Source organism: Janthinobacterium sp. SUN120 (assembly GCF_030397735.1).
GTDB classification, from domain to species: Bacteria; Pseudomonadota; Gammaproteobacteria; order Burkholderiales; family Burkholderiaceae_D; genus Janthinobacterium; species Janthinobacterium kumbetense.
On sequence record NZ_JAPUBW010000001.1, the window covers coordinates 971985 to 1029114 of the forward strand.

Here is a 57130-nt window from a genome sequence, read left to right on the forward strand (position 1 = left end):
GCGTCGTCCGGCAATGCCATCCACGCTTCCACAAAGGCCTGGTCCGGCACGGGGCCGTAGTCGGCCGGTGCGCGGCAGACGAACTGGCGCGCATCCGGCCCGTCCTGCGGGACTTCGTCGGCGATGTATCTGGCGATCTTGTCGCCGATGCCCAACAGGCGCTTGCCATACCCTTCCAGGGTCCAGCTCGCAGGCAAACGCCCCAGCCAGGCCAGCGCATCGTCGTTGGCACGGGCCTCCACCGCGTAGGCGGCGATCCTGGCCTGCATCCTGGCTTCCTTCTGCTGCTCCGCCAGCTTGAGCGCCTCCTGCTCTTCGTCATAGCGGCTCGTGGTCTTGGCCAGTTGCACGCAGTCCAGGAAAGCCTCCGGCGCGCCCTGCCAGCACTTGGCCGGCACCTTCAGCTGCCAGCGCATGCTGACGGTTTTCAGCACATAGTTTTCCTCGCCCTCCTCGCCCTTGAGATAGGCGCGGCCGTCCGCCTTCGTCACGCCTTTCGCCAGCTGCTTGCCGCCGGCCGTGCTCCAGGTGTAGGGGTCATCGTCTTGCGGCACGCCCGGCACGGCGTACAGGGTCAGGTAGTGTCCGGCTGCGGGCGGCGCATCGGCGGCATGGCTCAGCGGCGACAGCAGGGATAAGGTCAATAAAGTTTTTTTAGGTAACAGTTTCAGCATGCAGCAATCGTCAATGAAGTTCGGTGTGGCAGGCGCAGTCGTGGCCGCTGGCGGCCTCGGACAGGTTTTGCAGGATGGCGCAGTCTTGCGACGGCTGCGGCTGGTCGCACTGGTGGCGCAGGGTCACCAGTTGCTCCTGCAAGGTTTGCAGGTTCGCCATTTGTTCGGCAATGCGCAGAATATGGTGGTCCAGTAATTCATTAACGCTTTGACAACCTTCGGCCGGGTTGTTCTTAAATTCCAACAAGGCGCGGATATCCGTCAAGCCGATCTGCAGCGAACGGCAATGGCGGATGAATTGCAGCCGTTCCTGGTGTTCTTCCCGGTACTCGCGGTAGCCGGCGCTGTTGCGCCCCGGTTCCTGCAGCAAGCCCGCCTTTTCATAGTAACGCACGGTTTCCACGTCACAATCTGTCCGTTTGGCTAATTCTCCGATACGCATGGCATCCCCTTTTTCATTCCAACATGCAAATTCCGCTTGACCCTGTAGCCGCTACAGGGTTTCTAATGGAAGCATACACGAAACCGGAAGGACGATGCGATGCCGCACGATAGCCATAACCATACCCATGCGCACGACCACAAGCATGCGCACGAACCCAGCCCTGCGCCCAAGGCGGCCAGTTGCTGTTCTAGCCAGCATGCGTGCTCGTCCACGCCTGCCGCCGCGTCCGGTCCAGCGCTGCCCAGCGCCGCCATTGCCGGCGCCAATACGGCCAAATACCGCATCGCCAACATGGATTGCCCCACGGAAGAGCGCTTGATCCGCAACAAGCTGGCCACCATGGCCGGCGTCGTGGGCCTCGATTTCAACCTGATGAACCGCGTGCTCGACGTGCACCACACCCTGCCTACACTGGCCACGGTGGAAGCGGCCCTGCACGGCATCGGCATGCAAGCCATTCCCATGGAGGCGGACGCCGCCGTTTCGCGCAACCCGGACGAAGGCAGTCTCAGCGGCATGCAAAAGGGCTTGCTGGTCGTCTCCGGCCTGGCGGCGGCGGGCGCCGAAGCGCTGGCGTGGACCACGCATGCGGACAGTTCGCCCCTCGTCATCGCCCTGGCCCTGCTGTCGATCGCCACGGGCGGCTGGCCGACCCTGAAAAAGGGTTGGATCGCCCTGAAAACGTTCACCCTGAACATCAATTTCCTGATGAGCCTAGCGGTGTTCGGCGCCATCGCCATCGGCCAGTGGCCGGAAGCGGCCATGGTCATCTTCCTGTTCGCCATTGCCGAGCTGATCGAAGGCTTGTCCTTGAACCGCGCGCGCAACGCCGTGCAAAGCCTGATGCAACTGGCGCCCGACACGGCGACCGTTGCCGACGCCAGCGGGGCCTGGAGCCAGGTGAACGTTGCCACGGTGGCCATCGGTACGTTGATGCGCGTCAAGCCGGGCGAGCGCATCGCGCTGGACGGCATCGTGCAAAGCGGCGTATCGTCCGTCAACCAGGCGCCGATCACGGGTGAAAGCATGCCGGTGGACAAGGCTGTGGGCGACGTCGTGTATGCGGGCACCATCAATGAACGAGGCTTGCTCGACGTCACCGTCACCGCCAACAGCGGCAACAGCACCCTGGCGAAAATCGTCAAGGTAATCGAGGAAACCCAGGGAAAACAGGCGCCCACGCAGCGCTTCGTCGACAACTTCGCCCGCTACTACACGCCGGCCGTCGTCGTGTTCGCCATCCTCGTGGCCGTGCTGCCGCCGCTGCTCTTCGGCGCGCCCTTCATGGCCTGGATCTACAAGGCGCTGGTGATGCTGGTGATCGCCTGCCCGTGCGCGCTCGTCATTTCCACGCCCGTCACCGTCGTCAGCGGCCTGACGGCGGCCGCGCGGCGCGGCATACTGGTGAAAGGCGGCCAATTCCTGGAAACGGGTTACCGCATCAAGGCCATCGCCGTCGACAAGACGGGCACCTTGACCATGGGCAAACCGGCCGTCACGGACGTGGTGGCCCTGGAAGGCAGCGACCGCGATGCCATCCTGCTGCTGGCCGCCAGCCTGGACGCCAATTCCGCCCACCCGCTGGCCGCCGCCATCGTCAAGGCGGGTCCGCCCGCCAGCAGCCACTTGCCCGTCACCCAGTTTGCCGCCCTGCATGGACGCGGCGTGCGCGGCAGCATCGATGGACAAACGTATTACCTGGGCAATGCGCGCCTGATGACGGAATTGAACGCCCTGACGCCGGAGCTGCAAGCCATCCTGGCGCGGCTGGAACAGCAAGCCTACACGGCCATGGTGCTGGCCACCTCGGCCGGTGCGCTGGGCGTCATCGCCGTGGCCGACGTGCTGCGCCCGACGGCGGCGTCCGCCATCGCCCGCCTGAATGCGCTGGGCGTGACCACCGTGATGCTGACGGGCGACAACTTGCTGACGGCCCAGCGCATCGGCGATGAAGTCGGTGTCAGCCTGGTCAAGGCGGAATTGCTGCCAGAAAACAAGCTGGACGAGATCAAGGCCTTGCAGCAGCAGTTCGGCGTGGTCGCCATGCTGGGCGACGGCGTCAACGACGCCCCCGCCCTGGCGCAGGCCGACATCGGCTTTGCCATGGGCGCGGCCGGCAGCGACACGGCCATCGAGACGGCGGACGTGGCCCTGATGGACGATGAACTGGGTAAATTGCCCGAATTCATCAGCCTGAGCCAGCGCACGCGCAGCATCCTCGTGCAAAACATCAGCTTTGCCATCGGCATCAAGGCCGTGTTCTTCGGCCTGGCGCTGGCCGGCATGGCGACCCTGTGGATGGCCGTTTTCGCCGACGTGGGCGCCAGCCTGCTGGTGGTGGCCAATGGACTCAGGTTGCTGCGTGGCAGCAAGCCTAATTAAGTTCCTATAGAAATATTTCCATCTGGACAATTGCTGTAAAAAACGCTACTTTGGCACTTGATCTCCACCTTCGCCAAAGTAGCCGATGACCGTTCTGCCCCGCCTCCCCCTGCTGGCCACCTTGCTGGCTGCCGCCTCCCTGCATGCCGAACCGATGTACTTCACCCCCTGCTCCGATACGGCCGTGCCCGGCAGTCTGTGCTCGGGTTTGAACGTGCCCGGCAGCTACGACGCCCAGGGCCGCGGCATCGGTGATCCGGACGCCATGCACGTTTTCGTGCGCAAGATTGCCGCCGACGTGCCTGCCGGCAAGCCCGCCAAAGGCACCCTGTGGCTGGTGGCGGGCGGCCCCGGCGAATCGGGCGCTTCGTTCTACAGCTTGCTGCCCACCTTGCGCCGCAGCTTTCCCGGATTTGAATTCCTCATCCCCGACCACCGCGGCACGGGGCATTCCTCGCGCCTGTGCAAGGTGGAAGAGTCGGAACGGAGTCCCGGCGGCCGCGCCCTGGCGGGTGCCGAATGGGGCAGCTGCTTTGCCGGCATCAACTTGATGCCGGAATACGCGGGCCAGTTTTCCATCACCATGGCGGCGCGCGACTTGCAAGCCTTGATCGCAGGCGAACAGGGCAAGAACAAACCACCGATGTATGTATACAGTGTGTCGTACGGCACGCAATTGGTCTTGCGCACCTTGCAGCTGGGACCGCTGCCCGTCAAGGGCGTCATCTTCGACTCGCTGGTGCCGCCGCAGACGGATGCGCGCTGGGACTTGAGCCAGCGCTCGCACGTGGTCAACACGGTCGGCATGCAAGTGCTCGCCTGGTGCGATGCGGATGCCGCTTGCCATGCGGCACTGGGCGAGCCGGCTGTGACCCTGTACCGCCGCGTGCTGGACAAGGCGCAAGCCGATCCCGCGCTGCTGGCGAAGATCCCCGGCAAGAACCTGAAGCACTTCCTGGGCGGCATGCTCGACGTCCCGGCCGCCCGCGCCCGTATCCCGTATCTGCTGCAGGAATTGGACCAGGGTAAGGATGGCGAACTGGCGGCCGTGCGCGCCACCCTGACGCAGGCGGCGGCCGGCCTGGGCAGCTATCCCCAGTCGCCGCTGTCGATACCGCTGGTCAATATCATCAGCAATTCGGAAAACAATCTGCAAGCTTCGCTGCGCCCCGGCTGGGCCGCCGCCGACCTTGACCGCGACGAGGCGGACTTGCTGTTTACCAGTCCCCTGCCCCGCATCCTGCTGGGCGGCGGCTTGCCCACCTACCCGCGCGACGCCTACTTCGGCGCCTTGCCGGCGAAAGTGCCACCCACTTTGGTACTGCAGGGTACCCTGGATCCGAAGACGCCCTACGCGGGCGCGCAGGCGCAAGTGCAGGCCTTGACGCAGAACAAGGCCGGCAAGGTGGCCCTGTCCACCGTGTACAACGCCCCGCATTTCATCCTGTGGACGGCGCCCGCCTGTTTTGAACAGGCCAGCACCCGCTTTATCGCCGGCAAACCGGCGCAGGATTGCACGCTGCAATTCCCACCAACTAACTAAGAGGACGATATGCGCATCACAGGACTGGCATTGCTGCTGTTATCTTGTTTCGGCGTGGCACAAGCGGCGCCGCCCGCTTCGCCATCCATCTGCGCTTCGCCCGCACAGTCCGTCCGCGAACAGGGCTTTGTGCCCATCAATGGCATCGAGCAATGGATCACGGTCACGGGCGCCGCTTGCGGCAATCCCGTGATCCTGTTCATCCACGGCGGCCCCGGCAATGCGCTCAGTCCCTACGCAGATGCCATCTATGCGGGCTGGGAACGCCACTACACCCTGGTGCAGTGGGACCAGCGCGGCGCGGGCATGACATATGGCAAACAGCGCCCATCGGAAGAGGTCCCCTTGACGGTGGAACAGATGCGCGACGACGGCATCGCCGTGGCCCGCTATATCGAACAGCATCTGGGCCAGCGGAAAGTCATTTTGATGGGCAGTTCCTGGGGCTCGATCCTGGGCGTGCACATGGCCAAGGCGCAGCCAGAGCTGTTCCACGCGTATATCGGCACGGCGCAGGTGGTCAATGCGCGGGCCAACGAAACCGGCATGTACCGGGAAGTGCTTGCGCTGGCGCAAGCGGCCGGCGATACCGCCACGGTGGACAAGCTGACGGCGCTCGGCGCGCCGCCCTGGCGCGATCCGCGCAACTTCGGCATCCTGCGCCGCTTCGACCGCAAATATGAGGGATTGGCAACGGATGCGCCGCCCAAGCACTGGTGGCAGCCGGCGCCGTTCTACGCCACGCCGCAAGCGCTGGCCGATGCCGAGGCGGCCGATGACTACTCGTACATCCAGTTCATCGGCCTGCACGGCGACGGCATGTTCGCCAAGGTCGACCTGCCCGCGCTGGGCACGCGCTTCGACTTGCCCGTGTTCTTCATCATGGGCGAAGCGGACTTGCTGACCTCGCCCGCCATCGCGCGCAGCTACTTCGACAGCATCACGGCGCCGGCCAAGGATTTTACCGTGGTGAAACGGGCCGGACACGACCCCAACCAGGCCATGCACGACGCCCAATGGACGGTCTTGCGCGACAAGGTGGCGCCGCTGCTGAAGTAAAGCGCGCGGCGCGTTGCATTCACGGCGCACTTTCCTTGTCGATCTGTGCCGTGAAGCGCCGCTCGAAGTCCATCAGCTCCGCCACATTCAGGTCCGAGATGAGCTGATAATGCATGCCGGAGCGGCTCCAGCGTAGCAAATGATAGCCTTGCCTGACAGTCAGGCGCGGCGGCGCATCGCGCTGTGCCCCATCGGGCCAGACATACAGGTTCAGCACATGCTGATGCCGGCGATACGCGAGAGCGGCGACGGGACGCGCGTTGATATAGTCGAGGCGCCCGCCGATCAAGGGGAAACCTTCTTGCGCCAGATCAACCACGGGTGGCGAAAAGTCGAGCTTGCCGCTGAACCATGGCTTGACCGTGTGCTGGTCGGAGGACGCCACGTCGGCCAGATGATCGGGCATCAGCGAACGGAAATGGCTGGCGACGATCTCCTGGTCGAGCCGTTCCGCGTCCGAGGGCGCGGACAGATACAGCGCCAGGGTGACGGCCAGGGCCGCCGTGCTGGCGCTGGCCACGCCAAAATTGATCCAGGCCCACGGCAATTGCGCCCATTTGCGGCCGCGCGGGGCTTTCCTTGCCTGCTTGCTCTCTTCCTGCAGCGCCTGGCGCAGGCGCTGCTGCAGGAAAGCGGGCGCGGCATGGCCGGCGGCATGCTGTTTCACCGCCGCGCGCAGGGCAAACAGCTGTTCGCAAGCCCTGGCGCAGTCCGGGCACTGGGCCAGATGCTGCGCCAGTTGCGCCATGGCCGAGGCATCGAGCTCGCCATCGGCATAGGCGGACAGCCTGTCTTGTGATTCCTTGCACTCCATGTCAGCTCTCACCATCAGATTGTTTCAGGCGCGCCAGCAGCAGCTTGCGTCCGCGCGCCAGGCGCGACATCACCGTGCCGATCGGGATGCCGACGATGTCCGCAATCTCCTTGTAGGACAAATCGTCGATCTCCTTCAGCACCAGCACTTCCCTGAATGGCTGCGACAGCGTATCCAGGGCATGGTTGACCGCCTCCTTCGCATCGGCGCGGGCCAGGATGTCTTCCGGGTTGCCGCATCCCTCCTCATCGTGGCCATGAAGCTCCTCGTCAAAGCCGATGTCAGCGTGTTCCGGCCGGCTGTCGCGCAGCGACGTGTAATACGTATTGCGCACGATCGTCAGCAGCCAGGCGCGCGCGCCGTCGCCATGGTAGCCGTCCATGTAGCGGTAGGCGCGCAGGAACGCCGTCTGCACCAAGTCCTGGGCATTCTGGTCATTGCGCGTGAGCCAGCGTGCCAGCTTGTAGGCGGCGTCCAGGTGAGGCAAGGCCATTTTTTCAAAGAACCGGGTTTTATCGATGTCGTTCAAATCAACACCCATCCGCCTGTCTGGCGTCTCAACTCCCAAGACTCGCTTTGCCTGCCGTTTATTCCCGATATGGCGGTTTTTTTACAGCAGAAAATAAACCAGCACAGGCGGGAATATTTGCCGCGCCTTCGCAGTTATAGCATGTGCAGGCCCCGATTGCATCGGGGCCTGGCAACCGCAAAGCGAAAGGAGTTCGACATGCAACATCCCCGCTTCCTCCCTGGCCTGGCCGCGGCCACGCTGATGGCGTTCAGCGGCGCCGCCACCGCCGGCGACGCCATGCACGGCCAGGTACTGTACAAGAGCATGTGCATATCCTGCCACTCGATCGACTACAACGGCGTGGGACCCGCGCACAAGGGCGTGTTCGGCAGGAAAGCCGGCAGTGTCGCCGACTACAACTATTCGCCCGCCGTGAAGGCGTCCGCCATCGTGTGGGGCGAGAAAACGCTGGACCAATGGCTGTCGGGTCCGGAAAAACTGATTCCCGGCCAAAAAATGGGCTACCTGGTGCCGTCCGCGCAGGACCGCGCCGACCTGATCGCTTATCTGAAGCAGGAATCCGCACGGGCCAGCCCGGCCCAGGCCACCAAATAGAGACAGTTGTGCCACCGCCTGCCAGCCATTGCCAGGCATTTCAAGGAGAAACATCATGATGGACCGCAGAAGCTTCATGAAACTGGCCGCCGTCGGCGGCGGCGCCGTGTTCATGTCCGGACTCTACGGGCATGCGCCGGCGGCGGCCGGAAAGACGGCAGCCGCTCCCTACGAGGATTTCTATTTCGTCCAGTTGTCCGACGTGCACTGGGGTTTCACGGGCGCCGCCAACCCCGATGCCCTCCACACCTTCAGGAAGGCCGTCGCCACCGTCAACGCGCTGGAAGTGCAGCCCGATTTCATCATCTTTACGGGCGACCTCACGCATACCACGGACGACCCGAAGGAGCGCCGCCAGCGCATGGCCGAATTCAAGGACATCGCGGCGGGCTTGACAGTGAAAAACGTGCGTTTCATCCCCGGCGAGCACGACGCGGCGCTCGACAACGGAGCCGCCTACAAGGAAAACTTCGGTCCGTCCAACTACGCGTTCGAGCACAAGGGCGTGCATTTCATTGCCCTCGATAACGTCTCCGACCCCGGCGCGCGCATCGGCGACACGCAGCTGGCATGGCTGAAGGACGACCTGGACAAGCAGGCCAAGGATGCGCGCATCGTCGTCTTCACCCACCGTCCCCTGTTCGACCTCGTGCCCAAATGGGACTGGGCCACGCGCGACGGCGACAAGGCGATGGCGCTATTGATGCCGTACAGCAATGTGACCGTGTTCTATGGCCATATCCACCAGGAACATCACCACATGACGGAGCACATCGCGCACCACGCCGCCAAGTCGCTGATTTTCCCCTTGCCGGCGCCAGGATCGCAGGAAAAGCGCACACCCCTGCCCTGGGACCCCGCCGCGCCGAACAAGGGCCTGGGCTTGCGCGAGGTGGAGGCGGAAGCAAACAAGGACTACAAGCTCACGGAATTTCCCGTGACAAGGAGCTGAACCATGGACCGTGCAAGAAGACAGCTATGTGCAAGGTTGGTCTGCGGTATCGGCGCGCTGCTGACGGTAGCCGCCATCGACGCCCAGGGCGTGAAGAAAATTGCCGGAAAAGAAAGAATCATCGCCATCCAGGCGAAGAAATTCGTCTACACACCGAACGAAATCACCTTGAAGAAGGATGAACCGGTCGTGCTGGCGTTCACGGCCATCGATTTCATCCATGGTTTTTTCATCCCGGACATGCGCATCCGCGCCGACCTGCTGCCGGGCCAGGTCACCGAAGTGAGGCTGACGCCTGGCAAGGCCGGTGAATACGCCTTTTTATGCGACAACTTTTGCGGCAGCGGCCACGAGGAGATGAATGGGAAGATCATTGTCACGGAGTAAGGTGGACGAACCATAAAGTTCGACGCAAGCCCCCATGAGGCAAGCGACTTCGACGCGTCGCGTGTGCAAGAATGTTAGACACTATTGCGCGTCGAAGCTTGCCGAGGCCATGGTTGCAGCATTTGACGCAGGCTGCTGTTTCCTGAGCTTATATGAGCGGCTGCTTTCGGCCCATAGCGGACGTTGGCCACTATTGCGGATCACCGGGTATATGCCACGATTTAGCATGGGACACATACGTTAGAAACGGTTTTTTCTCGCAATTTTCAGGGGTGATGTCCACAGGAAGTTCTAGAGTCTCAGCCAGGTTTTCAACGAATAACAGGACCTGCTCATGCTGCAAAGACCCAGCAACTTCCTTCGGTGAGATATCGAGTTCTAACTGCTCGGGGACGAAGAAATGACAGCAGATTACAACCGGGCCATCCAATAGAATCGACAACAAATGTGATCCTTCACGATTCGCCAAAACGTTGCGCGATCCCGGAAATGGGAGTGCAGCCCCATCAAAGCTGTACGTGCATTCGTATTGGTAAAGTAGGCGGTCAAAGCGATCCCAGTGGATAGCTTCAGTATTCTGCACGTAGACGTCTCGAAGCGATCCATCTCGTTCCCATAGTCCTGCTATATCGTTGAAGTTTGGTCTCATGCGGGTAGCTTGTGGACTGCCGGTTTTTTGAATGTTGGCTTCTGATCGATAGCTGCTGTGAGATCACACGTCACGGGGCAGTTTCGCCAGCCAATCCTCGACTCGCAAAAGAATGGGACCTAGCTCAGGAACGAATCCATCTTCATCGTGCCACTGAGCGATATCCAGGTCCATGGCCATGCCCTCTATTTCTTTTATCAAGGCGTATGGCATCGCCTCTAATGCTTTGCCGTTCCCTCTAATCGAGTCGGCTAAAGCCTGTGCGGTATCTTGCTGTGCCTGGACACGTTTCAAACAGGATTCAATTCGAGCGATTATCGATTGGTTGGACATGAACGTATTGAGTTAGAGAAAAATGATCGGTGCCGTGCGTGACTCTGTCCGCTTCTGGCCGATAGCGACCGTTCCCGAAGCATAGCCACCAGGCTCACTTGTATCAAATTTATTAATTTTTGTCTAAAACTATTGTTTTGCATCCGACCGTTCGTCCAAAACCGAATCCTGCTGGCGCCGCCACTCATGGCGGCGCCAGCACCCCAAGGGGCGGTCGATCAGGCGGCGCGGCGCGCCCGCAGATGCAGGTGGCGGATGGTGGCTGCGGCCGCCATCAGGATGGCGGAAGCCGTGGCCAGCACGACAATGAACGCCTTGTCGAAGGCCGAGCGGGCCAGTTCCGACACTTGCAAGCCCAGTTCGGCCGGCAATTGCTCGGCGGCCAGCAGCGCCGCGTCGAGCGTGTCATGGGCATTCGGCAGCAGGCCCGCGCTTTCCGGGATCACCAGCGTGGCGCTGTAGACAGCCGACAAAATCGTGCCCAGCACCGTCACGCCGATCACGGCGCCCAGTTCATACGACACTTCCTCGATCGAGGCGGCCATGCCGGCCTGTTGCGGGGCCACGTTCAGCATCACGGCGCTGGACGCGGCCGTCATGACGGCACCCAGGCCCAGGCCCAGGATCACCAGGCTGGCCACTTGGGCCGAGACGGCGGCGTCATGCAGCAGCAGATACGATGCCATGCCTATGCCGGACAGCAACAACGAACCCCACAAGACCTTGGCCTTGTCGGCGCGCGGCAGCATGAAACCCGTCAGCGGGCCGGCAAACACGGACGCCAACGGCAGCGGCAACAGCAGCAAGCCCGCCTCCAGCGGCGACAATTCGCGCACCAGCTGCATGTGCTGGCTCAGGGCCAGTTCCATGCCGATCAGGGCGGCGGAAGCCACCATGGCGGCGGCCACGGCGCTGGAAAACGGCAGTTCGCGGAACAGGGCGAAGTCGATCAGCGGCCTGGCTTGGCGCTTCTGGCGGCGCACGAACTTCAGCATGAAGAAGGCGCCCACGGCGAACGAGGCGGCGGCCAGCGCGTACGACGGCTGCGACTTGCCCAGTTCCTTGATCGCATACACGCCACCGAGCAGGCCCATCATGACTTGCAGCGAACCCTTCAAGTCCCACGGCTTGTCGCGGTTACCAGCCCGCTTCGGCAGGACGACGGCGGCCAGCACCAGGGTCAGCAGGACGATGGGCACGTTGATCAGGAAGACGGAACCCCACCAGTAATGTTCCATCAGGAAACCGCCCAGCACGGGGCCGAATGCGGCGCCGCCCGAGGCGATGGCCGCCCACACGCCGATGGCGAACGAGCGCTCGCGGTTGTCCGTAAAGGTCAGGCGGATGATGGACAAGGTGGCCGGCATCATCAAGGCGGCGCCGATAGCCAGCAGCACGCGGGCAAAGATCAGCCACTCCGGCGCGGGCGAAAACGCGGCGCACAGCGAGGCGATGCCGAACACGGCCAGGCCGGCGAGGAAAACGGGTTTGTGGCTCAAGCGGTCACCGAGGGTGCCGAGGCCGGGCAGCAGACCGGAAACGACCAGCGCGTACACGTTGATGATCCACAGTTTTTGCGAGGAAGTGGCCTGCAAGTCGCGCGTCAGCGCGGGCAAGGCGGTGTAGAGCACGGTCATGTCGACCACGATGAGGAACAAGGCGCTGGAGACGATGGCCAGCGTCAGCCATTTTTTCATTGGATGCATAAACAACTCATGGATTTTAGTGTAACTTTTAACAACTATCGGTATGGATGAATTTGGTGCTGCGCAAATATTTACGTTCCAGGCTGCCACGGGCCTGGGCTGGTCGGAGGCGGCGGGCGTCAGCCACGGTCGCCATCCTTGTCATCCTTGTCATCCACGGCGGCCGTCACTTCCGGCGCGTCGAGTTCGCGCAGCATGACGACGGACACTTGCTTGAAGCCGCGTCCCTGGAAGAAAGTCTGCGCCGTCAGGTTGTGCGCGCCGCATTCGAGGAACAGGCGGGCGATGCCGTGGCTGCGCAATTCGCCAGCTACCCACTCCACCAGCTGGCTGCCGATGCCGCTGCCGCGCACGGAAGGCAGCAAGACCAGGTCGTCCAGCGCGGCGAACGATTTCGAGGCGCGCTGGCGCGTGTCGATGGAAACCAAGGCCATGCCGACGACGGCGTCGCCGGCAGTGGCGACGGCCAGCAGGGTCGAATCGCCATGGGCCCAGTCATGCGACAGGGCGGCACGGATTTCGCCGCGTATGACCTCAGGCAAGTCCGCGCGCCAGTTGCCCGGCGCATCGGCACGTTCGCCCTGCAGCTCCGAATGGGAGATGTAGTCGGCGCTGACGTTGTCGAGGTAGAGCTTGCACAGCGCATCTTCGGCGGTGGCGTCGTGACACCAGCTGAAGCTGATGACGGGGGTATGGGCTTGAGCGTTTTTCATGGCGGATCTCGTGTTGTTGAAAATGTAAATGCATTTTATGTCGCCCCTGAATGGCATTCAAGTTAAAATCCATCTGTAAAACAGATAGGTGGATGTCATGCAATGGACTTTGGAACAAATGCGCTACTTCGAGGCGGCCGTCGCGGCCGGCTCTTTTTCGGGCGCGGCGCGCCGGCTGGGCCGCGCGCAATCGGTGGTCAGTACCTCGATCGGTCTGCTGGAAGCGGAGTTCGGCGTGGAACTGTTCGACCGTTCGCGCCGCAGCGCCGTGCTGACGGAAGCGGGCAAGGTGATGCACCTGGAAGCATGCGAACTGCTGCGCCAGGCCGAGCGCCTGCAGCTGCGCGCCCAGTTGCTGAGCGAGGCGCCGGAAGCGCAGCTGACCCTGGCCCTGGACGAAGCCCTGCCCTACCTGGCCATCAGCACGCTGGTGAAGGAATTGGCGGCGCGCTACCCGGCGCTGGAACTGGTGATGCTCAACGCCACGGCGTCGGAAGTGGCGCAATACGTGGAGCAGCAGCAAGCGGACGTGGCCTTCCACTTCGACCGCGGCCCCATCTCGCCCGTGCTGGAACAGCAGCACATCGGCAGCGTGGCGCAAGGCGTGTTCGTGGCCAAAGGCCACGCGATGGCCCACGGCCAGGAAGTGAGCCGCAACGAGCTGACCCGCTACCGCCAGCTGATCATGGATTCAGAACTGAACCGCGAACACGCGTTCAGCCCCGCCGTCTGGTTTTCCGACAGTTTCTACAGCATCGCGGAAATGGTCGCGGACGAGCTGGGCTGGGCGATTCTGCCCCTGAACATCGCCAATTACGACAACTACAAGGGATATCTGCAGGAAGTGCCCTGCCCCGCGCTGGCCCTGTCGCGCCTGCCCGTGCGGCGCTTATCGATCCACGGCAAGAAGCTCAGCGAGACGAGTTTGTGGCTGACGACGAGGCTGGCGGAGTTGCTGGCGGATGGGCCGCGGGGGTGAGGTCATGTAGTTAATACAGAACATTGGAAGCGCAAGCACCCGATAGACTTGCGTCCACATCGCCACTCGCCCCAAAACATCAAAGATGCTTTGGCTGGAAAGTTGCTACGAAGTTTTTAAGCAGTCACTGAGTTTATTTGTGCAACAAAGTCACTATTGATCGACAAATTCACTGGCCTTGGTCATGACAATATAATTTGAATTTATCCCGTTTATTGAAAGAACAGTGCGCATTACAATCATTGTTAATCACGATTATAATCCGCCATGATCTTTTTATCTTTCAATTAAAAATTCCATGAATCTACTCGATTTTTTCCGAACGCGTCCCTCACCAGATTCTTTTGCCTCCCTAGTCATGCGCCAAGCGCGCGCCGACGGCCAGGTACAGAAATTGATTTACGATGCGGAGCAGTTTCGCATTCTAATGGGTGAAAACAGTCAGCATATCTTCAATCTGGATAATGCCTATCACGATTATTGCGCCGCGCCGCGCAAGATGCGTGCGCAAGTGCTGCAAAACTATCTGGCCAGCATGGTCGTGCCCGGCCTGCCTGCCAGCTTTGCCGAAGCCAAACCCTGCCTGATGCCGGTGGTACGCAGCCGGGCACAAGGCGACTACTTGCGCCTGGTGGCGCTGGCCCAGCCAGAGCGCCAGCAAGTGAACGATGCCTACCGCTCACTGGACGACGATACGATCATCATGCTGGCCTACAACACAGACTCGCACATGGCCATCGTCGGCCAGGCCGTCTTGGCGCAATGGGGCGTGACGTTCGATGCAGCGCTGACGGCGGCCATGGACAATCTGCGCGAATGCACGCCGTACAGCTTTACGGATCTGGGCGATGGACTGCTGATGGGCGAATGGCAGGACGACTATGATTCATCGCGCCTGCTGCTGCCTGACTTGCTGAGTCGCGTCTGCAAAGACGCCGAACCGCTGGCGATGATTCCCTCGCGTGGACGTTTCCTGCTGGCATCGTCACATAATGTAGCGGGGCAATTGCGCATGATCTCCCTGGCCGACCAGCTGGTGCAGGACGAGGGACGCCTGGTCTCGGCCACCATGTATCGCATTGAACAGGGAAAAATCGTCGTGTTCCAGCCATCGGACGCGGCCGTGGCCGGAGCCTTGGCGCACTTTCAACAGTTAATGCGCGCACATCACTACGAGCTGCAGAAAGAGCAGTGGGATCGGGTCAACGACAGCATTGGAGAGGATATTTTCGTGGCCACTTGCATGTTGATAAAGTCAAAAGATGGCCAGCGCGTTACATCTGCGGCAAGCTGGACCCGCGGTGTCAACACGCTGCTGCCGCGCACTGATGTAGTGGCCATGGTGGAGCTTGACGATGCCGGCGGCGAAAGCACCACCAAGATGCTGGCATGGAATGATGCATTGGCCATCTGCGGTGAACTGATGCAGGAAGTCGATTGCTATCCAGTGCGCTATCGGGTACAGGCATTCCCTTCCGCGCAGCATCTTGAGTCGGCGCCAGCCTTTGAGTTGTAGCATTTTATTCAAGCCATTGATATTAGCCAAAGTTATTTAAAATTAAATTTCCAGCAGGGCATGAAATAATGAAAATAGACTGCGGCCATGCAAGAAAAGTTGAAATAGCGGTGGAATTTCCAATTTCAATACTATGCAAATATAATGGTCCTGACAATTTGGATGTGACGCTGGACGATAATATAACATACCTGATTAATGAAGCATTGAGAAAAGCCGGAGCATATGTAAAAAACAAGGCAATGAAAACGTATTACTCCGCGGAGAATGAGGAAATCCTAAGTTATCAACTGACATTGATCGTTCAACCACCTGGTGTTAACTTGCACTGCATTGTGGATGATCTGACTCAGGAGAATTTCCATCAAGGATTATGCATTAAAATGCAATCTCAGCATCATGGTTTTAGAATGGTCTATCCGCAATCCGCAGTCGGGTGAAGCTGAGCTGAGCATTGATGTACTTCCCAGGCCTGAATTCAAGAATTACTTTTCGACGGAGTACGCTTTGCAGTCGCAGTCATCGCAAGCCCGATTCAGCCGAGAATTTTGCTGTGAATCAGCGGGAAGCCACAACTCAGGAAGTCCCCTGGCCTTGTCGCGCCTGCCCGTGCGGCGGCTGTCGATCCACGGCAAGAAGCTCAGCGAGACGAGTTTGTGGCTGACGACCAGGTTGGCAGAGTTGCTATTGGATGGGCCGAGGGGGTGAGTGCATGCAAGTCAGTGCAGGAATGTTGAGGCTTTTATGATAAATAGAAGCCAGTTCCTGAGTGCTGATCCGGCACGGCAAGGAGGCGGAGTTTCAAGGTCGAGGTGTGGCACAATCCTGAATGGTCTGAACTTGAATGATCAAAGATGGCAGCATGAAATGACGGGCGCTGGCATCTTTATTGACACTAGCGACATTTGCTAGCCAAGGAAAATGATGAGTATTGAAATAGTTGATGTGGAAAATGTATTGAAGGATTTTATTCTGGCCATGAATGGTTGGGAACTTCATTACTACCCCGAGGTGCGAGAGAAAGGGCTGATTACTCTCAAAGAAAAAATGAAGCAGGATCTTGATGCTATTTTTGATTGCTTTTGCACCAAAAAAGAAAGAAAACAAGGTCGCCAGATGTCATTGCTCTGCAGCGATCCTCCTGAATACTCACGCACCGAAATATTTTTAAATTCATGCATCTCAGGAAGTAAAGCTGTCATTTCCACGCAGCAGACTTCGGGATTCAAGAATAGATACAGATATACATTTGGTCTTAAAAACCAGCAATGGTTTATTGATAAAAAAGAATGGCTTGATGAAGAGGAAGGCATGGAGCGTTGGCGACCGGCGTATCTTTAGTCGCGTTCGCTCAAGCTTGCGCCAATGCGGGCCACGCGACGACGATCAACGCAGTCCCCGCTTCCGAGAGACGCCAGCAATCATAACGAGCGCGGTATCGTCCGCACCAGGAAAAGAATGAGTATTAACACCAAACTGAAAAAACTCGAAGATAAGGCAATGGCCAAAGGCGAGTATGCGGTCGCCGCAGCTGCAGCCCATCTGTTGCACGATATTGGCTGCGTGGACAAGCAGATTAACCTGGTCGGGGCGCTGCACGAAGTCGGCTACCTGCAAAATTCATTTTCTCCATACTGGAAAGAATTCAGAACTGATGAGTCGGCATGGATAGAACGCTGTTTGGCCAGGCTTGTCACTGCTGATCATGACTATTGGGCGCTTGCCGCGCTTCTGGGCTGCAATGGTCCAACGACCATCAGCATCGCCATTGGCCTGGGTTTCAAATCCGCTGCAACAAGGCTTTACGAACGTTTTGACAAACCCAAGGTCCATGTCGATACTTTATATTTGACAGCCAATGGAGAAGTGCTGCATCCCGTATTGGAAGTCGGCTATGACATCAAAGACATGAAAACTGTCGACATGGGAAGAGCACGGGCACTTAATCTGAAGAATAAACAATGGAAGCCAGGCGATCGTATGGGCGACGGCGGACTGTCACTTTCCATGCAGGCCAAACTTCCGCATGGCGCATGGCGCTCGGTATGGACGGCTTTTAAAACATGGGATGCATGACGACATGATGAATTGCAGGACAGTCAATGCATGGCTGGAAATGGCGCAAGACGATGAAGTGTTCATTGATGCCGACGACATCAACCGCGAAGCGATGGAGAACATGTGGAGCTTTTCGCCCACGGACGAGGAAACGCCGCAGATAGAAGCGGCGGATATCGTTGCATTCATCCGCCAGGTGATCGCAGCACGCCGCAGCGCGCTCGCTGGCGAGCAGATGCTGTTCTATTGCTGGCACGATGCGCAATGCCGCCAGTTGCGCTTCAGCCTGGTGTCGCGCTCGCATGGCCGGCTGCCGTTTCGCCGCGAGGTGCGAGAAACGCAGGATTTGTCTCTGATCGCCGACCGCGTGGTGAACGGGGACTGGCGCAACGGGGATTTCATGCGGGCCCCGTCGGAGGAAGGCGATGCGCAAGAGCCGCCGTTCATCCTGCCCGTCTTTGTCGTGCCCGTGCCGTAGGAATCAGCGCGGCATCATCACATCAGGAACCGCGCGGGCCGGCAAGCTTCCAGGGCTGACGCTGGCTGTCCATCGACGATTTCCCCGCTGGCTAGCTGACCCACGATGCCTGCCAGCACGACGCCCGGATGCATGGCGCACACGTACGCGCCTTCGACCTGCGGCAAGTAGCCGATGATGGGCACGCCATCGACGGGCATGGGGCGCAGGCCGATGCAGGCGTACTCCGGCGTGATGGCCTCGGCTCCTTCCAGTTCCTTGCGGATCGCGCTGGCCGTGCGCTGCGCCATGGCGGCCGGCTGGTTTTCCGGGGTGTCGTCCACATAATCTTCCGCCGCCAGCATGGCGCCGTCTTCGTCTTGCCGCACTTCCATTGCATGGCTGGAAATAATGCCGCGCACCAAGCCGGGCGGCGCCTGGTAGCGCAGGAAGACGGCGGGCGAGGCGTGGATGGGCAGGCTGGCGCCCAGCTGCTCCGCCAGCGCGGCAGTGGCGGTGCCTGCCGCCAGCACGATCACGTCCGCATCGATGACGCCAGCGGCCGTTTCCACGCCCGTCACCTTTCCATCCTGGACGGCAAAGCCCAGCACGGGCGTGTGCGTGCGGGCCGTCGCACCGAGCGCCCAGGCCGCTGCCAGCAAGGCATGCGTCGCGGCGACGGCGTCGAGGGCGCCCTGCTCCGGTTCGTACAGCGCCTGTTCCGGCGGTTGCCGCAGCTGCGGTTCCAGCTGGGCGATGCGGGTGCGGTCGATCACCATGCACGAGGGAGAATCGCGCCCATCCTGCGTGCCGTACGACAAGGCACCATGCCAGCGCACCGCCAAGCCTGGCACCTGCGTTTCCAGCCGGCGCCAGGCGGCGATGGCGCCGCCGCGCAGGGCCGCGATGGGGTCCATCCCCGCGCAGGACGCGTTAAGCCAGGCAAATGAAGTGCCCGTCACGCCGGAAGCGATGCCGCCCGCCTCGACGACGGTGACTTTCGCCCCCTTGCTGGCCAGGTGGTAGGCGAGCGATGCGCCGACGATGCCGGCGCCGATGACGACGATGCGTTTTGAGGTTTCTTGATTCATATCTGGCAACTTTGCATATTTATCATATGGCAGAGTCTACCCCAGCCGCCCGCAATTCCAGCGCAAACCGGTGGCCATCGACGACGTTGCCTTCCACGATGGCAATATCGGGCACAGCCATTCCCTGCGCGAAACCGCAGCGTTCCAGCACGCGGATCGACGCCGCATTGCCGTCGATGGCGTAAGCGCACAGGCTGGCCAGCCGCCATTCGTCTTGCGCCAGGGCAATCAGGTACTGCAGCGCGGCCGTGGCCAGGCCCTTGCCCGCCTGCTGTTCCCCGATGCGGTAGCCGACTTCGGCTACGCCTTGCTCCCGGTCAATGTCCTTGAGGTTGGCGCGCCCGATCAACTGCCCGTATTCGTCCACGATGACGCAGGGGTGCATGCGCCCCTGTGCATGCTCGTCCAGGAATTGCGCGACGTGCGCGTGGATGCCGTCGATGCTGTAAAAAGCGTCCGGACGCCGGTCGATATGGCGCTCGAACCACGCCCGGTTGGCTTGCTCAAAGACCAGCAAGGGCGCGGCGTCGTCTGGGCGCAGGGTGCGTATGGCAAAGGTGCTCATGGAAACTCCTGGAAAGGCATGAGTCTAGTGACGCGTGGCACGGCCCGTCAATCATGATTCCATGAATCAATATAAAGTGACAAACGCTACAATGGCCGCCATGAACAACGATCTGTCCGCTCCTGATGCGGCGCGCCTGCTGGGCGTCAGCCTGCCCACCCTGTATTCCTATGTGAGCCGGGGCTTGCTCGCTTCCGTCAGCAACGGTGCGTCGCGCCGCAAGCGCTATCCGCAGGAAGACGTGCTGCGCCTGGCGGCCCGTAAAAATGACGCCAAGCGCGGCGGCCAGACGGCCGTGGCCGCCATGCACTGGGGCTTGCCCGTGCTGGAGACGCGCATTTCCCACATCCTCGATGGCCGCTTGCTGTACCGCGGCTGCGATGCGGCGGCGCTGGCGCGGCACGCGACGCTGGAAATGACAGCCAGCCTGCTGTGGGACGATGGTGCGAGTGACTATTTTCAGCAAGACGCGCCTGCCCAGCCGCCAGGGCTGGCCAGCGCACCCGATGCGCCGCCGCTGGCACGCGCCATGCTTGCCATGGCCATGCTGACGACAGCGGACATGCCGCACTCGCTGCAATCCGGCCCCGCCGCGATGCGCATCCTGGCAGCCGCCTTGCTGCAAACAGCGCCGTCCGCCTTGCCGCTGCACCGGCAGCTGGCCCAGGCGTGGCAAGTCGATGCGCAGCAGTCTGCATTGCTGCGCGCCGCCCTCGTGCTGCTGGCCGACCATGAATTGAATGCCTCGACGTTTGCCGTGCGCTGCGTCGCGTCGACGGGCGCCAGCCTGCCGGCCGCGCTGGGTGCGGGCTTGGCAGCCTTGTCCGGAGACAAGCACGGCGGCGGCAGCGCGGCGGCCAGGTGCATGTTGACGCAGGCGTTGGCCGCGCCCGATGCCAGAGCTGCCATCGCTACCTTTTACACAGCCATCGCGCCGGAATTCGCCGGTTTCGGCCACCCGCTGTACCCGCACGGCGACCCGCGCGCCGCGTATCTGCTGGGAAGCCTGTCTGCGATGTCGCGCGGGGACCCGCAACTGCACGCCATCCTGGCCGCGTGCGCCACGGCGGCCGAGTTGCTCGAAGTAAAACCGAACGCCGACCTGGCGCTGGCCGCCATGGAACTGGCGTTCGGCTGGCCCGAGGGCGCGGGCATGAGCGTGTTTGCGCTGGCCCGCTCTGCCGGCTGGATCGCCCATGCGGCCGAGCAGGCAGACAGCGCGGCCCTGATACGCCCGCGCGCCCGCTATATCGGGCGCCCACAGCGCGACTGAAAATTCACGCTTGATTTATTACGCATACGTAGTAGTATACTTCGCATGCGTACCAATACCTCATCCCAATCCGACCTCCCCGATGCCGCCGCCTGCCCGTTGGGCGAGCGCTCGCCGCGCCTGTTCAATCTGCTCAATCTGGCGCGCCAGAACCTGTTTCGCTCGGCCGATGCCGTGTTTACCAGCGAACTTGGGTTTTCCGGCACGCAAGTGGTCGCCTTGTTTGCCCTGAAAGGCGAGGAAGGCTGCCAATTGAAGGATCTGGGGCGGGCGCTGCAGCTGAAAAACTCGGCCGTCACGGGCCTCGTGACGCGCATGGAAGAAAATGGCCTCATCGTGCGCGGCCAGTCGGCGCTCGACGCGCGTGCAGGCACCCTGCACATGTCGCCCAGGGGTGGCGAGGTGCTGGCCGCCGCCCTGCCCCTGCTCGACAGCCTGAATGAACAACTGAAGCAAGGTTTCAGCGAAGAGGAACTGGCCGTCGTCGCCCGCTTCCTGCTGCATGCCTCGCGCCTGCGTTTCCAGCAAGACGTTTAATCGGCAAGACGTTTAACCCAACCTTCACCCCACAGGAGTTACCATGCACCCCAACGACATGACCGGCTTGCAACTGATGCAAGCTTTCGCGCAAGGTCTGTTTCCCCGGCCCGGCATTTCCAAGACCATGCCGATGGATGCCCACACGATCGAGCACGGCAGGGTCATCTTCACGGCGACGGCGAATGAAAACCACACCAATCCCATGGGCGGCGTGCACGGCGGTTTTGCGGCCACCGTGCTCGACACGGTCACGGGTTGCGCCACGCACACGGTCTTGCCAGCCGGCGAAAGCTACGGCACGACAGACCTGAACATCAAGATGTGCCGCCCCCTGCCCTTCAACGTGACGGTCTACGCGGAAGGTAAGGTCATCAATGCGGGACGCAACCTGGTCATTTCCGAAGGCACGATCCGCGACGAAGCCGGTAAGGTGTATGCGCACGCGACGGCCACCTGCATGATCATCCGTCCGGCCCAGCGGGAACAAGCGGCCGCATGATCCGTATTGGCAACATCGAGGAAGCCTGGCAGGTGCTGCAGGCCATCCCAGAGTTCGACCGAGAGCGCAACCTGGCGCAGTTGCAGGAGCGCCTGCCTGCCGGCGCGCTGGTGCTGATCGCGGAAGCTGACGGCCAGCCCGTCGGCTGCAAGCTGGGCTATGCCGCCGAGGATGGCTCCTTGTATAGCTGGCTCGGCGGCGTGCTGCCCGCGCACCGCAAGACGGGCCTGGCGCAGCGCCTGCTGGAAGCCCAGGAAACCTGGGCCAGCGAGCACGGCTTTGCGGCCGTCACCGTAAAATCGATGAACCGCTATCCGGCAATGCTGCGCTTGCTGATCCGGAATGGATACCAGATCCGGCTTGTGGAGCACTTTGGCGATCCCGTCAGCGAGCGCATTCATTTCATCAAAGCCTTGTCCTAGAACGCTTCGTAAAACCACTTTCTTGTCTTTTGCTTTTCAAAAGAGCAACAATGCCATACACTGCGCCATTCTGGCCGTCCGTTATCGGCCAAGACCGGACGTTCCCGTCCGATGATTTCATCAATAAAAATTTTCAAGAATTGAAAAATCCAAGTTAGTATTTAGGCATTATTTACTATGGAGAGATGCCTGTGAAAAGATTGCCCATGGCTGTGCTGTTAATCGCTTCTGTTGGCTTCGCGCATGCAGATGGTTTTGGAGATGTCGAGCGAACGAAAGTGATTGAAGACTATGCGCAGAAGCTTGAAGATAGCTACGTCTTTGCAGCCCAGGGCAAGTTGTTGGCCAACGGTTTGCGCAATCATCTCAAGCGAGGTGATTACGCGGGATTGGCGGAAAAAGAGTTAGCGGAAAAGGTCCAGCAGGATATGGATAGTATCTCGCCTGACCAGCATAACGGATTGGTGTATGTCGAGTTTGACGCGCTCGAAGAGCCTCCTCCTAGTCCAGTACCAGTCGCATCAACGGAGCCAGTCAGCCGGCCCGGTCCCGACAATTTCGGCATGGAGAAGTTTTCCATGAAGGGGCGCACCGCCTATCTGCATGTGACACGCTTCGCGCCGGTTGACCGTTTTTCTACCGAAGCCGTGGCGCAAGTGATGTCGAAGGCCGCCCATAGCGACGCCATGATTATCGATTTGCGTGATGGGCACGGTGGTGTGCAGTCCATGGTTACACTGCTATCCAGCTACTTCTTCGACGAACGCCCTGTTCACTTACTGGACGAACTCGATCGCGATGGCAAGGTGACCAATTCCGTCATCACAAGCATTACTTTGACGGGACCTCGTTACGGTAGCAAACGTCCGCTGTATATCCTCGTGAACGAAGAAACCGCATCGGCGTCCGAAGCTTTTGCCTACGGCTTGCAACAGCAAAAACGCGCCGTCATTGTCGGAAGCAAGACTTCCGGTGGCGCGCATAAGCAATTCGGCGTTCCAGTATCCAATCACCTCATCGCTTTCGTTGCCATTGGCCGCACCGTCACTCCTGTAACGCACACTAACTGGGAGCGCACCGGAGTGCAGCCAGATGTGCTTGTGCCAGCCGACCAGGCGTTAGATGTCGCCCTCGCACAAGTTGCAAAGGGCTCAGCCCAACAATGAATCCAGCTCAGCTTGGTTATTCATTTTGGTGTAAGCGTCCGCTTTTGGGGCGGAACCTGCCAATGACGGCTACCGGCCAAGAGCAGCCGTTTTGCTCGCCTAAAAATGTTGAGATCCAAAGGTAACATGAAGAGTATTGCTCAACTCGAAACCCTGTATTTCAAACTGCGTCATGGCTTTGTCAACGGTGCTGTGTGTGCCGCATGTGTCGATTGGGCAGTGGAGCGCCTGGACTTGGACGAAGAGGACGATGACTTAGAGATAATCTTGCTGGCAAGTGCAAGAGGACTTGATGAGGTGCTGCCATTGGTAGCAGTGATCGTTGAGCGATATCTAGGTTCTGAGCGGCTCGATGACCAGCTGGCGGCGGGAAAATATATTGTAGAACTCAGGAATGTTTATCTCCAAGGCAAGGAAACGATCTGGACAATCGACATGAAGCTGACACAGCTCTATTCGAAATTGGGATACCCAAATTGGCTAGGAATGCTGAGTCGGAATTGCGAATACGCGACAGACGTAAGCGCTTTCGAAGAGCCGTTCGAACTTGAATTCCACTACATTTCGACGCTATGGGGGAGTGTCTCCAGCCGCGCGGAGTTTGAGCAACATTATTGCGCCGAAATCTCCCAGGGACATGATGTCAAATAAAGGTCCGCAATGGGGCGATAGTCGCCAGCGACCGCAGCCGACCTGAAGCGGCCCAGAGCAATCACCGAAACTTAATGCAAATGTTGAATAAGAGACTTTTTGATGCTATTGCATCTGCGGTGGACTTGGAAGACCCTGCGGAACAATTTTTAGCTCAGCGATTCATGATTGAGGCGATAGGAAGAGTGACTTCACAATTGCCTGTAGCTGCTAAATCAGCCGCAGCTGTGGCGAATCGATTTATCACCGGCGCGGCGACGGCTGAGGAAGTCATTGCTGAGCGTGTACGCCTCTGGCGAGCCATTGAAGGGCGCGATCAATCGGACGAGCCCGACGTTTTGAAAATAAGAACTGCCATCTGCGTCTTGCATCCTATGGATATTGGCGCTTCTGCCGAAACATTGGAGTATTTTTTTGAGTTTTGGCGGCGAGGAGGCTTGCCGCAGGCTGAGCTTAAGGCCGCTGTTCACAACAAGTATGGCATTTGAAGTGGCTTCAGCCGGCCAGGAGCGGGCGTCCATACGTGACATGACAATAGATCATCTATTTTAAATTTATACCAGAGGTTGCATGCGCAATTGTCAAAGTGGAAGCTACTTTACGGCTTGTCTGAACATTCGGCCAACGCTGCCCTTCGAAGCCACGGTTGTCGTTCTGGCTGCGGCACTGGGTATCAGATTTTCGCCTGACGAGGAAGGGAAATACGAGGAATATCCGGCGTATCGCGCCTTCGCGCTTGGACTGGAAATCGCTCTGTTGGCGCCTCCGCCGCCGGATCTGGACACGCGGGAGATGCGCGACAACTGTTTTCAGCTAATTATCGATACCTGCGCGGACGTATCCGATGGCGGTGCGGACGTGGATATGAGCTCTCTCATTGCGGCGCAATTAAGCTCCGCCACCGAGCTGGAAATTGAGCGTGTCGACGTAGCCCCTGCTTAATCCCCCAGGGCGCTGCGCCCGCATGGGCATCCGTTGACCGGCCGCTGCAAGATCTTGCAGGGCACCCTCATCCCGCCGGCCTCTTCTTCGCCTTCAATAAACTTCCCGCCGCATTTTCCTCGAAGCGGCCCGCCTCCTCTATATAGCCATGCACGGTGCCGTCGTGGCGCCAGCCGCCCTGGCGCTTGATGGCCTGGAAATCGGCGCCGGCCCGGTGCGCGCTGGTGGCCATGCCGCGGCGCAGGCTGTGGCTCGACAGTTCCGGCACGTAATCGAGCGCCGCCAGCCTGGCGCAGCTGGCCAGGATCGTGTTGATGCTGCTCGCGTGCAGCGCTTTCACGCTGACATGGCCCCATTGATTGACGGGGCGCAACAGCGGCCCCGTGCGGATGTGCGCCGCGGCCAGCCAGGCGCGCAAGGCCGTGGCCGGGCAGCAGACGCCGTCGCCAAACGGGATCGCCTTGACGATGCCCTCCCCCAGTTGGTCCGTTTTCGAGCGGGGCAAGGTGATCACCATGCCCTGCGGCTCCCAGCTCACGTCTTCGATAGTCAATCCCGCCAGTTCGCTGCGCCGGAAACCGCCAAAAAATCCCAGCTGCAACAAGGCGCTGTCGCGCAAGGCCTTGACGCCGCCCAGCGCGGCCAGCCTGGCGACGATCAGCTCCAGGTCTTCCAGCGGCAAGGCTTTGGCCTTTTTCTTTGGCTTGCCGTGCAGGCGCGCGATACCGGCCAGGGTCTTGCGCACGGTGGGCGTGGATGCGGGGTCGGCAAAGCCCTGGTACACATGCCATTGCGACAGGGCCGTCAGGCGCAGGGCCAGGGTGCGGGCGTTCAGGCTGTCCGCATACGCCAGCAGATAGCGGATGACGGTGGACTCGTCGGCGGGCAACGCCCCACCCCAGGCCTGGAAGTGGCGGATGGCGGAACGGTAGGTGCGGCGCGTGTTGTCGGACGTGGCGGCGGCGAGAAACGCCTGGTGGCGCGCGGCCAGCTCGGCATCGATCAGGGCGCCGCGTAACGGTACAGGAGCCAAGGCGGCGCTTTTGGGCGCGGCGCCAAGGCGTTTGGAAAGGGGCAAATCGGGCATGGAATCGCTGAAATCGGGCTGATGTACTGGGAAATACGCAGAATACCATGCAAACCACCCCCCATAACCCGCGATAAGCGATCTTATCGCGATATATATTTTTCAAAAAATATCAAAATTTATATCGTAATATTATGCGATATTACGTATCATGTAATACGTTACTAAATTTCGTTCATAGGTGATTTCATGGCCCGCACCGGCATTCTGTACTCTGATGTTATGAAAGCAGCCCAAATCGTCGCTGCCGATGGGCGCAATCCCACGGTCGACAGCGTGCGCGAAGCGCTGGGCAGCACGGGCAGCAAGAGCACCATCGCTCCCCTGCTGAAACGCTGGAAGGAAGAGTTCCAGGGCGTGGGCGCCGTGAAAACGGAATCAGGCTTGCCGGCAGAACTGATGGAAGCGATGCGCGGCGTGTACGACAAGCAGCAGCGCGACGTGGCGCAGCAGCTGGAAACGGGCATGCGGGAAAACCGCGCCGAACTCGATGCGGCTTTGGCGCAGCTGAAGAAGACGGAAGCGGAACGCTTGAAGCTGACGGAGGCGCGCGCCGCCCTCACCCAGGAATTGCGCGCCACGCAGCATGCGCTGGCGCAATTGAAGGAAGAGCACCATTTCCGCGCCGTCACCCTGGCCACCTTGCACAGCGATAACGCAGGCTTGACGCAGCGCCTGGCCGACCGGGGCGAGGAAATCGCCGCCCTGAACCGCCAGCTGGCGCAGGTGCGTTCGCAGTTCGACCATTACCAGGAAGCTGCGGCCGCCCAGCGCAGCGAGGAACGGGCCCAGGCTCAGCAACGGATCAGTCGCCTGGAACAGGACAACGCCCAGTTGCAGCAGCGCTTGCAAGGCCAGCAAGCGACGCTGGTGCAGCAAGACATGCGCCTGGCGCAGCTGCAGGCGGAGCAAACGACGCTGGTGGCCCAGGCCGCGGCAGACCGCGAAGCCCTGGCTACCGTGCGTCCCGAGCGCGACCAGTTCGAATTTCAATACCTGCAGGCGGCCGCGTCCGCCGATGCCCTGCTGGCCAAGCTCGACACGGCCCTGCTGGCGCTGAACGACGCCAAGGTGGCGCTGGCCGCGCAAGACCGCCAGCTCGACATGCTGGCGGAAAATGGACAACTATCGCAACAGAAAATGGAAGCATTGGCGCAGGAGCGCGACGGTTTGCTGCGCGACAATGCCGGCATGGCGGCCAGGCTGGGACTGCTAACCGACAACAAGGAGCAACGCCGGGTTTGAGTGCTGATGGCCTGGGATAGCTACGACAGCCCCAGGACGGGCATCGCCCGCCATCAGGGCTAGCCCCGCTATTTCGTCTGCTCGATGACGGCCGACGGGGGCGAATATGCGCCGCATTTCACGTTGACGCCGAAAGGCGCGCCGCTCGAGCAAAATTATGACCGTGCTGCCATGGATGTCACGTTTGGCAAAGCGGACCCGGCTGGCGGCGCCTGCTTGCGCGCTTCCGACACGCCCAGCACGAACAGGACGACCCACAGCACGACGCCAAAATAATCGAGGAAATCGAGGCTGGCGAGGAACACGGCGGTATCGTTCGGGTCGCGCGGCCGGTAATGCACGCGGATGTGCGCGCCCGGCGCCATGCTGGCCAGGCGCCAGGCTGTGACGGCCTGTTCGCGGTGGCAGCCGGCGTTGCCTATCCGCGAGACGCCGATGCGCGAGCTGCGGTAGGCCTTGCCATCCACGCTGTAGCGGTAGCTGAGCTTGACGCACCAGTCCTGCGATTTGCCCGTGCGCTGATACATGCTGCTGCGCACGATCTCGGCGCTGGTCACGGGCCAGGCTGGCGAGGCGAGCTTGTCATACGCGCGCCAGAAGGAAAAATACGCGGTGGGAAGGGCGAGCAGGATCAGGAACCAGCCCATCATTCTTGCCAGGGCGGGGTCGATGGCGCCAGGGTCTTTCATCGCCCGGGCGGTGCGGCGCGGTAGCGCACCCGTATCCACGCGCCGAGAATGTCCACGCCGCCGTCGCCGGCGTCTTCGACCCAGCCCGCGCGCGCATACAAGCGTCGCGCGCCCGTATTGGCCAGCTGCGTCTTGAGGCTCAGCCGGGGGCCGAAGCGCGCCGCCACGGCGGCCAGCAGCTGTGTGCCGATGCCCAGTCCGCTGTGCGCCGGGTGCACATATAAATGGTGCAGGAAATGCTCGGGCGCGTCGCCCGTGTGCACGGCCGCAAAGCCGGCGACGATGCCGTCACGCTCGGCAACGAGGATTTCTTCGCCCTGCGTCGCTGCCGTGAAAGCGGCGGCGCTGGCGACAGGGCCGAAGGTGTCGCGCCCCGCCAACGCCAGGATGGCGGCGCAGGAAGGCGTGTCCGCCAGCGCGAATGGCCGAAGCGTGGCTGGCGTCATGCGGCGGCGCGCAAGCGAGGTGATGCCGTGGCGAAATGAGGACGAAGCATGGGCGCGCGTATCAGTTATCGGAATGCCATTATACGGTCACAAACGGCGGTTCAGCACGCTGTCGATATCGTGGGTTTTCAATTCCACTTCGAGCGTGCCGTCTTGCAGCCAGTAACCGTCGTCCCCCTGGCGTAGCGCATCCAGATCGAGCGTGCCCAGCGCTGGAGGGATGGCGCCAGCGAGAACAGCAGCTGCATCATCCCAGGCCGCATACAACAGTTTCAGGTACCAGCCGTCGTCGTGGGCAAAGGCGAGGAAGCGGTTTTGCAAGGCCGCCAGCCCCGTGCGCCGCGACGCGGCGGCGTGATAGGCCAGCGCCGCGGCCACGTCCCCATCCTGGGGCGGCGGCGCCGCGCCCCGCCAGTCGGCCCAGGCATGGCTGCCGCAGGCGTGCAGGTCTTCCCCGGCCAGGGCCGGCAACTGCTGCCGCGCCAGGGTCTGGTAGCCGGCCGGCTTCCTGGCCGTCCCGGCGCTGCCCTTGCGCAGCACGATGCCGCCGGACTCGCCGAGGGCGGGGAGAAAATCCTTGAATTCGATGCCGGAAGCGACCAGCATGCGCTCGGCCGGGTCGTGCCACAGATACAGATAATGTCTCAAGTCGGAGTCCGTTTGGGTTTCGGTGTCGTATTCAGCGCCACGGCGGCGCGTATCAGCGCCTTGAACGCCGCCGTATCGAGGTGCGCGCCTTCGTGCAGGTCGATGGCCCGGCGCGTGTTGCCGTCCAGACTGGCATTGAACAGGCCGGCCGGATCGGGCAAGGCGGCGCCCTTGGCGAAGGTGAGTTTCACGGCCAGTTTATAGGTTTCGCCCGTGCAAATCATGCCCGCGTGCGACCAGACAGGCACGCCGCGCCATTTGACTTCCTCGACCACGTCCGGGTCCGCCTGGCGTATCAGTGCGCGCACCGTGGCCAGCGTCTTGCCGCGCCAGTCGGCCAGCGCGGCGATTTTCGCGTCGATCAGGCGAGTAGCGGACTCGGCGCTCACCGCGCCATCCTGGGACTGCGTAGTTGGCTCTGCTTTTTTCATGGCGGTGATCTCCTTTCCTGGCTTGTCTGTGCCTGTGTGCGCCTGCCTTACGGCGCGGGATCGGCCATGCAAGCGGCCAGCGAGCTGATGAACTGGTCGCGCAAGGCCTGGTACTGCGCATCCGTCGCGAATTCCCGTTTGTCCGCCGGCTGGTTGAGCAGATAGGCGGTGGCGACCGTCCCGCTGGCGGCATGCAGCAAGGTGTATAGACTGATGATGCCCGCCGATTGCGTGACATTGGGATTGTTTAATCCTAGCACTTCCACGCCCTGGCGCGTGTCCGTTTCCAGCGACACTAATTGCGGCGCCTTGCTGTTGGCTGCCATCTGCTGCATCTGCGCCACGATGGTGTCGCGGTCGGCGGCAAACCTGCCTTCGGCGCTGCGTTCGATTTTCAGGTTCACCAGGGGCAAGCTGCCCTTGCGGAACAGCATCAGCCGATAGCCATCGGCCGTCGATACCTGCCCCTCGCCCGTCGCCAGCTTGACGCTGCGCGTCGTCACGTGCGCGGGCAAGCGGTCTTGCTGCCGGAACTGGAACTCGCTGCGGTTGATGCATTGCGCCAACGGCCCCAGGGGATCGGCCGTGCGGTCTTGCGCCTGGGCGGCCAGGGCGGCAACGAGCATGGGAATGGCAAGCAATGGGCGGTGATTCATGAGCGGCATCAGTCGAGGAGTGAAGGTGCCGCGAGCATAACCGTCCATATTGCCAGAAGGCAAATGTTTAGTTGCCATCCTCTAAAGCCCGCCTGCGTGGCTTCTTAATAGGAAATTCACCTGGCCCGCGTAGCATTCAGATTGGCAAGGCTCTCATTGTGCAGCGCCTGCCCTTTTCCGGCTGAATCATGAATGACATCGCTTTACCCCTGCACCACGGCGCCGCCGTGCCGCACCCTGCCAGCGGCCACCGCTTGAAAGCGGCGCTGGGCGCCCTCTTCTTTCCCCGCCAGCGCACGCGCTGGCAAGCTTTCCTGGGCAGCATGCCCGGCCTGAATTCGCTGGCGCAGCTGCATCCTTGCTTGCGCTTCAAGATTTACCGCCCTTACGCCTCGCGCCGGCTCGGTTGCGCGGACAGACTGGCCTTGCTGGAAGGCCATTACCGTTTCCTGTGGCAAGCCGGGGCGCGCGCCCTGGTCGAGCGGGCCGCGCGCCAGCCCGTGGTGCTGGCCGCGTTCGAAGGCAAGGATGGGGCGCTGTACCGCTTGCAGCTGACGGCCATCCACGACAGCTACCGCGAAGGCGAACTGTGCCTGCGCCTGACGCGCGACGGCCAGCCGTTCTACCTGGCCAGCTTCCTGTTCCTGCCGCGCGCCGATGGCGTGTCCCTGCAACTGGGCGCGCTGCAAGGCTTGCGCTCGGAAGCGGGCGCGCAAGCCGTGAAGGCGGCCACGCGGGCGCTGCACGGTTGCCGCCCGAAAAACCTGATGGTGACGGCCCTGCGCGATTTCGGCGATTTTTTTGCCTGCAATAACCTGTTTTTGATCAGCAATGACAACCGCATCGCCCTGAATGCGCGGCGCCGGCGCCATATCGCCGCCGATTACGACCTGGCGTGGCAGGAATTGCATGCCTTGCGCATGCGCGACGGCAATTATCACCTGCCCTGCGCCCCCTACCGGGCGCCCGACCTGGCTGACGTGCCATCGAAGAAACGGGCCGATGCGCGCCGGCGCGGTGAATTGCTGCAATGCATGTCTGCCGACATGCGCGCGCAGCTGGCGTGCCTGCTGGAAGCGCCGATGGCTGAACATTGAGCAAACGCAAGCCTTGCCATACCGGCAAACATAAAACTCAGGCAACCTTCATGTTGGGCCCGTATCCTTCACCATGCATGCCAGCCACCTTCCCCATGCGCCGGCGTGCCTTCGATCCACTCTGGACAAGGTTACCCATGACACCCACTTTCGCCCTCCTCCCCCTTTGCCTCGCCGGCAGCGCTGCACTGGCCGCCCCCGCGCTGGACGACGCCGTGCGCCAGCGCGCGGAAGAACTCACGCGCACGGGCTTGCACGCCAGCATCGTCATCGCCGTGATCGAAGGCAAGGACAGCGCCGTGTATGGTTTTGGCAGCAGCCAGACAGGCAAGAGCACCAAGCCTGGCGCCGACACCGTCTACCAGATCGGTTCCGTCACCAAGACCATGACGGCCTTGCTGCTGGCCAATGCCGTCGTCGAAGGCAAGGCCAAGCTCGACGAGCCCGTGGCGGCCTTGTTGCCGGGCTATACCGTGCCTGCCTTCGATGGAAAAACGATCAGCCTGCTCGACCTGGCCACGCATTATTCCTCGCTGCCGCGCCTGCCCGACAACTTCGCGCCCAAGGACCCGGCCAACCCGTATGCCGATTACACGGAAGCGAAGCAGCGGCAGTTTCTTGCCGCCTACCACCTGCCGCGCGCGCCAGGCACGGCCTTTGACTACTCGAACATCGGCTACGCCGTGCTGGGCACGGCCCTGGCGGCACAGGCCGGCACCAGCTATGAAGCGCTGCTGCAAAAGCGCATCGCCGTGCCGCTCGGCATGCGTTCCACCTCGAACAAGCCCACGCACGGCATGCTGGCGCGCCTGGCGCCCGGCCATCTGCTGTCGGGCGAAGCCACGCCCGCCTGGGATTTGAATGTGGTGGCGCCGGCCGGCGGCGTGTATTCCAGCGCGCGCGACATGGTCGCCTACCTGCAGGCATATATGTTCAAGCCGCTGCGCCCGTATGCGCTGGCGATCCAGCCGCAGCGTACGGTGGCGTCCGGCGACGACACGAAAATCGGCCTGTCCTGGCTGCTGGAACAGCGGCAGGGCCAGGCCTACGCCTGGCACAGCGGCCAGACGGGCGGCTACAGCAGCTATGCGGCGTTCACGACGGACGGCAAGCGGGGCGTGGTGGTGCTGACGAATACGGCGCGCGACGTCGATGCGCTGGGCCTGTCCACCTTGCTGCCCGGCACGCCCCTGCCGCCGCTGAAAAAGCCGCAAGCGGCCATCGACGTGCCGCGCGCCGCGCTCGCCGAGTACGTTGGCGAGTATCCACTGGACAAGGATTTCACCTTGACGGTGAGCCTGGGCAAGCAAGGCCTGGAAGCGGCCGGCACGGGTATGGGATCCGCCCCCTTGTTTGCCAGCGCGAAAGACCAATTCTTCTTCCGCGCCATCGACGCGGAACTGGCGTTTACGCGCGATGCGGCGGGCAAGATCGCCAGCGCCGTGCTCAAGCAAAGCGGGCAGGACACGGTCTTGCCGCGCAAACCGTAGCGATCAAGCTGCCGGATCTTGCATGAATTGCTCGACCCGCGCGACAAACGCCGCCTTGCTGCGCGTGCGAAACTCGCCCAGGAAGGCGTCGCTGCCCTGCACGATCTTCCCGTCGCGGTCGTATGCCACCTTGCCCATTTCCAGCACGAATTCGCCCTGCGGATCGTCTTCCGGCTCGAAGTGCGAATTGAAGCAGTAACCGCTGTCGCGGCAGCTGCCCCACAACAGCAATGCGCTGCTGAACCATTCCATGGTGTCCGGGCCCGGCTCCACCTCGAACAGGGTGTTGACGGTGATGTGCCAGCCGCCCGGTACGCGCAGCGGTTGCAAGGGATAGGGAAAGCGTGGCGGTTTCATGGGGACGGCGGCGCGCGGCGCGTTTGATAAAAGGCAAGGAACTCCGCGGCCGGCAGCGCTTTGGCGAACAGCCAGCCCTGGCCGAATTCGACTTTGCGTTCCAGCAAATAATCGGCTTGCTGCTGCGTTTCGATGCCTTCGGCCACGATCAGCATGTTCAAGGTGCGGGCCATCGCGATGATGTGCGGCGTGACGCTGCTGGTGGCGGCGTCCGTGCCGATGGTATCGACGAAGGATTTGTCGATCTTCAAGGCGTCGAGCGGCAGGTTTTGCAGGCTCGACAGGCTGGAATAGCCGGTGCCGAAGTCGTCGATGGCCACGGCATGGCCGCGCGCCCTGGCCTTTTCGATGGTGGCGCGCGCCGCGTCCACGTTGATGAAGCCCCGCTCCGTCGCTTCCAGCCAGATCTGCTGCGCCTCGATGCCCGTGCCGGCCAATGCCCGTTCCAGCACGTCGAGCACGCGGCCCGTTTCGATATCGCTGGCGCACAGGTTGATGGCGATGTGCAGGTCGCGGTCGGCCAGCAGCGCGGCGCGCATGTCGGCGATGACGCAATCGATCACCTGGTCCGTGATGGGCAAGATCAGGTCGCCTTCCTCGGCCACGGGGATGAACAGGTCGGGCCGTATCATGCTGCCATCGGGACGGCGCCAGCGTATCAGCGCTTCGGCGCCCACGCACACGCCCGTGTCGAGGGCAATGATCGGTTGATAATGGACAAAGAATTCGCGCCGGTCGATGGCGATGCGCAACTCTCCCATCAGCGACAAACGGCGGCGCGACAGCCACACGACGATGCCGACGAGGAAGGCGGCCATCAGCAGGCCCAGCGGCAAGAGCAGCAGCTGCTCGCGCCGCAGCCTGTCGTTCAGCTTGCTGCGCGGTTCGATCATGACGGCCGTCAAGCCGTCGCGGTACAGCATGGCATGGATGCTGCCGTCCGGCACGGCGCCGGCCGCCGCCGGCTGGCCGGCCAGCAAGGCTTGCACCAGCGCCGGGTCCGGATGGTGCAAGGTGTCGAGCACGCCCCGCTTGCCGATGGCCACGGCCATCTGGATATCGCTGTCGACGATGACGTCGGAAAAGCGCACGGGATCGATCAGCACCTTGTAGGCGCGATACGACAGCCCCACCATGCGCTTGCCGCCGCTGACGACGGGGCGCAGGTCGAAATCGAGGCCCATGCCATTGTCCAGGGTAAAGTCGGCGGGCGTGACGGCGATGCGCTCTTCCTCGATGCCCGTGGATGTGCATTTGAGCAAGCCGTTTTCCACATAGCCGATATCGTCGATGCTGCGCGTAGTGATGGTGATGCGGCGCAATTGCTGGACATGGGCTTCCGAACACGGCGCCAGCTCCAGCGCATCGGCGCTGCGCAGGGCCATGCTGGCCGAGGCGATCGAACGGTGGGCGCGCTCGAGCGCGTAACCGGCGAGCAGGCGCAGGCGTTCCTGCTCGCCCTGCTCGGCCCGCACGGACGACAGGTAAAAGGCCAGGCTCAGGGGAGCGGCCACGCCGATGACGGCCACCAGCACGCTGGTGATGATGATGCGTTTTCTGCGCATGTGATTACCTGCGGTAGTTATATGAATGCCATGTATTTCCTGATGGCATCATATTACAAGCAGAGGCCGCGCACGCAGAACTTGCTGAACAGTTACACTTTTTCCAGCGGCCTTGCCAGCACGAACACCAGCGCCGCCACCACGGCCGCCAATCCGCCAGCCAGGTACAGCACGCTGGCAAAGCCGTCGATGAAGGCGTGGCGCGCCGCTTCCTGCGCCACGGCTTGCAGGGCGGGCGGCAGCTGGCCGAAGGCTTCGGAGGCGTTGCCGGCGACGATGCGCCCGATCATTTCCGGCGAAGCCTTCAAGCCGTGCAGCCACGCCAGTTGCTCGAACGAGGCGGCCGTGCGCATGGCCAGCACGGCGCCCAGCGCGCCCACGGCCAGCACGATGCCGACAAAGCGCGTGGTGGTGCTGATGCCGGAGCCCATGCCCGTGCGTTCCCTGGGGATGCAGGCGAGGATGGCCTTTTGCGTGGTGCCGTTGAGCAATCCCGCCCCCGCCCCCGTGACGACCATGCCGGCAGCGACCCAGCCATACTGCAGGCTGGCGGCGGCCAGGGCCGTGGCCACGTTGCCCGCGGCGACGATCAGCAGCCCCGTCACGAGGATGCCGCGGTCGTCCAGGTAATGCATGGCGCGCGGCGCCAGGCGCGACAGCACGACCATGGCGACGGCAAACGGCAGCATGGCGCAGCCGGCCAGCACGGCGGAAAAGCCGAAGGCGTTCTGCAGATACAGCGGTAAAAAGGTCATCATCACTTGCGCGGCGATGGCGTAGCCGAACATGCCCAGCACGGCGCCGACGAACACGCGCCGGCCAAACAGGGATAGATCGACCATGGGCGCGCGCTGGCGCCGCTCCACCAGCACGAATACCAGCAGCAGCGCCGCGCCCGCCAGGAAGCGCAGCAGGGTGGCGCGGCTGGACCAGCCCGCCACGCTGGCGTCGATCAAGCCCCAGATGATGCAGAACAGGCCGGCGGAAAACAGCAGCGCACCAGCCGGGTCGAAGCTGGCGTTGGACGCATCCTTCGATTCATCCACGTGCCTGCTAACCAGCCACATCAAGATGGCCACGACGGGCAGGTTCAGGTAGAAAATCCAGCGCCAGTTGATGGCGCTCGTGATCAGGCCGCCCAACAGCGGCGCCACCGTCATGGCCACGCCCATGGCTGCGCCCCACACGGACCAGGCGCGCGCCCGCTCCTTTTCCGCATGAAACGTGTGGCCGATGACGGCCAGCGCGGATGTGAGCAGCAGCGCGGCGCCGAGTCCCTTGACGGCGCGCGCCACGTTGAGCACGAACGGCGTCCACGCCAGGCCGCACAGCAGGGACGCCAGCGCGAACACGGCCAGGCCAAACAGCATCACCCTGCGCCGTCCCAGGCGGTCGGCGATGCTGCCGGCTGGCAACAGGAATGAGGCGAACGCCAGCATGTAGGCGCTGACCACCCATTCCACGTCGACGAAGCTGGCGTTGAGCGAGCGGGCGATCGACGGCAGGGAAACGGCCACCACGTTGGTGTCGAGCATGATCAGCGCGCACACGCCCGAGCACGTATATAAGGTCCAGTTGGTATTCTTCATGCCCCCGATTGTAAGCACGCTTGTATTATTTCCTGTTATAAGATGATCGCCTTATAATTCACTGATGGTGAATACAGACAAAGACATGGAATTGCGGCATTTTCGCTGCGTGCTGGCCGTCGCGCACAGCCTGCACTTCGCGCGGGCCGCCGCGGAACTCGGCATTTCGCCGCCCGCGCTGACCAAGCAGGTGCAGGAAACGGAGAGCTTGCTCGGCACGCGCCTGTTCCAGCGCAGCAAGCGCGCCGTGGCCCTGACGGCGGCCGGCGAATTGTTCGTCATCGAGGCGGCGCGCGCGCTGGGGCAGCTGGCGCAGGCGCAGGAAGTGGCGCGGCGCGCGGGACGGGGCGAGTTGGGACGGCTGGAAATCGGCTATGTGGCCTCGGCCGCCTACTCAGGCGTGCTGCAAGACCAGTTCGCCCGCTTTCGCGCCAGCCACCCCGGCATTCACATCGGTGCGCGCGAATACGCGATGGATGCCCTGCCCGGCTTGCTGGACCACGGCCGGGTGGACCTGGCCTTCGTGCGCCCGCCCCTGCACTTGCCGGACGGACTCGACAGCGTAGTCTTGCTGCGCGACCGCTTCGTGCTGGCCGTGCAGGCCGACAGCCCGCTGGCACGCCTCGGCGTGGCGGGGCCGGCCGCGCTGGCGCAGCAGGCGTTCATCGTGCCGGAACAGGAATTGGGAACCGTGGAAGCGAGCCGGCGCGGCGGCTTCGCGGCGCAGGTGGTGTCGCGCCCTGGCAGCCTGGTGGCCGTGCTGACGGAAGTGTCGCTGGGCGTGGGCTGCGCCATCGTGCCCCACTCGGTGATGGCCAGCGTGCAATTGCCCGGCGTCGTATTCCGCGAGCTGGAAGGGCCACAGATCAGCTCGGAAATCGCCGTGGCCTTCCGCCGCCACGAACAGGCGCCCGCCGCGCGCGCCTTCATCGCCCAGCTGCGCGCGGCGGCGCTGACTTAAGGTCAACCGCCTTTCAATACGGCCACGGCGTAGGTGCAGGCCGTGGCCGTTTCATTCCTGAACACGCAGTCGGCCGGCGGGCCCAGTTCCAGGCAGTCGCCCTCGTCCAGCACGTGGCGGGTCTCCCCTTCGATGAAGACGAGGCTGCCGCTGAGCGACCAGATGAGTTGCCGCCGCGACGCATAGGCGGCGGCCGGCATGGCCACCACGGCGCCGGGCGGCAAGGTAATATGCACGAGGTCGAGCGGCATGTCGGACGCGGGCGACACGTGGCGCCGCACATAGCCGCTCTGCGGGTCGATCCACACGGGCTGCTCAGCCTGGCGCAGCAAGCGCCCCGCGCGCATTTCGGCGCGGGCGATCAATTCGGACATGCTCAGGTCGAAGGCGCCCGACAGGCGCGCCAGCAAGGTGGCCGTGGGGCTGCAATCGCCCCGCTCCACCTTGTGCACCATCGCGCGCGACACGCCCGAGCGGGCCGCCAGCTCCGTCAGCGACCAGCCCAGGCTTTCCCGCTCGAGGCGCACCCTGGCGCCGATGCGCTGGTTCAATTCGTCTGGTTTAGTGGACATAATCAGGATTTATTGGACAAAAGCGTGGGCGGCAATCTATGATTTGTCCATTATAGTAGACGCCTAGCAAGGAGAGCAACATGCAGATACGCGATGCCCACGCGGGCGACATCGAGGCCATCACGGCCATCTACAACGATGCCGTCAGCAATACCCTGGCCATCTGGAATGAACGGACGGTCGATGCGGCCAACCGCGCCGCCTGGCTGGCCGACCGCGAAAAGGCCGGCTATCCCGTGCTCGTCGCCATCGATGCGGAAGGAACTGTGGCTGGCTACGCCTCGTTCGGCGACTGGCGCCCGTTCGAAGGTTTTCGCCATACGGTCGAGCATTCCGTGTACGTGCGCGCCGATCGGCGCGGCGCCGGGGTCGGCAAGGCCTTGATGGGGGAATTGATCGCGCGGGCGCGGGGCCTGGGCAAGCACGTGATGGTGGCGGGTATCGAAGCGGGCAATGCCGGCTCGATCGCCCTGCACAAGCAGCTGGGCTTCGAAGAGGTGGGATTGATGCGCCAGGTGGGCACCAAGTTCGGCGCCTGGCTGGACCTGGCGTTCCTGCAGCTGCAGCTCGATACGCGCAGCGATCCGGACGGCATTGCGCCGCCCGGTTGAGGTCAAACAAATATCAAGGGTCGATCTCCGGTGGCGGACGGCGCAGCGCCATATGTTCCCACACGGCCACCAATACCAGCACGCAGCTGGTGATGCAGGCCAGGGTCAGGGGCGAATACAGCCGGCCATACGCCATCGGTATCAGCGCCAGGATGATCAAGATGCCCAGCAGGTGCGACAGCGGCGGCGTGGCGCGGTCGTTGCTGACCCATTTAAACAAGGCATTGCCCAGCAGATACAGGATCGGGCCGCCCAGCAAGGCGCTGATGCCGGCGAAGCTCGCCTCGTCCGGATGCACGAGGGCCAGTTCGTCGGCCACGGCGGAAACGATCACGCCGCCCACGATCAGCACGTGGATATACGTGTAAGCCTTGCGGGCGATGCGCCCCGGATCCTTCGAGTGGGCGATGCGGTGGTGGCCCGCCTCGGCGCCCGTGTCGAAATAGATCCACCACATGGCGATGCTGCCGACCAGGGCCGACAGGAATCCCAGCCAGTTGGCGGCCGTCCATTCCAGGCCGGCGAAGGTGGCGCCCGTCACCAGCAGGGATTCGCCCAGGGCGATGATGACGAACAGCGCGCAGCGCTCGGCCATGTGGCCGCCGTCGACATCCCAGTCGGCCGTCGAGGAACGGCCCAGGCCCGGCATGCCGAACTGCATCCAGGGACCGGCCAGGTCGATCAGCAGGGCCGCGCCCCACCAGAAGATGCGCTGCTCGGGCGACGCGATGCCGCCGGCGATCCAGAAGATGCCGGACAGCACGGCCCACAGGGCGATGCGCTGGAAATTGCGGCGGCGCGACAGTTCCTCGTGGCGCACGGCCCACCAGGCGAACAGGGGCCGGCCCACCTGCATGGCGACGTAGGCGCCCGCAAAACCGAGGCCCCGCGTGCCGAACGCTTCGGGAATCGAGGCGGACATGAGCAAGCCGCCCAGCATCATGGCGAACAGGCTGATGCGGACGGGAATGCGTTCGGGATCGAGCCAGTTGGTGATCCACGAGGTAAAGATCCAGACCCACCAGACGGCCATCAACAGCAGGCCCGTCTGCAGCCAGCCCATGGCACTCAGGTGCGCCAGCAAGCCGTGCGACAGTTGCGTGACGGCAAATACGAACACGAGGTCGAAGAACAGCTCGATCATGCCCACCTTGCCGCTGTCCTGCACGCCGCGCTGGCGCAGCAGGGAAATGCGATTATTCATTTTTTTCCTTGCATAAATACCGGACCGGCGCCCGCGGCGCTGGCCAAAACGGCACGATGATAGCAGATGGGGATGGCGGCCATGGCGACGCCCTGCGGTCGGCATGCGTTTGCTCTTCCGGCCGAATTTCGTTACGATGGGTCGCATGCGCGGGACACCACCTCCACCATGTATCAGCTGAACTGGCGCGGCCCCTGGCTCGCTGTCGTGCTGCTGCTATCGCTCGGTGGCGACGCCCCGGCGCTGGCGCGCCAGCTGGCCGAACCGGCCCCCGCGTGCCGGGCGCCGCAAACCATGGCGCTGACGGTCAACAGCGACGCCATCGCCACGGCCAGCAACGATATCAATGACAACACCCTGGTGGCGCTGCGCGCCAACGGCACCGCGTACTGGACGGTTTTATTGTCGACAGCGAATATCCTGCTGCAGCTGGGCGCCGACCGCGGCGATACCATCGTGACGTTCCAGAAAGGACTGACCCTGCGTTTCCAGGCGCTCGGTCCGCAGCAATATCAAATCCTCATCGATGGCCCCATCCTCGATGACGGCACGCAATACACGCTGACTGGCAAGGTGGTAGCCGTTTTTGAACGCTGTCCGGCCCTGCCCGCGCCGGCCGCGCAATAAAGCCGCGCATGCCATCTATTTAAATCAATAAACCGTTTATATTCAATTGCATTTCCTATTCCGCTTGCCTGCCGCCGCGCAAAATGGCCGGCAGCACATTCCCGCGCCGCGTCCGGAAGCCGCATTATTCTTGCCTTCGCGACAATTCGAGAGAATCGCGCAAAAAAATAGGCATAGAATCGCTACTCGTCATGCGCAAGAGCCGGCATGGTTATATTACGAATAGCCGGAAACTACTTTTTTGAATAAGCAAATACGAAATATATTAATCAATTCCGGATTGATTAATATCAAATGTCTTGTCTTTATTTGAAATTGCGTATTGTCCCGCCATATTTTTATGGCATGGTCGCAAAGCCGTCGCTATACCGTTTCTACCGACTTACCCAACTGCCCCGAACCTGTCGGCCACGGGGCGCCCACCGCAAGTGCAGGCCGATATCACCTCATGGAGAATGTCATGTCTAACTTACCTCGCGTCGAAGTCACCAACCATACGCTGGCCTCCGGCCAAAGCGTCACCACCAACACCACGCCGAACAGCATCGCGCTGTCCATCGCCAGCGGCGACAGCAACAACCAGACCGGCATCGCCTTCCAGTTCCAGGGCCGCACCACGTACTGGAATCCCAGCGTCACCACGGGTTTTACCACGGCCAAGCTGGCCAGCGACACGGGCAACGGCGTCGTCACGTGGAAAGCCGGCCTGACGGTCACCTACTCGCCGCAAAGCACGGGCCTGTATAACGTGCTGCTCTCCGGCGACATCGTCGACAGCGGCACCTTGTATAGCTACACGGGCTTCGTGCTGGCCACCTTTACCTCCAACTCGCAGTAAGCGGCGGTTCCGCGCCCGCCTGCGGGCGGGCGCTCTGGATGGCCGCCCGCCACCGCGTCCAGGCAAGCCACCTGGCCATCCGACGCCCTTCCGGGCCCACCCGTTGTAAACGATTGCGTTGCCGCGCGGCAGCCATGCCGCCGCATCGCAGCCCGAGTCGCGTCTTGAGTGGAGGTTGTCATGGGTTTCAGTTTCGTCGCCACCGATCCCGCCAGCAAGGTCAGCCTGTATGAATCGCCGCCGCAGGCGGAGCATGCCTGGGCCGGCTACCTGCTGCCGCCCGTCGCGCCGCCGGCCACGCCCCCGGACAGCATCAGCTATGCCGACAGCCTGTCGCCGCAGCGCATGGGCAGCTACGTGTTTGCCAGCGCCCGTCCGGCGGCGCTGGACGCGGCGCCCGGCCCCTTCATCGCCGCCCTCGTCGCGTATATCGACCGGCAGTCATCGGCGCCGGGACTGAACCTGAACGCGCTGCTGTGGCTGCGCGACACCGATGCAGCGCCGACTGATTCCTTCAAGAACTACGGCTGCAGCTACACCTATAACCAGCTGACCAAGGGCTTTGCCACCAGCACCAACGTCAATTTCCGGCTGGGACAGGACCTGCTGTTCAACGTGCTGTCCGGCGTCGGCCTGTCCATCGACGCCGCCAGCGGCAGTCTGCGGCTGGCCGCGCCGCTGGCTACGCCGCCGGCGCTGGCCTTCCAGCGCAATGCCAGCGATATCGGCATACGCGTCACGGGCAGCGGCAGCACGATCCGCACGTTCGTGCCTTTGGCGGGCGCGAATGCGGGCTGCCTGACGTTTACGGCCACCGTCAACCCTCCCGTCACCTTCGGCCCAAGCGGCCTGGCCGTCGGCTTCCCCATGACCGCGCGCGACACGGCCAGCGGCCAGCTGCAGCAGCTGTTCTACCCGGCGCTGAGCGCGCCCGCCAAGCTGTCGGCCAGCCTGGCCTGGGTCGGCACGGTCGACCCGCTCGATCCCTACAATCAGAAGCTGTCCGCCAAGGCGCGGCTGGAAGGCGTATTGCGCTGCGGCTTGCTGCCGGCCGACCGGCCCGCCTTGCCGTCCACCTACCGCACTGCGCTGGGCCATGCGACGACCTTGCGGCCGCTGGGCGCCGCCAGCGGGCAGCCGCCCGTGATCGGCCTGCAGTCGGGCGCCCTGGCCTTTGGCTGCGCCGCGCAGTCGCCTTCCCAGCCCGCCACCAGCAAGGCGCTGCTGACGCCGGCCGGGCGCTTCGGCCTGAGCGCCATCGGCCAGGCTGACGGGGCGCAGACAAACTTGTTATGCGGCATCTTCGGCTCGGAACAGCTGAGCATGACCACCTATGATGGCGCCGCGCCGGAGAATGACAGCCTGCTGTTCGTGCCCGCCTCGCCCGCATACGCGTCCGTCTTTCCGTTCCAGGCCGCGACCCTGGACTTGCCCGATTCCGGTAACGTGGCCACGCCGCTGACGGCCGATTACCTCGGTTGCTGGGCCAGCGTGCTCAAGGGCGGCGCGGCCATGCCGCAATACCATGCGGAGCCGGCGGGCAGTCCCATGTACGGCCTGCCGCCGGCCGCCCGGGCCGCAGCCTTGCTGCGCACCGTGGCTGCCGATACCGTGCTCGCCTCGACCCCGCCCTCGCTGCCCGTGCCGCAGGGCGCCGCGCACGCCTTTCCCCTGCTGCCGTATGGCGGCGCCGTCAGCGGCGGCCCGCTGGATGTCAACGCCGCCCTGTTGTCGAGCTTTGAAAGCAGCATCGTGGCCGCCACCCGCAAGGCCGTCATTTCCAGCGGCGCCAGCGCCACCTGGCAGGCGCGTGCGGCCGCCAGCCGCCGCGTGCGCGGACTGGCCGCCGGCGACGCGGTGGCGGAAGCGCCGCACTACCGCACCACGCCGCAGGGAGCGGTCGCCACCGTGTCCAGCCAGGCGCAGGACCAGGACGCCTTCCTGTCAGTGACCCTGGGTCAGACCCTGGGCGGCGGCGGCCAGGTCTTGCCGTTCGGCTTCCGCTTCCCGGACGCGACCTTGCAGGATGCCTTGCAGACCAACCAGCTGTTCCTCGTGGCCGTCAACGCGGCCCACCTGTCGGACGGCGCCGCGCACTTCGACAATACCGTGGGCATCGCGGGCTGGACCATGCAAGCGCAGGTGGGCGTCGGCGTGACGCCCACGTCCTACCGCAACGTGATGCTGCTCAAGTATTGCAGCGGCAGCGTCAGGGAACGCGTCGCCAATCCGAACGCCTGGTCGGGCGCACCCGATTTTTCGCTGGCCGCCGGCGCCGGCCCCGACGTCCAGGGCATCGCCTACACGGGGCTGTCGCAATGGCTGCAGGATGTCATCGAAGCGGCCGAGGTGCTGGCGGCGGACAAGCCCGAATCGCCTTACCGGCATTTCCTGGAACTGGTCAGCGATCCTACCTGGACGGGCGTGCTGGTGCTGCAGGCGGACCTGGATCCGTCCAGTCTGCCGCCCGGCCTGCAAGGCATCGCGGCCGGCCTCGACCTGACGCGCTTCGTCGCCCACCATTTCGGCTTCACGGCCAGCCGCGTGACGGTGCATGGCGACGGCAGCATCACCCTCAACGGCAATTCCAGCACCTTCGGCCTGGTCGACTACCAGGATCCGGCCTTTGCCGCCGGCCAGCGCAACGGCTTGCCGCCCGATACCCCCATCGCCCTGCCCGACACCGACAACTATGCATTCCGCGTGCTGCAATTGCAGGTGCTGTTCGACAATGCCGTCATCAAGACCTTCAAGAGCTACGTGCAGCTGGCCGTCAACGGCCTGCTCGGCTCTCGCGTGACGGCCACCACCTTCGGCGGCAATGCGATGCCGAACAACGGCGTGGTGCTCGACGGCAGCTATATCGACCAGAACGGCACCGGCATCTACATCTTCGAGCAAGCCACGCCGTCGATATTCAGCCTCGACAGCAACCTGCTGCGCCACGTGGCGTTCCAGCGCATCCAGTTCAACTGCCTGGGCACCACCGACGCGGGCGCGACCGTGCTGAACCGTTTTTCCGTCTGGGGCACGCTGGACTTCGCCAGCCTGGACGACCGCACGGGCGCCGTGCTGGACCTGCTGTCCTTCGGCGCGCTGGCGCCGGACCTGCCGCCGGACGGCGCAGGCCTGGCCTTTTCCAACCTGGTGATCGACATGCGCTATCCGCAGACGACGCCGTCGGCCGTGCGCTTCGACGAGGTGACGGCCAACCTGGCCTACGACCTCGACGCCAGCCAGGCCAGGCCGGACAGCCTGTTCAAGGGCTTCGGCCTGGAACTGTCGGGCTTTATCGCCGCCGCGGACGGGCAAAAGCCGGCCGATTTCGGCTTCCTGCCCGTCAGCACGGCGCTGAACCTGGGCACGCTCGACGGGCCATGGCACGGCATCGTGTACGACGTCACCATGGGCGGGCCGGGCGCGCTCGTCTCGGCCGCCGGCTTCCATTCGACCCTGCTGCTGGCCTGGTCGCCCGCCAGCACGGCCGACGACGACGAGCAAGCCGTCTTCGTCGGCCTGTCGCTGCCTGGCGCGGCGCCGGGCGCCAGGCTGATCAGCCTGCAAGGCATCTTCAAGCTGGCCATCGACAATATCGGGCTGATGCGGCAAAAAGTGCCCGACGGCGACTCTTACTATTACTGCCTGCGGCTCGACAATATCGCCATCAAGTTCCTCGGCATTGCCAAGCTGCCGCCCGACGCGAACATCCAGTTCTTCCTGTTTGGCGACCCGAAGAATACGGGCAGCCTGGGCTGGTATGCCGCGTACATCGCCGATGCGGCCGCCCGCCAGGAGCAGGCACTGGCCGCGCTGCCATTGCCTGCCATTTCACTGGGGAGCGCAGCATGACCAACGTCGTGTACTGGAATATCGAGAACTTCGGCATCAACAAGGTCAACAATCCCAGCCGCAAGCGGCCCCGCTATGGCGAAGGCGGCCGCTGCGGCGGCAACCTGCCGGCCGTGGCCGCGCTGCAGCGCCGCAACCACATCCTGACCATCCTGCGCGCCACGCAGCCCGATATCTTCGTCCTGATCGAGGTGTCGGCCAGCGCGGCCGGCGCCGGCGACCTGGCGCCCGACACGGGCGGCCTGCAGGGCGCGATCTTCCTGCTGCAACAGCTGCGCACGGACCCCGCCGACCCCAACCGCGCTGCCTGGCGCATGGTGCCGCCGCTGAAAGTGGGCACGGGCGGGCGCACGGAATCGGTCGCCGTGCTGTACCGCGGCATATCGGGCACGGTTGGCACGCCCACGGAAGTGCGGCGCTATTTCACGGGGCCGAACGTGTGGACGGGCGGCGGCGTGTCGGCCGTGGCGGCCGGCGCCGTGCCCGCCGCCTACCCGGCCGGGGGCGCCGGCGCGCCCGACATCCAGGATTTGCTCAACCCGCAAGGCCAGTCGGCGCGCACCATCCCGGCCGGCGCGCAGTACAACGGCGGCCTGGCCGAGGGCATGGCGGCAGCGCGCATCGCCTTCGCCCCCGCGCCGGCGCCGGCCGTACCGCCCGTCGTTGGCGGCCTGGTCAATTTCAACGGCTTGCGCCAGCCCTTCATGGTCACTTTCGTGGAAACCAACCGGACCAACGTCATCACGCGCAACCTGACTCTGTTTGCCGTGCATGCGCCGCCCAACCACGGCGGCGCCACCAATTTCATCAATATTCTGCTGCGCGGCGTGCTCGACGTGGCGGCGCCGCCCGCCGGCGCGCCGCACAATGAAGTCAAGATGATCTGCGGCGACTTCAACCTGAACGCCATCTACGCGCAGCCGCCCGGCGCGGGCGGGCGGACGACGGCCTACGACCAGTTGCGCGCGATCAACTACATACCGCTGCTGGACCCGCCGCCCGCCATGCCGGCGGCGCCGAACCTGACGCTGGATGCGTACCAGGGCTACCTGGCCACGCATATCCGTCCCAAGCGCACCAAGCAGCAGCTGACGCAGCAATCGCGCTTCCTGTGGTCCGACAATACGTCCGGCGGCGCGCTGGTGGCGGCGCCGTATCCCGGCTATAACTATATCGGCAGCGATATGGTGAGCAACTTTTTCTCGATCGACAATATGCTCGTCAACCCGCTGGTGCCGGCGAATAACTACCAGTTCACGGTGATGAACCCCGTGTCGGGCACGCCGTTCACGGTGGCGGGCGGCATGCCCGCGGGCGTACCCATCGGCACGCGTCCGCTGCCCGCGCAATTTCCGAACGTGCCTGCCGGCATGGCCTGGCCGCAATCGCCGGCGGCCGTGTATGCCGTAGGCCAGGCGCGCACCCTGAACGGCTGGGCCAATTACGGCTACCTGCGCAGCACCAGCGACCACCTGGCGCTGTTTGCCGTGCTGTAGACAGAGCGTCCGGGCGGGTGCGAGCGTCCGCCCCGGACATCATGACTGATTCAAGGAGCAAGTTCGTATGGCCACCACCGATACCGCGCTGGAAAACCTGCAGCAAGCCATCGTCAACGCCGCCAGTAGTGGCCCGTTCGCCCTCGATGCCGCCTTCCTGGAAGCGGGCCTGGCCGACCCGGACGTCGCGCCGCCCGAAAAATTCGACGCCATCATCGGCCAGGCATTCCAGATCGACGCGGCGCAGTTCCTGATCAGCTGCGCGGCAGCCGACGTGGGCGCCGTGAGCGACGGCGTGTTTACGGTCAGCAAGGCGAGCCTGCCCTTCATCGGCGGACTGCTGCAAACCCCGGCCACGCTGGTGTTTTCCACGCAACCTGCCGCCGCGCGCACGCCGGGCGAGGACGGGGACGACGAAGGGGATGACGCGGCCGTGCTGGTGGTGCAGGTGGCCGCCAGTCCCGCCGACTGGAACTGGGACAGCAGCTTTCCCTTCATGGGCGGCTGGCCGTTCAGCGAGTTGCCGCTGTCGGGCGCGCTGCTGGTGTTTTCCAGCGCCGACGGCGTCTATCCATGGGGCGGCGACAGCGCGCTGTCCGTCACGGGCGGCGCCAAGCAGAACCTCAGCGCCAGTGTGGCCCTGCCCGCCTTCGTGACGCCGTTTCTGGAACTGTTTTCCGACCTGGCGGCGCCGCCGGGCAAGCTGCAGATCGGCGGCTACCTGGACATGGCGCTGTACGACGGCAAGACGTTCGAACTGGGCGGCCTGATGCCCAGCGGCGTGCTGTCGGCCACGCTAAGCGAGCTCGACTGCACGTTCGCCGGCTACCTGCGTGTGGCGGCGCCCAGCCTGACCGTGACGATCCCGCCGCCCGTCGACGCGCCGCCGCCCGACGCCCTGCTGCTCGACGGCGGCATGCAGCTGCTGCTGCGCGGCGCCGGCGAAGCGGACGACGAGGAAGCGGCCGACGGCGACCAGGCCGCCACGCTGGCCCTGACGGCCACGCTCAGCGTGGAAGGCGCCGGCGCCGCCGACTACACGCTGTCGCTGCTGCTGCAGCCATCGAACGCCGACGGCGACGGCAACTACGCGGTCAGCCTGGAAGCGGGCAGCGACGGGCCGCCCCTCAGTCCCGCCGCCGCCATCGGCCTGATCGGCGGCGGCGCCAGCTATTTCCGCGCCACCCCGGCCGTGCTGCAGGAGTTCCTGACGTCGTTCGGCCTCGGCGGCATGACCATCAGCGGCAGCATCCCGCCCAAGGCGGCGCCCACGGTGGACCAGGTCACGCTGCAGCTGCGCAGCGTGCGCGATCTCAGCTGGCAGCCCATCCCGGCGCCCACGCCCGCGCTGAGCTTTACCATCACCTCGTTCTTCCTCGACTGGACGGCTTACCAGCCGCTGGCGAGCAAGGCCAGCGGCAAGTCGCGCTATGAATACCTGTTCGGCACCACCTTCACCCTGTTGCCCACGGTATTTCGCAACCTCGACGGCACGCCGGGCGGCGAATTCGACGTGCAGTTCAACTCGGCGCAGCTGTTCCAGGCCAGCTTTCCCGGCAAGGCCACGCTGTCGGACTTCCTGTCCGTCGTCTCGAACGGCCTCGTCAGCCTGCCCGACAGCATCCAGGCCGAGGTGTCGAATATCGCGCTGAGCATAGACGGCGCGGCCCAGTCCTTCGCGTTTTCCAGCGACTACGCCATCAGCCTGTCCTTCCTGACGGTGGGCGGCGCGCCCATCCTGAGCATTTCGGATGGCCAGATCAGCCTGTCGGGCATCAGCGCCACGGTGGCCGCGGACAAGCAGGAAGGCGCGCTGGCCCTTGTCGAGGCCGGCAAGGCGGGCGCCGGCACGGCCTGGGCCGGTTCCATTTCCGGCTTGCTGGGCGTGGGCGCCAGCCTGCAGGCGGCCGTCAGCGTGGCTTACAGCAGCCAGGAAACGCCGCCCCGCTGGACCCTCTCCGCCTCGCTCGCGCAAGAACTCGACGTGGGCGAGATGATCAAGCAATTCTTTGCCGCCGGCGGCATCTATGATTTCCCGGTCTTCTTGCCGGGCAACCTGAAGATTTCCGCGTTCGCCATCGACGCGGTCATTCCCAGCGGCAAGCCCAGCACGGACCTGGCCACCAGCTACACGGTCGACACCACCTTTACCTGGCTGTTCTTGCTTGGCCAGCAACAGATCGGCTTGCAGAAAGCCACGCTCTCGGTGCAGTATGACGGCGCCAAGCCGGCCGCGCAGCAATTCTCGGGCAAGGCCGATGCCGTATGGATCTATACCGCCATCAATCTGAAGCTGGGCTTCGGCTATGCGTTCCAGCCGACGGACAAGGGGCCGAACCACACGCTGTACGTGAGCTGGGAAGGCTTCACGGCAACCTATACCAGCGGCAACGAGATGCTCAGCTTCACCCTGGCGGGCTGGTCCCTGGGCAGCCTGATCCAGGCGCTCGTGCGCACGCTGGGCGATCCGTATTTCGTGCTGCCGTCGCCGTGGGACTTGCTGAACCAGGTCACGCTGGACGGCCTGTCCGTCAACGTGTCGCTGAAAACCGGCGAAAAGAACCGCCTCAGCGCCACCTACACGCTCAGTTCACCCCTCAACCTGGGCTTCATCGTCATCCGCAGCATCGTCTTCAAGCGCAATACGGACGGCAAGGTGACCCTGGCGCTGGACGCCACCGTGCCGCCATTGCTCAAAGGCAGCATGGGCGACTTGCTGGACCCGGACAAGGGACAGGATGTGGAAGAGATGCCCAGCGTGCCGGGCGCCGGTTCCAGCTATTTCAAGGTCTTCCTGCTGATGCTGGGCCAGCGCGTGGCCATCAACGGCGCGTCCGACTTCAGCTCGACCAAGGCCGTCATCGATGCGCTGGCGGGCGTGCCGCCCACCACGGGCAAGAACAATCCCGTCAACCCGGGCAGCGGCGTGCACGGCCAGCCGTATTACCAGCCGGACAGCAACTGGCTGATCGCCGCGCATTTCGGCGTGCTGCAGACGGCCGGCGTGTGGGCCGTCGACGTCCAGATCGTCTTCAACGATCCCAACCTGTACGGCTTGCGCCTGACCCTGGGCAGCCCCAAGATGGGCGGCCTGGCCGGCCTGGTGGTCGATATCCTGTACAAGAAAATCAGCGACGACGTGGGCCTGTTCCAGATCGACTTCACCTTCCCCGACAGCATCCGCAACCTGAACTTCGGCGCCGTCAGCGTGGTGCTGCCGATGATAGGCATCAAGATCTACACGAATGGCGATTTCCTGATCGACATCGGTTTTCCCTACAATATGGACTTTACGCGCTCGTTCAGCTTCAGCGCCATCGTCTACGGCGTTCCGGTGCTGGGCTCGGGCGGCGTGTATTTCGGCAAGCTGTCGGGCGCGACGGCGACGCAGGTGCCGAAAACGGATCTCGGGTATTTCAATCCCGTCATCGTCTTCGGCCTGGGCCTGCAGCTGGGCCTGGGCTACAACTTCGTCAAGGGGCCGCTGAAAGCCGGCTTCGCGCTGACCGTGTTCGGCATCATCGAAGGCGTGATCGCCACCTACCATCCGTACGACCGCAGCAACGCCGTCGCGCTGGCCAACGCGGGCGCGTCCGGCAGCGTCCAGGAAAGCAGCTACTTCAAGCTGACGGGCACGTTCGGCGTGATCGGCATGCTGTACGGCGAAGTGGACTTGAAGATCATCAGCGCTTCGCTGCTCGTCAATATCACCGTGTCGGTACAGATCGGCTACGAATCCTACCGCGCTATCCCCCTGTCCGTGACGGCCTCGGTGCGCATCAGCCTGCGCGTCAAGATCGACCTGGGCATCTTCAGCTTCACCATTTCCGTAGGATTTTCCGCCACCGTCAGCGCGCAATTCCGCATCGGCGACGACAGCCGCGCGCCGTGGGACGGCGGCGGCGCGCTGCGCCTGGACAGCCTGGCGCGCGGCCGCGCGCGCACCCTGCCGATGGAATTGCAGGCCGCCATGCTGCGCGCCGGGCCGCGCCGCCAGCCGCGACGCGTGCTGCGCACCGATGCCAAGCCGGTGCTGCAACTGGTGACGGCGCCGCAATTCACGGTGCTGGCGCCGCAGGGCGCCACGGCCAGCAGCGCGCAGCAAGGCGCGTTCGTCTGCCTGTTCGCCATGGATGCGCCGGACCCGGCCGCTGGCGGCGCGGGCACCGGCACGACCTCGTTCGACCTGCTGTGCAAGGCGTATTTCCCGTGGCTGCTCGACGCCCTGCAGCCGGCGGTGCGGGCCGACGCCGAGGCGCTGGACCTGGCTGCCGCCGCGACCGCCAGCGTCACGCTGGCGCAGCTGGTGGCGGGCATCCAGGTGCTGGCCGACCCCGCCATGCAGCCATTCGGCATGGGCGACCTGCTGCACTTCCTCGCCGACAGCTTCATCGTGAACATCAGCGCGCCGGGAGCCAATATGGACGGCGCCACGCTCTTCCCGCTGTTCGACGGGCTGCGGCTGGACGTCCCCGACCCGCAAGGCGGCGCCGGCACGCAAGCGATCGACCTCGAAACCTACGCAACGGCGACGGAACAGTACCGCAGCACGGTGGCCGGCGTGCTGCGCCAGGTGGCCGCCAAGGTGGGCAAGGCGCCCGCCAAGCCCGCGCTGCTGGCGCAGGACGACGCCGAGCCCGAATCGATGGCAGCCTTCATCTTCGTCGACGTCTTCAGCCTGATCGGCCGCGCGCTGCTGCAATCGGCCATCGATGCCTTCGACAATTACAGCTATGCGCTGCAGCCGGGCGACAGCATCGCCGGCATCGTCGCCGCCTTCAACCGGGCCGGCAACGCCATCGACGCGGACGACGTGTCGCTGCCGAATGCCGCGTATCCGCTGAACGGCGCGCTGCCGCTGCAGGTCGGCGGCCTGTCCGCCGTGATCCAGGCCGGCGATACGCTGGCGGCCATCGCCGCCCGCTACACGGATCCGGCCGGCGCCGGCGGGCGCTGGCACACCACCGCGGCCCAGCTCATCGGCGCGAATGCCGAGCCGCGCGCGCTGCGCACGGGCGTGACGCTGGTCTTCGACTTCGGCGCCGGTGCCGTCAGCCACGTCACCGCGCCCGGCGACAGCTTCGGCGCCATCGCCGCCGCGCTGGGCGTGCCGCTGGCCACCCTGGCGCAGCAGGCATCGCTGTATGCGCGCGCCGACCTGCTGCTGCCGACGGCCATTCTCGCCGTGCCGCCGCTGGCCTATGCATCCGCCGCCGGCGATACCCTGGCCGGCATCGCCAGCCGCTTCGCCGCCACGACGGCCGCGCTGGGGCGCGACAATGCCGGCGTCGCCGATCTGTTCGCCGCGGCCCCCGGCCGGCTGGCCATCGCCCACCTCGACGCCTTGCCGCTGGAGCAGCTGTGGAGCGGCGTGCAGGCGAGCGGCGCCGTGGCCCAGGCCGCCGGTCAGGTCGCGCGCTTCATCACCTATGGCTTGCGCCTGCCGGTGGCGGCGGGCCTGAGCCTGTCGCCATCCTTCCTGTATAGCAAGACGCAGACCGACTACGCGCTGTATCAGCTGACGGGCCAGCAATTCCCCACGCCCGCCAGCGCCGCCGGCGGCTACCGCATCGGCCTGGGACGCAATGCCGTTTCGCATGGCGTCGCCCTCGATTTCATCACCTTCGCCGGCGCGCCCGGCACCAGCCTGCCCATCGACCTGGGCGCCGCATACGGCTTGCTGTCGGGCGTGCTGGCGTATGCGCAGGCGGGCCACTTCGTGCCGTCGCCTGCGCTGCACATCCTGCCGCTGGCGTCCTTGCAGCCGCGGCAGTTCCCTGCGGCAGGCTACGCCGCCTGGATCACCGCCGACCTGGCGCGCCTGACGGCCGTGACGTCCGGCGCCGCGCCAGGGGCGCGCGCCGCCGCCAGCCAGGCCGCGCCCGCGCCGTATCTGTGGCAATTGCCCGACGCCATGCTGGCCAGCATCACCCAGCGCCAGGATACGCTGCAGACGCTGTACCCCCAGGCGCCATACGCGGACATACTGGCCCTGATGCCCGCCTATCGTCCCCGCATCGGCAACACGCCGCCCAACAGCAGCAGCACGGTGTTCCAGGACTTGAGCGGCTATGCCTATGCCACGCGCGTGGACTTCCAAATCACGCGCATGCCGGCCGCCACCGTGGCCACCAACGACGCCAGCGGCACCGCGCTGGCCAGCGCCGCCACCCTGGCCCACGTATACGAGCTGGTGGGACCGTCGGCCGCCGATGCACAGCGCCTGGAATACTTGCTGAGCGGCATGGCCGCCGTGGGCGAAACCCTGGTGGCCGGCCTGTTCCTGCTGTACAGCGAAGGCGGAAGCGACCAGGTGGCGCTGACGGGCCAGGCCGATGCCGACTACCTGTGCTTCCTGACGCAAACCAATCTGTCCACGGAAAGCCATCCACCGGCCAGCCGCATGCTGCTGGACGCGGCGGGGACGGTCTTGCCGCGCGGCATAGCCAACAGCCCCTCGCAATTCATCAAGCTGCTGTGGGAGCAATCGGTGGTGCGCGGCGGCGGCTACTATCTGTATTTCGAGGACATGGTGTCGGGCGCCGGCTTGCCCCCATCCGTCTTCGACGCCACGGGCACGGCCACGCTGACCCTGGTGGTGCCGCTGGCGCGCCAGGCGGCGGGCGCCGCCGACACCGTGCCGAACTTCGTCAACGCCCTGCTGACGACGCAAGCGATCGATCCGCAGCAGGACGTGCTGGTGTTCGAGTCGCTGAGCAAGCCGGCCAAGAGCCAGCCTTTGGCCCTGGCGGCCACGCGCACCTTGAGCGCCGTGGCCGCCACGTACGGCATGGGCGTGGGACAGCTGGCGCGGCAAAACGCCGTGCGGCCGCTGCGCGCCGGCGCCAGCGTGCCCGTGGCCGGCATCCTGCACCAGCTGAACCAGCAAGACATGGCCGCGCCCGCGCAAGCGCTGGAGCAGCTGGCCGCGTACTACTCGGCCGGCGCCACCCCGCTGAGCGCGGCGCAGATCGCCGCCTACAATCCCGGCGTGACGGTGGCGCTGGGCGCGACCATGCGCATTCCTCCGCTCGTCTACCGCGTGCCCGCCGCCTCTGGCGGTCCCGGCAATACCTTCGCCGCCCTGGCTGCCTACTACGGGCTGTCGGTGGACGCCCTGGCCCTGGGCGCGGCCGACACCGAAGGCCTGTACGCCGATGGCGCCGTGCTCGACGTCGACAGCCTGGCCCTCGATGCGCAAGCGACCTTGGCGCCGGGCAACCTGTCGTTCCAGCTCAAGCGCACCAACGACGGCGTGCCCGTGCTGCCGCCCGATCCCACGCCGCAGCAACAGCAGCAATATGCGCAAGCGACCCTGTCCGCGCTGTACAACACGCTGTCGGCCGGCCTGGGCCGCAACCCGTTTTTCCTGCCCAGTCCCTACAGCCTGCCTTTCGGACCGCAAGACCATGCGAACGACAGCGACGGCGGCGACGATGGCGAAACTCACCGCCGGCGCTATGCGGCCGCGGCCCTGGCCGATTACGACTACCGCCAGGCACTGGGCTACCTGGGCAACAACAGCCAGGGACGGCCGTTCGCCACGCTCAATGCGGCGCCGGCCAATCCGCCGGCCGGCCTGCCGCCCGCCGCCGACAATCCCTACCTGGGCGTGGGCGGCCATGCGTCGCTGGCCCTGCGCTGGCAAGACCTGTTCGGCAACACCACCGTCACGCCGTTCGAGGCGCCGCCGGCCGGCTACACGGGTGCGCTGGACCAGGCCCCCGCCCCGCTGCGCTACACGGATCGCCTGCTGGGCCTGTCCGCCTGGCCGAAAGTCCAGGCCAGCTACCTGTATGGCACGGATGCGGGCGGCGCGCCCGCGCTGCTGCTGACCTTGCGCATGGATGGCCTGGCCTACGCCACGCCAGCCGACGCGGCGCAAGACTTGTCTTTTTATCAACGCCTGTACTTCCAGCTGCACCAGGACTATACGGGCCTGGGCGTGCCCGGACTGAGCGGCAATGCGGTGAGCATTTCCCTCAGCAACTCGCTCTTGGCCACGCCGCTGCAGCCGCTGGACGAGGCCCGGTCGCGCCAGGTGCGCGACTTCGCCGCCGCCTGCGCCATCTACTTGCAAGCCCTGGCCAACGGCGGCAGTGCCACGGCGCCCGCCGCCACGCTGCCGGTGCCGGTGCCGCTGGCGCAACTGGCCAGCGCCAACCGCATCGCGCTCGACGTGGCGCTGGTGCTGACGCGCCAGGCCATCCTGCTCGATCCCGCGCTGGCGGCCCTGCCGGACGGCGCCAGCGTGGTCAGCGCCGTGCTGCCTCAGGCGGACACGAATGGCGGCGCGTCCAGTTTCACCACGTTTGCCAAGGCGCTCGAAGCGTGCCTGAAGACGCCGCAATGGTCGATGCGCGCGGGCGCGGGGCTGACGCGCATAGGCAGCGCCGGACAGCAGACGCAGCAGTTGTTCGCCGTGCGTTTCAGCGACACGCCGGGCCAGGGCATCCATTTCCGCCTGGGCCAGCAAGCCAGCTACTACGCGCCGTTGCCCGTCGCCAATTCGCTGGAAAGCCGCACGGTCAGCATCGACGCCTATCCGACCAATACGCCGCATGCGCTGACGCTCAATAGCGTCGACCTGAACCTGTGGCTGCAAAGCTGTCTCGACGCCATCGACAAGTTCCTCTCGGCCACCTATGCGCCGCCCGCCTACATCCTCGATCGCCTCAACGGCGTCACCGATCCGCTGCAGAGCGGCCAGCTGGGCCTCGTACTCAAGGCGAAACAGACGCTGGCCGACGTCATCAGCGCCACGGTCAGCCCCGTGCTCAGCAGCAGCGCCGGGGACGAAGCCACGCGCGTCAGCGCGGCCGCCACCATGCGGCAGCAGCTGCTGACCACCCTGGGGCCGGCCTTTGCCGCCGGCGCCGTGGTGGTGTACGGCGTGGACCAGGTCACGGGCGCGGACGACGAAGACGAGGGCGCGCCGCCAGCGCTGTACGGCCAGCCCGCCGCCGCAGGCACAGCCGACGGCGCGGCCGGCGACGGCAACCAGAACTACACCTTGTTCCCGACCCGGCTGCCGCTGCAAGACACGGCCGCGCAGGACCAGAGCCGGCTGTCATTCAACTTCATCTCGAAGAATGTCGAAGGCCAGGCCTATGTGCCGCTGGACTTGCGCTATCAGATCACGCACATGGAATTCGACCAGCGCCCCGTGCCCGGCATCGAAAACTACCTGCAAAGCCAGTGGCTGCTGTTCATCACCGGTCCGTTCGAGGTACCGCTGGGCAATGGCACGCAGTATATCCCCGTGCTGAACCGCGCCCTGCCCGTGCCGCCCACGGTCAACCGGCAGACCGCCACCGCGTCCGCCGCGCCGCAGGGCGGCCGCATGCGCTTGGCCGCCGGTGGCTTGCAGCCGGCCCAGCTGGCCCAGTGGGATTACGGTTTCAGCTACACCTACCGCCAGGCGGCGCAGGATGCCGTGCACGTCAGCGTCGTGCTCAACGTGCCGTCGCAGGTTGCCAGACTGTCCGCGGCGACCGGTCCCGACCTGTTCACGGCGCTGGCCGCCTTCGTCAGCAACTATCCGCTGATCTCGGCCGACCTCGACGCCTTCCTCGCGCCCCTCGACGGCAAGCAGGACACGCCCGATAGTATCGCCAAGGCAACACTGGCCACCACCGCCTTCCAGCAGCTGGTGACCCAGGTGGCGGCCAGCTATGGCCAGCATTTCGGCACGGCGCGGCTGGCGGCGGCGCAAGGCGAGGCCAGCGTGGCCGTGGAATTCGACGCGCGCCTGGAAGACCATGGCGGCGACGCCTGGTATGCGCTGCTCAATGTCACCGTCGGCGGCGTGCCCGCCACCTACGACCCGCTGTCCGGCACCCTGAGCAACGGCACCGTCAGCGTGCCCGTGCCCGTGCTCGACATCGACGCGCAGCAGTACCGGGCCACGCCGGCCACGCCCACGCCGCCCGATGCGCTGCTGGCCTACCGCTACGCGGCCATCGCCGCCGACGCGCCCGACCTGTCGTTTGCCGCCGCGCTGGCCAATACCGGCCGCGAGGTGCGCATGCCGGGGCTGAACGTGATGGTGTACAAGAATGCCCAGGCTTCGCTGTACGTTCAGCGCAACCGCTACCTGTGCCCGCCCAGCCAGACGCAGGTGTCGACCATGCACGCCTTCCTGTACCAGACGCCGGTCGTCAAGTTCAGCGACCCCATCCTGCCACGCCTGAGCTGGCAAGGCTATGATTTGCGGCAAGTCGCACCGGTGGGCGGCAGCGACGTGGCGGCCTACATGCGAGGCTTCTTCAACGCCCTCTTCACGGGCGCCTCGGGCAGCGTGCGCATCGCCATGGATGGCAGCTATTCCTACAGCGTGATGCCGGCCGTGGCGGGCTTTCCCCGCACTTCGCTGCCGGTCAGCCTGCTGCCGGCCGTGCTCGCGCCCATCGATGCGGCCCAGCCTCCCGCCGCGCCCATGGCCCTGGTGGCCCAGGTGCAGCAATGGTATGACGCGCAGCAGCCGACCACGGATGGCGGCGCCGCCATGGATTTCCGCCTGAACTTCTTTACGGACGGCGCGCCCGAGCAACTGCTGCTGTCGCTCGAAGACGTGCGCTGGGTGGTGCGGCCTTGACGCGGCGGCGCAGCGTCAAGGCACGGGCGTGAGCAGCGGCAAGCCGGCAAAGTGGGCTTGCAGATTGTCCAGCACCAGCTGGCCCATGGCGTGCCGCGTTTCCACGGTCAGGCTGCCCACGTGCGGCGTGAGC

General features: G+C 64.0%; 52 protein-coding genes (2 of these 52 only partly in view). 30 read left to right on the top strand and 22 right to left on the bottom strand.

The window, feature by feature from the left end:
• Together O0879_RS04375 and cadR are read right to left on the bottom strand one after the other, a co-directional pair.
• Window positions 1-674 carry the 5' portion of a hypothetical protein gene (locus O0879_RS04375; protein ID WP_289914882.1) on the bottom strand. 409 nt of this gene lie to the left of the window's left edge, so only the first 674 of its 1083 coding nucleotides appear in the window; its start codon is at window positions 672-674; its stop codon lies beyond the left edge, outside the window.
• A 10-nt stretch (window positions 675-684) separates the two neighbouring features.
• Window positions 685-1116 carry a Cd(II)/Pb(II)-responsive transcriptional regulator gene (gene cadR, locus O0879_RS04380; RefSeq protein ID WP_289914883.1) on the bottom strand — a complete coding sequence of 144 codons (432 nt, stop codon included), beginning with the start codon at window positions 1114-1116 and terminating at the stop codon, window positions 685-687.
• 99 nt (window positions 1117-1215) lie between these two features.
• On the opposite strand from cadR, the gene O0879_RS04385 reads away from it, so the two are divergent.
• The 3 genes from O0879_RS04385 (at window position 1216) to O0879_RS04395 (ending at window position 6103) form a co-directional block, all read left to right on the top strand.
• Complete coding sequence (locus O0879_RS04385; RefSeq protein WP_289914885.1) at window positions 1216-3501, top strand: heavy metal translocating P-type ATPase; 2286 nt, start codon at window positions 1216-1218, stop codon at window positions 3499-3501.
• Between the two features lie 85 nt (window positions 3502-3586).
• The gene (locus O0879_RS04390; RefSeq protein WP_289914888.1) at window positions 3587-5044 is read left to right on the top strand and encodes an alpha/beta fold hydrolase; all 1458 of its coding nucleotides are present in this window, start codon (window positions 3587-3589) and stop codon (window positions 5042-5044) included.
• Window positions 5045-5053: 9 nt separating this feature from the next.
• Window positions 5054-6103 (top strand): alpha/beta hydrolase, encoded by a 1050-nt coding sequence (locus O0879_RS04395; protein ID WP_289914890.1) that lies wholly within the window; start codon window positions 5054-5056, stop codon window positions 6101-6103.
• A 19-nt stretch (window positions 6104-6122) separates the two neighbouring features.
• Here O0879_RS04395 and O0879_RS04400 read toward each other — a convergent pair whose 3' ends face one another.
• Window positions 6123-6932 carry an anti-sigma factor gene (locus tag O0879_RS04400; RefSeq protein ID WP_289914892.1) on the bottom strand — a complete coding sequence of 270 codons (810 nt, stop codon included), beginning with the start codon at window positions 6930-6932 and terminating at the stop codon, window positions 6123-6125.
• The gene (locus tag O0879_RS04405; protein ID WP_289914894.1) at window positions 6919-7410 is read right to left on the bottom strand and encodes a sigma-70 family RNA polymerase sigma factor; all 492 of its coding nucleotides are present in this window, start codon (window positions 7408-7410) and stop codon (window positions 6919-6921) included. Before O0879_RS04405 ends, O0879_RS04400 begins: the two co-directional genes overlap by 14 nt.
• Before the next feature lie 234 nt (window positions 7411-7644).
• On the opposite strand from O0879_RS04405, the gene O0879_RS04410 reads away from it, so the two are divergent.
• Genes O0879_RS04410 through O0879_RS04420 form a run of 3 tightly spaced genes read left to right on the top strand, consistent with a single transcriptional unit; the run spans window position 7645 to window position 9382 of the window.
• Window positions 7645-8043, top strand: coding sequence for a c-type cytochrome (locus O0879_RS04410; protein ID WP_289909918.1), 399 nt, complete (start codon window positions 7645-7647; stop codon window positions 8041-8043).
• 58 nt (window positions 8044-8101) lie between these two features.
• Window positions 8102-8995 (top strand): metallophosphoesterase, encoded by an 894-nt coding sequence (locus tag O0879_RS04415; protein WP_289916150.1) that lies wholly within the window; start codon window positions 8102-8104, stop codon window positions 8993-8995.
• Between the two features lie 3 nt (window positions 8996-8998).
• Window positions 8999-9382: a cupredoxin domain-containing protein gene (locus tag O0879_RS04420; protein ID WP_289914896.1), complete on the top strand. Its 384-nt coding sequence runs from the start codon at window positions 8999-9001 to the stop codon at window positions 9380-9382.
• A 190-nt stretch (window positions 9383-9572) separates the two neighbouring features.
• Here the strand turns inward: O0879_RS04420 and O0879_RS04425 are convergent, their stop codons facing one another.
• The 4 genes from O0879_RS04425 to O0879_RS04440 all read right to left on the bottom strand — a co-directional run bounded on the left by O0879_RS04425 (window position 9573) and on the right by O0879_RS04440 (window position 12783).
• Window positions 9573-9965, bottom strand: coding sequence for a hypothetical protein (locus O0879_RS04425; RefSeq protein WP_289909916.1), 393 nt, complete (start codon window positions 9963-9965; stop codon window positions 9573-9575).
• Window positions 9966-10094: 129 nt separating this feature from the next.
• A complete protein-coding gene (locus tag O0879_RS04430) occupies window positions 10095-10364 on the bottom strand; it encodes a hypothetical protein (protein ID WP_289909915.1) in 270 nt (89 codons plus the stop codon).
• Window positions 10365-10582: 218 nt separating this feature from the next.
• Window positions 10583-12061 carry an MFS transporter gene (locus O0879_RS04435; protein ID WP_289911438.1) on the bottom strand — a complete coding sequence of 493 codons (1479 nt, stop codon included), beginning with the start codon at window positions 12059-12061 and terminating at the stop codon, window positions 10583-10585.
• Window positions 12062-12189: 128 nt separating this feature from the next.
• The gene (locus O0879_RS04440) at window positions 12190-12783 is read right to left on the bottom strand and encodes a GNAT family N-acetyltransferase (protein WP_289914898.1); all 594 of its coding nucleotides are present in this window, start codon (window positions 12781-12783) and stop codon (window positions 12190-12192) included.
• A gap of 97 nt (window positions 12784-12880) precedes the next feature.
• On the opposite strand from O0879_RS04440, the gene O0879_RS04445 reads away from it, so the two are divergent.
• The 6 genes from O0879_RS04445 (at window position 12881) to O0879_RS04470 (ending at window position 17814) form a co-directional block, all read left to right on the top strand.
• Window positions 12881-13762, top strand: coding sequence for a LysR family transcriptional regulator (locus O0879_RS04445; RefSeq protein WP_152280983.1), 882 nt, complete (start codon window positions 12881-12883; stop codon window positions 13760-13762).
• Window positions 13763-14060: 298 nt separating this feature from the next.
• Window positions 14061-15278, top strand: coding sequence for a hypothetical protein (locus O0879_RS04450; protein ID WP_289914901.1), 1218 nt, complete (start codon window positions 14061-14063; stop codon window positions 15276-15278).
• Window positions 15279-15346: 68 nt separating this feature from the next.
• Window positions 15347-15718, top strand: coding sequence for a hypothetical protein (locus tag O0879_RS04455; RefSeq protein WP_289914903.1), 372 nt, complete (start codon window positions 15347-15349; stop codon window positions 15716-15718).
• Window positions 15719-16199: 481 nt separating this feature from the next.
• Complete coding sequence (locus tag O0879_RS04460) at window positions 16200-16619, top strand: NTF2 fold immunity protein (protein ID WP_289914904.1); 420 nt, start codon at window positions 16200-16202, stop codon at window positions 16617-16619.
• Between the two features lie 117 nt (window positions 16620-16736).
• Window positions 16737-17354 (top strand): hypothetical protein, encoded by a 618-nt coding sequence (locus O0879_RS04465; protein ID WP_289914906.1) that lies wholly within the window; start codon window positions 16737-16739, stop codon window positions 17352-17354.
• A 4-nt stretch (window positions 17355-17358) separates the two neighbouring features.
• The gene (locus O0879_RS04470) at window positions 17359-17814 is read left to right on the top strand and encodes a hypothetical protein (RefSeq protein ID WP_289914908.1); all 456 of its coding nucleotides are present in this window, start codon (window positions 17359-17361) and stop codon (window positions 17812-17814) included.
• Window positions 17815-17831: 17 nt separating this feature from the next.
• On the opposite strand, the gene O0879_RS04475 is transcribed toward O0879_RS04470, so the two are convergent.
• Both O0879_RS04475 and O0879_RS04480 read right to left on the bottom strand, forming a co-directional pair.
• On the bottom strand, window positions 17832-18884 hold the full coding sequence (locus O0879_RS04475; RefSeq protein WP_289914910.1) for an FAD-binding oxidoreductase: 1053 nt from the start codon (window positions 18882-18884) through the stop codon (window positions 17832-17834).
• Between the two features lie 22 nt (window positions 18885-18906).
• Window positions 18907-19449, bottom strand: a complete 543-nt coding sequence (locus O0879_RS04480) for a GNAT family N-acetyltransferase (protein WP_099668005.1) — start codon at window positions 19447-19449, stop codon at window positions 18907-18909.
• Between the two features lie 76 nt (window positions 19450-19525).
• Here O0879_RS04480 and O0879_RS04485 point away from each other — a divergent pair, with 76 nt between their 5' ends.
• The 8 genes from O0879_RS04485 (at window position 19526) to O0879_RS04520 (ending at window position 24942) form a co-directional block, all read left to right on the top strand.
• Entirely contained in the window at window positions 19526-20722 is a 1197-nt protein-coding gene (locus O0879_RS04485; RefSeq protein ID WP_289914913.1) for a citrate synthase, read from the top strand.
• 45 nt (window positions 20723-20767) lie between these two features.
• Window positions 20768-21259, top strand: a complete 492-nt coding sequence (locus tag O0879_RS04490; RefSeq protein WP_099668006.1) for a MarR family transcriptional regulator — start codon at window positions 20768-20770, stop codon at window positions 21257-21259.
• A gap of 43 nt (window positions 21260-21302) precedes the next feature.
• The gene (locus O0879_RS04495) at window positions 21303-21761 is read left to right on the top strand and encodes a PaaI family thioesterase (RefSeq protein WP_099668007.1); all 459 of its coding nucleotides are present in this window, start codon (window positions 21303-21305) and stop codon (window positions 21759-21761) included.
• A complete protein-coding gene (locus tag O0879_RS04500) occupies window positions 21758-22183 on the top strand; it encodes a GNAT family N-acetyltransferase (RefSeq protein ID WP_289914915.1) in 426 nt (141 codons plus the stop codon). The genes O0879_RS04495 and O0879_RS04500 overlap by 4 nt, the downstream gene beginning before the upstream one ends.
• 206 nt (window positions 22184-22389) lie before the next feature.
• Window positions 22390-23349: a S41 family peptidase gene (locus tag O0879_RS04505; RefSeq protein WP_289914937.1), complete on the top strand. Its 960-nt coding sequence runs from the start codon at window positions 22390-22392 to the stop codon at window positions 23347-23349.
• Between the two features lie 126 nt (window positions 23350-23475).
• On the top strand, window positions 23476-24000 hold the full coding sequence (locus O0879_RS04510) for a hypothetical protein (RefSeq protein WP_289914939.1): 525 nt from the start codon (window positions 23476-23478) through the stop codon (window positions 23998-24000).
• 74 nt (window positions 24001-24074) lie between these two features.
• A complete protein-coding gene (locus tag O0879_RS04515; RefSeq protein ID WP_289914940.1) occupies window positions 24075-24488 on the top strand; it encodes a hypothetical protein in 414 nt (137 codons plus the stop codon).
• Window positions 24489-24570: 82 nt separating this feature from the next.
• Complete coding sequence (locus tag O0879_RS04520) at window positions 24571-24942, top strand: hypothetical protein (protein WP_289914942.1); 372 nt, start codon at window positions 24571-24573, stop codon at window positions 24940-24942.
• 67 nt (window positions 24943-25009) lie between these two features.
• On the opposite strand, the gene O0879_RS04525 is transcribed toward O0879_RS04520, so the two are convergent.
• On the bottom strand, window positions 25010-25975 hold the full coding sequence (locus tag O0879_RS04525) for a tyrosine-type recombinase/integrase (protein WP_289914946.1): 966 nt from the start codon (window positions 25973-25975) through the stop codon (window positions 25010-25012).
• A gap of 276 nt (window positions 25976-26251) precedes the next feature.
• On the opposite strand from O0879_RS04525, the gene O0879_RS04530 reads away from it, so the two are divergent.
• The gene (locus O0879_RS04530; protein WP_289914948.1) at window positions 26252-27274 is read left to right on the top strand and encodes a DNA-binding protein; all 1023 of its coding nucleotides are present in this window, start codon (window positions 26252-26254) and stop codon (window positions 27272-27274) included.
• 155 nt (window positions 27275-27429) lie between these two features.
• On the opposite strand, the gene O0879_RS04535 is transcribed toward O0879_RS04530, so the two are convergent.
• The 5 genes from O0879_RS04535 to O0879_RS04555 all read right to left on the bottom strand — a co-directional run bounded on the left by O0879_RS04535 (window position 27430) and on the right by O0879_RS04555 (window position 30144).
• Entirely contained in the window at window positions 27430-27963 is a 534-nt protein-coding gene (locus O0879_RS04535; RefSeq protein WP_289914950.1) for a DUF3592 domain-containing protein, read from the bottom strand.
• Window positions 27960-28409: a GNAT family N-acetyltransferase gene (locus O0879_RS04540; RefSeq protein ID WP_289897944.1), complete on the bottom strand. Its 450-nt coding sequence runs from the start codon at window positions 28407-28409 to the stop codon at window positions 27960-27962. Before O0879_RS04540 ends, O0879_RS04535 begins: the two co-directional genes overlap by 4 nt.
• Window positions 28410-28496: 87 nt before the next feature.
• The gene (locus O0879_RS04545) at window positions 28497-29057 is read right to left on the bottom strand and encodes a hypothetical protein (protein ID WP_289914953.1); all 561 of its coding nucleotides are present in this window, start codon (window positions 29055-29057) and stop codon (window positions 28497-28499) included.
• Complete coding sequence (locus O0879_RS04550; RefSeq protein WP_289909897.1) at window positions 29054-29488, bottom strand: DUF1801 domain-containing protein; 435 nt, start codon at window positions 29486-29488, stop codon at window positions 29054-29056. The genes O0879_RS04545 and O0879_RS04550 overlap by 4 nt, the downstream gene beginning before the upstream one ends.
• A gap of 47 nt (window positions 29489-29535) precedes the next feature.
• Complete coding sequence (locus tag O0879_RS04555) at window positions 29536-30144, bottom strand: hypothetical protein (RefSeq protein WP_289914955.1); 609 nt, start codon at window positions 30142-30144, stop codon at window positions 29536-29538.
• Window positions 30145-30332: 188 nt separating this feature from the next.
• Here O0879_RS04555 and O0879_RS04560 point away from each other — a divergent pair, with 188 nt between their 5' ends.
• Window positions 30333-31241: a DUF535 family protein gene (locus O0879_RS04560; protein ID WP_289905011.1), complete on the top strand. Its 909-nt coding sequence runs from the start codon at window positions 30333-30335 to the stop codon at window positions 31239-31241.
• A gap of 137 nt (window positions 31242-31378) precedes the next feature.
• Complete coding sequence (locus O0879_RS04565; RefSeq protein ID WP_289914957.1) at window positions 31379-32731, top strand: serine hydrolase; 1353 nt, start codon at window positions 31379-31381, stop codon at window positions 32729-32731.
• A gap of 3 nt (window positions 32732-32734) precedes the next feature.
• On the opposite strand, the gene O0879_RS04570 is transcribed toward O0879_RS04565, so the two are convergent.
• The 3 genes from O0879_RS04570 to O0879_RS04580 form a co-directional block, all read right to left on the bottom strand.
• On the bottom strand, window positions 32735-33088 hold the full coding sequence (locus tag O0879_RS04570; RefSeq protein WP_289914959.1) for a hypothetical protein: 354 nt from the start codon (window positions 33086-33088) through the stop codon (window positions 32735-32737).
• On the bottom strand, window positions 33085-34653 hold the full coding sequence (locus O0879_RS04575) for an EAL domain-containing protein (protein ID WP_289914960.1): 1569 nt from the start codon (window positions 34651-34653) through the stop codon (window positions 33085-33087). Before O0879_RS04575 ends, O0879_RS04570 begins: the two co-directional genes overlap by 4 nt.
• 92 nt (window positions 34654-34745) lie before the next feature.
• The gene (locus O0879_RS04580) at window positions 34746-36242 is read right to left on the bottom strand and encodes an MFS transporter (RefSeq protein WP_289914962.1); all 1497 of its coding nucleotides are present in this window, start codon (window positions 36240-36242) and stop codon (window positions 34746-34748) included.
• A gap of 85 nt (window positions 36243-36327) precedes the next feature.
• Between O0879_RS04580 and O0879_RS04585 the strand changes: the two genes are divergently transcribed.
• The gene (locus tag O0879_RS04585) at window positions 36328-37203 is read left to right on the top strand and encodes a LysR substrate-binding domain-containing protein (RefSeq protein WP_289914964.1); all 876 of its coding nucleotides are present in this window, start codon (window positions 36328-36330) and stop codon (window positions 37201-37203) included.
• A 2-nt stretch (window positions 37204-37205) separates the two neighbouring features.
• Here O0879_RS04585 and O0879_RS04590 read toward each other — a convergent pair whose 3' ends face one another.
• Complete coding sequence (locus O0879_RS04590) at window positions 37206-37775, bottom strand: XRE family transcriptional regulator (RefSeq protein WP_289914966.1); 570 nt, start codon at window positions 37773-37775, stop codon at window positions 37206-37208.
• An 80-nt stretch (window positions 37776-37855) separates the two neighbouring features.
• Between O0879_RS04590 and O0879_RS04595 the strand changes: the two genes are divergently transcribed.
• Window positions 37856-38386, top strand: a complete 531-nt coding sequence (locus O0879_RS04595; protein ID WP_289914967.1) for a GNAT family N-acetyltransferase — start codon at window positions 37856-37858, stop codon at window positions 38384-38386.
• A gap of 13 nt (window positions 38387-38399) precedes the next feature.
• Here the strand turns inward: O0879_RS04595 and O0879_RS04600 are convergent, their stop codons facing one another.
• Complete coding sequence (locus tag O0879_RS04600) at window positions 38400-39590, bottom strand: low temperature requirement protein A (RefSeq protein WP_251348790.1); 1191 nt, start codon at window positions 39588-39590, stop codon at window positions 38400-38402.
• A gap of 168 nt (window positions 39591-39758) precedes the next feature.
• Between O0879_RS04600 and O0879_RS04605 the strand changes: the two genes are divergently transcribed.
• From O0879_RS04605 to O0879_RS04625, 5 genes are all read left to right on the top strand, one after another.
• Window positions 39759-40217, top strand: a complete 459-nt coding sequence (locus tag O0879_RS04605; RefSeq protein ID WP_289914968.1) for a hypothetical protein — start codon at window positions 39759-39761, stop codon at window positions 40215-40217.
• A 460-nt stretch (window positions 40218-40677) separates the two neighbouring features.
• A complete protein-coding gene (locus O0879_RS04610) occupies window positions 40678-41055 on the top strand; it encodes a hypothetical protein (RefSeq protein WP_251348792.1) in 378 nt (125 codons plus the stop codon).
• Between the two features lie 180 nt (window positions 41056-41235).
• On the top strand, window positions 41236-44904 hold the full coding sequence (locus O0879_RS04615) for a hypothetical protein (protein WP_289914969.1): 3669 nt from the start codon (window positions 41236-41238) through the stop codon (window positions 44902-44904).
• Window positions 44901-46400: an endonuclease/exonuclease/phosphatase family protein gene (locus O0879_RS04620; protein WP_289914970.1), complete on the top strand. Its 1500-nt coding sequence runs from the start codon at window positions 44901-44903 to the stop codon at window positions 46398-46400. Before O0879_RS04615 ends, O0879_RS04620 begins: the two co-directional genes overlap by 4 nt.
• A 67-nt stretch (window positions 46401-46467) precedes the next feature.
• The gene (locus tag O0879_RS04625) at window positions 46468-56997 is read left to right on the top strand and encodes a LysM peptidoglycan-binding domain-containing protein (protein WP_289914971.1); all 10530 of its coding nucleotides are present in this window, start codon (window positions 46468-46470) and stop codon (window positions 56995-56997) included.
• A 15-nt stretch (window positions 56998-57012) separates the two neighbouring features.
• Here O0879_RS04625 and O0879_RS04630 read toward each other — a convergent pair whose 3' ends face one another.
• Window positions 57013-57130: the end of a 2-hydroxyacid dehydrogenase gene (locus tag O0879_RS04630; RefSeq protein ID WP_289914972.1), read on the bottom strand. 833 nt of this gene lie beyond the right edge of the window; 118 of the gene's 951 nt are visible here — the last part of the coding sequence; its start codon lies beyond the right edge, outside the window — the gene reads right to left on this strand; its stop codon occupies window positions 57013-57015.

Coding starts and splice junctions, on each gene's coding strand:
- cadR (WP_289914883.1), bottom strand. CDS start 1,116: ATGCGTATCGGAGAATTAGCCAAACGGACAGATTGTGACGTGGAAACC.
- O0879_RS04385 (WP_289914885.1), top strand. CDS start 1,216: ATGCCGCACGATAGCCATAACCATACCCATGCGCACGACCACAAGCAT.
- O0879_RS04390 (WP_289914888.1), top strand. CDS start 3,587: ATGACCGTTCTGCCCCGCCTCCCCCTGCTGGCCACCTTGCTGGCTGCC.
- O0879_RS04395 (WP_289914890.1), top strand. CDS start 5,054: ATGCGCATCACAGGACTGGCATTGCTGCTGTTATCTTGTTTCGGCGTG.
- O0879_RS04400 (WP_289914892.1), bottom strand. CDS start 6,932: ATGGTGAGAGCTGACATGGAGTGCAAGGAATCACAAGACAGGCTGTCC.
- O0879_RS04405 (WP_289914894.1), bottom strand. CDS start 7,410: ATGGCCTTGCCTCACCTGGACGCCGCCTACAAGCTGGCACGCTGGCTC.
- O0879_RS04410 (WP_289909918.1), top strand. CDS start 7,645: ATGCAACATCCCCGCTTCCTCCCTGGCCTGGCCGCGGCCACGCTGATG.
- O0879_RS04415 (WP_289916150.1), top strand. CDS start 8,102: ATGGACCGCAGAAGCTTCATGAAACTGGCCGCCGTCGGCGGCGGCGCC.
- O0879_RS04420 (WP_289914896.1), top strand. CDS start 8,999: ATGGACCGTGCAAGAAGACAGCTATGTGCAAGGTTGGTCTGCGGTATC.
- O0879_RS04430 (WP_289909915.1), bottom strand. CDS start 10,364: ATGTCCAACCAATCGATAATCGCTCGAATTGAATCCTGTTTGAAACGT.
- O0879_RS04435 (WP_289911438.1), bottom strand. CDS start 12,061: ATGAAAAAATGGCTGACGCTGGCCATCGTCTCCAGCGCCTTGTTCCTC.
- O0879_RS04440 (WP_289914898.1), bottom strand. CDS start 12,783: ATGAAAAACGCTCAAGCCCATACCCCCGTCATCAGCTTCAGCTGGTGT.
- O0879_RS04445 (WP_152280983.1), top strand. CDS start 12,881: ATGCAATGGACTTTGGAACAAATGCGCTACTTCGAGGCGGCCGTCGCG.
- O0879_RS04450 (WP_289914901.1), top strand. CDS start 14,061: ATGAATCTACTCGATTTTTTCCGAACGCGTCCCTCACCAGATTCTTTT.
- O0879_RS04455 (WP_289914903.1), top strand. CDS start 15,347: ATGAAAATAGACTGCGGCCATGCAAGAAAAGTTGAAATAGCGGTGGAA.
- O0879_RS04460 (WP_289914904.1), top strand. CDS start 16,200: ATGATGAGTATTGAAATAGTTGATGTGGAAAATGTATTGAAGGATTTT.
- O0879_RS04465 (WP_289914906.1), top strand. CDS start 16,737: ATGAGTATTAACACCAAACTGAAAAAACTCGAAGATAAGGCAATGGCC.
- O0879_RS04470 (WP_289914908.1), top strand. CDS start 17,359: ATGATGAATTGCAGGACAGTCAATGCATGGCTGGAAATGGCGCAAGAC.
- O0879_RS04475 (WP_289914910.1), bottom strand. CDS start 18,884: ATGAATCAAGAAACCTCAAAACGCATCGTCGTCATCGGCGCCGGCATC.
- O0879_RS04480 (WP_099668005.1), bottom strand. CDS start 19,449: ATGAGCACCTTTGCCATACGCACCCTGCGCCCAGACGACGCCGCGCCC.
- O0879_RS04490 (WP_099668006.1), top strand. CDS start 20,768: ATGCGTACCAATACCTCATCCCAATCCGACCTCCCCGATGCCGCCGCC.
- O0879_RS04495 (WP_099668007.1), top strand. CDS start 21,303: ATGCACCCCAACGACATGACCGGCTTGCAACTGATGCAAGCTTTCGCG.
- O0879_RS04500 (WP_289914915.1), top strand. CDS start 21,758: ATGATCCGTATTGGCAACATCGAGGAAGCCTGGCAGGTGCTGCAGGCC.
- O0879_RS04505 (WP_289914937.1), top strand. CDS start 22,390: ATGGCTGTGCTGTTAATCGCTTCTGTTGGCTTCGCGCATGCAGATGGT.
- O0879_RS04510 (WP_289914939.1), top strand. CDS start 23,476: ATGAAGAGTATTGCTCAACTCGAAACCCTGTATTTCAAACTGCGTCAT.
- O0879_RS04515 (WP_289914940.1), top strand. CDS start 24,075: ATGCAAATGTTGAATAAGAGACTTTTTGATGCTATTGCATCTGCGGTG.
- O0879_RS04520 (WP_289914942.1), top strand. CDS start 24,571: ATGCGCAATTGTCAAAGTGGAAGCTACTTTACGGCTTGTCTGAACATT.
- O0879_RS04530 (WP_289914948.1), top strand. CDS start 26,252: ATGAAAGCAGCCCAAATCGTCGCTGCCGATGGGCGCAATCCCACGGTC.
- O0879_RS04535 (WP_289914950.1), bottom strand. CDS start 27,963: ATGAAAGACCCTGGCGCCATCGACCCCGCCCTGGCAAGAATGATGGGC.
- O0879_RS04540 (WP_289897944.1), bottom strand. CDS start 28,409: ATGACGCCAGCCACGCTTCGGCCATTCGCGCTGGCGGACACGCCTTCC.
- O0879_RS04550 (WP_289909897.1), bottom strand. CDS start 29,488: ATGAAAAAAGCAGAGCCAACTACGCAGTCCCAGGATGGCGCGGTGAGC.
- O0879_RS04555 (WP_289914955.1), bottom strand. CDS start 30,144: ATGAATCACCGCCCATTGCTTGCCATTCCCATGCTCGTTGCCGCCCTG.
- O0879_RS04560 (WP_289905011.1), top strand. CDS start 30,333: ATGAATGACATCGCTTTACCCCTGCACCACGGCGCCGCCGTGCCGCAC.
- O0879_RS04565 (WP_289914957.1), top strand. CDS start 31,379: ATGACACCCACTTTCGCCCTCCTCCCCCTTTGCCTCGCCGGCAGCGCT.
- O0879_RS04570 (WP_289914959.1), bottom strand. CDS start 33,088: ATGAAACCGCCACGCTTTCCCTATCCCTTGCAACCGCTGCGCGTACCG.
- O0879_RS04575 (WP_289914960.1), bottom strand. CDS start 34,653: ATGCGCAGAAAACGCATCATCATCACCAGCGTGCTGGTGGCCGTCATC.
- O0879_RS04580 (WP_289914962.1), bottom strand. CDS start 36,242: ATGAAGAATACCAACTGGACCTTATATACGTGCTCGGGCGTGTGCGCG.
- O0879_RS04585 (WP_289914964.1), top strand. CDS start 36,328: ATGGAATTGCGGCATTTTCGCTGCGTGCTGGCCGTCGCGCACAGCCTG.
- O0879_RS04590 (WP_289914966.1), bottom strand. CDS start 37,775: ATGTCCACTAAACCAGACGAATTGAACCAGCGCATCGGCGCCAGGGTG.
- O0879_RS04595 (WP_289914967.1), top strand. CDS start 37,856: ATGCAGATACGCGATGCCCACGCGGGCGACATCGAGGCCATCACGGCC.
- O0879_RS04600 (WP_251348790.1), bottom strand. CDS start 39,590: ATGAATAATCGCATTTCCCTGCTGCGCCAGCGCGGCGTGCAGGACAGC.
- O0879_RS04605 (WP_289914968.1), top strand. CDS start 39,759: ATGTATCAGCTGAACTGGCGCGGCCCCTGGCTCGCTGTCGTGCTGCTG.
- O0879_RS04610 (WP_251348792.1), top strand. CDS start 40,678: ATGTCTAACTTACCTCGCGTCGAAGTCACCAACCATACGCTGGCCTCC.
- O0879_RS04615 (WP_289914969.1), top strand. CDS start 41,236: ATGGGTTTCAGTTTCGTCGCCACCGATCCCGCCAGCAAGGTCAGCCTG.
- O0879_RS04620 (WP_289914970.1), top strand. CDS start 44,901: ATGACCAACGTCGTGTACTGGAATATCGAGAACTTCGGCATCAACAAG.
- O0879_RS04625 (WP_289914971.1), top strand. CDS start 46,468: ATGGCCACCACCGATACCGCGCTGGAAAACCTGCAGCAAGCCATCGTC.